Here is a 52,465-nt window from a genome sequence, read left to right as displayed (position 1 = left end):
CGCCTTGCAGCGGCCGGAAGGGCTGAAGAATGAAGAGAATGGGTCAAATTTCGACGGGGGTCGTTTTTTGAAAAGCACTGACGACTCAATAGCCGGAGAATATCCGGCTATTTCAGACCATCCCTAGACAAGAGCAAACACATCGTGCCGTTGCCTGAGCAAGCCTTGGTTCTGTTACGCGAGCTATATAAAACCCGCGTGGTGGATGAAGAAGGCAAAGGCTGGGTGTTCGTCTCGCCGGTCTATCCGGGACGTCCCATAAACCCGACCTCCATGCTCAAGTCCTTTCAGCGTATCTGGCCGGAGTACGACATCACATCCCACGGCTTTCGCGCCACCTACCGGACCATTGCCCATGAACACTTAGGTATAGATCCAATCGTGCTCGAGCTGTCGTTATCCCACCGGATGCCAGGCGCGCTCGGGGCTGTGTATGCGCGCGCGCAACTGCTGGTACAACGCCGGGAAGCGGCTCAACAATGGGCTGACTATTTAGATCAGCTGCGGCAAAACGCTGCGCGAGTGACCACAGATTAACGATAGCGAAAAAATCAGGAGATTGGAGCGGAAGCGAGTCTCGCATTTAGCGTTCTACCAATTGAAATATAAGGATTTTTCCTTAAGAAAGCAGAAGAAGATTCAATTCTTGACTTGTTTTTTAGGTGATTTAAGAACAAAAAATGAGAAATTCCGAGGCAATCTACTGGGTTATGGTCCTAGCCATTTGGATATATTTGTCAAACTGAAGACATCAGTTACGCAGGTTCAGTCTCGAGAAATACCAGCAACATCGAATCCCTCTACGTCACCGCTTCATTATCCGACTGCTGGCGCCCCGCAACTGCCAGTGGTGAAGAGGAGTTGGCCCCGGAGCTACAATTTAGCCCAAACGTTTGTCAAATGGTCGCGTTGAAACTCTTTGGCTAAAATACGAAACTATGCCCGAGCTCTCCCTCCATCCATTCCAGAAATCGCCTGACTCTGGGAAAACTCGAGTGCGCTTTCGGGAACACCAAATGATGGGCGGCTACCGAGGAACTCAAGATTTCGGGGGCCACTTCGATCAGCGAACCGCTGGCTAGGTACTTCTGCGCCAGCAGCGTGCTTTCAAGGGCGTAGCCTAAGCCGTGGCTCGCCGCTTCCAGGCTCATGTAGGATCGGTCAAAACTCAAGGCGTAGGGCTTTTCGGGGCGCGCCAGGCCGTGCTGAGCGAACCATTCAGGCCATCTGAGCAAGGTCGCCTCGGAAAGTATCAACTCTTGAGCCAGAAGATCAGCCGCGTTTTTTACCCCACAGCGCGCGATCAGCTTGGGCGAGGCCAGCACCGCGAAGCTTTCGTTGCGCACGGTGCGCACTTCGTAGCTGGGCCAGTTAGGCCGGCCATGACGAATATCCACATCAATCTTGTCCTGGCTGAAATGCAGCGACTCGTATGAGCATGACAAATTGATCTGGATGTCCGGGTTGGTCATGCGAAATGACTCCAACCGGGGCATCAGCCAGAGCAAGCCAAAGCTGGGGGAGGAATGCAGTCGCAGGCAATCCAGGCTGACGTCACTCGCTGCCCGCTCGGTAGCGACCTCCAGGCTTTGCAACAATCCTGAAATGTCCTTCAAATACTGCTCGCCGACTGGCGTCAGTGTCACCCCACGCGCCGCCCGTACAAACAACTGACGACCAATCATGACCTCCAGTTTGGCCAATTGGTGGCTGATCGCCGAAGGCGTGAGGTCCAGCACTTCGGCCGCTCTGGCGAGGTTGCCAAAACGGGCGGTCTGCTCGAAGGCTTGAATTGCTCTCAGCGGTGGCAGATGGGATGAAGAGGTATCGTCCTGGCGCATCAGTATTAAGCCTATTGTTTAGGTGTTGAACGGGCAGCGCCATTCAAGCATTTGCGTTCTGGATTGACGAGTGCTGAATTTTATTCATGTAGCAGTGACGTTTGCGTTATTGCTCGGCCTGCTCGCGGGGACCACTCTGAGCCATCGATCGCTGAATCGAACCATAAAAACAATCAGAGGTAACCCTCATGCTTCTTCAAGGCAAAGTCGCGATTATCACCGGCGCTGCATCCGAGCGTGGTATCGGCCGCGCAACCGCTGTCACCTTCGCCAAACACGGCGCCCGCGTTGTGATCCTGGATCTCGACGAATCCGCCGCCCGTGACGCCGCAGCCACCCTCGGTGAAGGCCATCTGGGCCTGGCGGCTAACGTCGCCGACGAGACACAAGTCAAAGCAGCCGTCGCCAAGGTTGTCGCGCAATACGGCCGTATCGACATACTCATCAACAATGCCGGAATCACGCAGCCGATCAGGACCCTGGATATACGCCCAAGCGACTACGACAAGGTTCTGGATGTGAGCCTGCGCGGCACGCTGTTGATGTCGCAGGCGGTCATTCCGGTGATGCGCGCTCAGGCAGCCGGCAGCATCGTGTGCATGTCATCCGTATCGGCCCAGCGCGGCGGTGGCATTTTCGGCGGCCCGCACTACAGCGCAGCGAAAGCCGGTGTGCTCGGGCTGGGCAAGGCCATGGCGCGGGAATTCGGCGCGGACAACATTCGCGTCAACTCTATTGCACCGGGTTTGATTCATACCGATATCACCGGCGGCCTGATGCAGGACGAACGGCGCCACGCAATCATCGACGGCATCCCGTTGGGCCGCCTGGGTGAAGCCCAGGACGTGGCCAACGCGGCCCTGTTCCTGGCCAGCGACCTGTCCTCGTACCTGACCGGCATCACCCTGGATGTGAACGGCGGCATGCTGATTCACTGAGTACACCTGGCGGGCCTTGCAGCCCGTGCGGATCTGGATCGACGATGCAGCCGGGCCTTGTGGCCTGGCGGTCAATAAAAACAAGAGATCAGACCATCATGACAACCCTGTCGCTTGAAGCGGTTTCGACCGTGCGCACCAACGCCTACCGCAAAACCGCGTGGCGCCTGATGCCTTTCCTCATGCTGTGCTACCTGTGCGCCTACCTCGACCGCGTGAATGTCGGCTTTGCCAAGCTGCAGATGATGAACGACCTGGCCCTCAGCGAAACGGTCTATGGGCTGGGCGCGGGCATGTTCTTCATTGGCTACTTCCTCTGCGAAGTGCCCAGCAACATCATTTTGCATAAGGTCGGTGCACGCGTCTGGATCGCCCGCATCATGATCACCTGGGGCATCATCTCCGCCCTGTTCGCCTTCGTCGAAACCGCCTGGCAGTTCTACGCCCTGCGCTTTCTGCTGGGCGTCGCCGAAGCCGGCCTTGCCCCTGGCCTGTTGCTGTACCTGACCTACTGGTTCCCGTCCTATCGGCGTGCCCGCATGACGGTGTTGTGGTTTATCGCCATTCCGCTCTCGGGCATGGTCGGTGGCCCGCTTTCCGGCTGGATCATGAACGCCTTCGCCGGTGTTCACGGCTGGGCTGGCTGGCAGTGGATGTTTGTGCTCGAAGCCATTCCCACGGTGATTGTCGGGCTGCTGGTGCTGAGCTACCTCAAGGATGGCGTGCATCAGGCCACCTGGCTGGATGACGACGAAAAAGCCCTGATCAGCCGCGAGCTGGCCGAAGACGACCAGAAGAAGGTTACCCACGCCTCTGTGGGGGAGTTCATACGTGACCGCCGTCTGTGGCTGTTGGCGGGTATCTATTTCTGCGTGGTGATGGGCCAGTACGCAATCACCTTCTGGCTGCCCACCCTGGTGCGCAATGCCGGGGTTTCCGATCCGCTGCATATCGGTTTCCTGACCAGCCTGCCTTATCTCTGCGCCATTGCGGCGATGCTGCTGGTCGGACGCAGTGGCGACAAACATCGCGAACGGCGTTGGCATCTGATCGGGCCGATGATCGCCGGTGCCATCGGACTGACCCTGGCCGCGCTGCTCGGAGGCAACATTGTCCTGTCCATCCTGAGCCTGTGCTTGGCGGCGTCCGGCATCCTGTCCGCTTCTTCAATGTTCTGGATGCTGCCCACCACCTTGCTCGGCGGTGTGTCTGCAGCCGCGGGCATCGCGGCAGTCAACAGCTTCGCCAACCTTGCAGGTTTCTGCTCGCCCTACCTGATTGGCTGGATCACCACACAGACCGGCTCCAGCGCCATCGGCATGTACCTTATCACCGGCGTTCTGCTGGGCGGTGCCTTGCTGGTGCTGCGCATTCCCGCCGCCCTGGTCAATCGTTGAGTACCCGGAGTTCTACCATGACTACCCAGCCCTCCTACGTTTCATCCAAGCCGCTGACCGAGCGTGCCCATAATATCCGTCGTCACGCCCTGCGCATGGGGCAAGTCCAAGGCCAGGGCTATGTCGGTCAAGCGCTGGGCGCGGCAGACTTGCTGGCCGTGTCGTACTTCCATGCCTTGAACTACAAGCCCGAAGACCCTGAGTGGGAGCAGCGTGATCGCTTTTACCTCTCTATCGGTCACTACGCGATCGCGTTGTATGCCGCGCTGATCGAGGCTGAAATCATTCCACTGGACGAGCTTGAAACCTACGGCTCCGATGACAGCCGCCTGCCCATGTCCGGCATGGCCACGTACACACCCGGCATGGAAATCACCGGTGGCTCGCTGGGCCAGGGACTGGGCATTGCGGTGGGTGCCTGCCTGGGCTTGAAGCGCAAACAATCCGCGTCTTTCGTTTACAACCTGCTCTCGGATGGTGAGTTGAATGAGGGCTCCACCTGGGAAGCGGTCATGTCAGCGTCGCACTGGAAACTCGACAACCTGATCGCCATCGTCGACGTCAACAATCAGCAAGCCGACGGTCACTCCAGCGAGGTGCTGGCGTTTGAACCCATCGTTGACCGCTGGCAAGCCTTTGGCTGGTTCACCCAGCGCGTAGACGGTAACGATCTGGACGCTCTGGTCCAAGCGTTCGACGCAGCCCGCAGCCACCCCGCCGCACAACCGCGCGTCATCATCTGCGATACCAGGATGGGCAAAGGCGTGCCGTTCCTGGAAACCCGCGAAAAAACCCACTTCATCCGGGTGGATGAGCACGAATGGGATGTGGCCTTGAACAACCTCGAAGAAGGCAAAACACTATGAGCACTGCAAACAACACGTCAGCTCAAGCGCCCGCGGTCGTGAAGAAAAAGCTGACCACCTCCGCGATGATTGCCTCGATTGCCGCTGAAGGTCAGGCCACTCGGTCCGCGCCCTTTGGCCATGCATTGGCAGCACTCGCGGACCAGCGCCTGGAGATCGTGGGTTTATCGGCTGACTTGTCCAAATACACCGACCTGCACATCTTTGCCAAGGCACACCCGGATCGTTTCTACCAGATGGGCATGGCCGAACAGTTGTTGATGAGCGCCGCAGCGGGCATGGCGCGGGAGGGTTTCGTGCCCTTCGCTACGACTTATGCGGTGTTTGCTTCGCGCCGCGCCTATGACTTCATCTGCATGGCGATTGCCGAGGAAAACCTCAACGTTAAAATTGTCTGCGGCCTGCCAGGCCTGACCACCGGGTACGGCCCCAGCCACCAGGCAACCGATGATTTGGCGATCTTCCGCGCCATGCCGAACCTGATGATCGTCGACCCTTGCGATGCCCTGGAAATCGAACAGGCGGTGCCTGCTATCGCTGCGCATCAAGGCCCGGTCTACATGCGTTTGCTGCGCGGCAACGTACCGCTGGTACTCGACGAATATGGTTATAAATTCGAGATCGGCAAAGCCAAAACCCTTCGTACAGGCAACGACGTACTGATCATCTCCACCGGCTTGATGACGATGCGCGCCCTGGAAGCGGCCAAGGAACTCCAGGCGGATGGCGTGGATGTCGCGGTGCTGCATGTGCCGACCATCAAGCCTTTGGATGAGCAGACCATTCTGGCCGAGGCCAGAAAGCCGGGGCGGCTGGTGGTGACTGCGGAAAACCACTCCATCATCGGCGGGTTGGGCGAAGCGGTGGCCACCGTGCTGTTGCGCAACGGGGTGACGCCGACGTACCGGCAAATCGCCCTGCCAGACGCGTTCCTCGATGCGGGCGCACTGCCGACGTTGCATGATCGATACGGTATTTCCACCCAGGCTGTGTGCACGCAGATCAAGGGTTGGTTATAGGATTTACACCTGCAAGGGGCTGAATCAGACCCTTGGCATGGAGGAAACACGCCTTGAACGCTGACACCCTGCTGGATCCCGATTACGCGTTTTTCTTCGCAGAGCCTTCCACTGAGTGGACGCTCGCCACGCTCCCCGCCATCCGAGGCCGGATCAGCGCCAACGCTAAGACACCCGAGATGTGCTGCGCAGAGCAACGCTGGACCGGCTCGGGCGGTGTGCGCTTGTGCATTTACCGTCCAAGGCCCATGCCGGAGGCCAAGGTACTCCCGGCTATTTTGTACCTGCATGGCGGAGGCTTCGTACTGGGCAGTCCGGAAATGAATGACGACTACCTCGCCGCGCTCGCTGAGGAATCCCAAGCAGTCATCGTCGCAGTCGATTACCGACTGGCTCCGGAGCATCCGTTTCCCGCTCCGCTGCAGGATTGCTACACCGCGCTCGCCTGGCTGTTGCGGCAGGGACCTACGCTGGGGCTTGATCCGAAAAAAGTCGTCATCATGGGCCACAGTGCCGGCGGTGGACTGGCTGCGTCGTTGGCCCTGTTGGTTCGCGAACGGCGCGAATATTCCGTGGCGGGTCTGGTCATGATTTACCCGATGCTCGATCACAGAACCGGCTCGCCGGCAGCCCCCACCGAGAACCCCACCACCGGTACGTTGAATTGGGGGCGACGAGCAAACCAGTTTTGCTGGCGATGCCTGCAAGGGTCGTACGCCCTTGGCGATGGAGAGGATTTTCTGTTTTCCGCCGCGCTTGCGCCTGATCTTCAGGGATTGCCACGCAGCTTTATTGTAGTCGGGGCCCTGGATCTTTTTCTGGAGGAAGACGTGGACTTCGCCTTGAAGCTATCGCGCGCAGGCGTGGCCACCGAGCTCCACGTCTATCCAGGTGTTCCGCATATGTTTGACCAATATCCTGGTCGGGTTGCTGAGCTATGCAGAAATGATGTGGCAGTTGCGCTTCAACAGATATGGGCACAATGCTTCTCCTCTTGCTGCCCATCTATCGAAGTCCTGTGAAACTTCAAGAAATAGGTGCGCCGGCTGCTGACTACCTAGGATCACGTTAACGCGTCTATCCAGTAGTGGTACTTTCAGGCTCACGAGAGCAATAGGTTGAGCTCGACTCTGCTGAAAAGGCGGTTTTTAGCTGGCCTGAACTTAGGCGTGATTACTATCCGGAGAACCTACTTACCAAATTGAGTGGTTTCTCGACTCTTCGTTGACCTTTGCTGCTCTGTTATTGGGCTGGCTTGAGATTTTTGCTTAGTGCGGACGCTGCTATCCCGGGTCCGGTGGCCCTTGAAATTTGACCAGTCGTCCCAGGTTCTGCACCGCAGCGGCCAATGAACTTATCAGTCGTGCCACTAATTCCACGTAGTCTCAGGCGATCCAATTTCAGGATTCGCTTGAGGTGGACAAACAGCATTTCGATCTTGTTACGTTTATGGCGAGAGCGCACGTAGTGCGCCGTCGCGGCGATTCGCAGAGCCGTATCACGCGCAGCTTTATGGAAGCAGCGGTCTTGCGGAACGTAGTGTTCGGACAGCACTTGGCTTTAATCGGACAGAATTGAAAACCAGCCTTCATGAAATCTCTCTAGCACGAAGACTGGTTTTGTCGCCATGTCATTTTAAATAACAAGTTCACCGAATATTAAAAACGGTAGGTAAGCGAAGTAGCAAATCCGCTGCCGCTGTTGCTGTACGTAGAGTTATACACGCCACTAGATGCCGAAACTGCACTGACCTTGACGGTTTCTTCTTTAAGATAGGAGTAAGCAAAGTCAATGGTCAGGTTACTCACTGGCGTCCAGCCAGCACCGAAGCTTATGGCCCGACGATCACCAGTCGGAAAACGTGCGGAACGATGGGCATTGTCAGTGGGTGATTGATCGACCGATAAACCAGTACGCAATACCCATTCCTTATTCAACTGATATGCAGCACCGATGGCATGAGCCCAGGTATCGTGCCAATTCTGTTCTTCAGTCACCGCGTCCAATGAACCACCGAGACTCGGACTGACGCCGCTGCTCTCGACAGTAACTTCTTTAAAGCGGCTCCAACGCGTCCAGGTGCTGCCCGCATAGACTGTCCAGTCGTCGTTGAGCTTATGCGTGAGCGAGAAATCCACTGACTCCGGAGTGTCCAGTTCAAGTTCAGCATTATAATGTTGACCGCTAACATTCAGCAGGCTGAACGTGCCACCGGAAACTTTAGTATCCCCTTCCAGGCGATAACTCACCTTGGAGTGATAGGTCAGGCCCAAACGGGTGCTATCAGTAGCTTGTATCAACACACCGGCATTAAAACCAAGGGCCGTGTCGGTACCGTTGACCTTGATCTTGCCGTCATTGCTTCCTGGGGTGACGATGTTGGGTACTTGCGAGGACAGTTCGCCGGCGACTCGATTGATGGTTGGGCCGAAGCCGATAGATACCTTATCGTTGAAGGCATAGCTGACGGTAGGCTGAAAGGTAATAATCTCTACTTTGCTTTTGTTAGCAAAGTAACGGCCCGCGAAGTCACTCCCGTAGTCCGTGATCAACCCAAATGGTACATATACGCCGAAACCAACCGCCCAGTGTTCATCAATGGGCTTTACGTAATACCCCATCGGCGCAAGGCCAATAGGAACCACATCGCCACCTTCTTTGCCGCCAAAAGTACTGCGCGTATCACTGGTGTCTGTTTTGGCATCAATGACAGCAACCCCGGCACTGACTTGTTCGTTTTTCAGACGAGACATGCCGGCAGGATTTGTTTGGACAGTGCTCGCATCAATGGCAGAAGAGGATCGCCCTGCATACCCTGTCCCCATTGCGCTGACGCTGGTTTCGTTGATGGCAAAACCACCTGCGAATAATGGCGAAGAAGCAAGTGTGGCAACGATGCCAAGCATGGTTTTGGTTTTGATTTTTATTTTTATCATTATTTGAGTTCCTGATGAGCACTGAATAGAAAACCCCGTATGTCCTCCAGATCAATCACGCACGCTTGATATCACTCGAGCAACACAATGTTCGTCATCGATGTCTTACGCACCCGGTATAACTTCAATGGCATACGCACTCTCTTCATTTAACGGCCTCTCTTATTTTTGATGAATTACACGCACAGCTTTTATTATCGCCGGCTGAAAACGCCCACGACAAAGCAAAACAAGTTCAAAGCGATACAGGAAAATCAACCCAGTCGGCCATGGCAAACCGAAAGTTGTTAACTTAAGAAAGTCTATTAGGCCCAATCAACTTTAAAGCTATAGCGACCGATTAACCGCTCCAGCTGTTCGCGCTCGGCTCCGGCGTTGATACGCGCGACGATGCCAAGGCGGCTGTCTTGTAGAACATGCACCGTTACCCCGTCTAATCCTGCCGCCTTTGCCTCGTTGAGAATCACTTGGGAAATTTCACGCTGCTGCAAGGCTGGCTTGAAAATTTTACCCACCGGTGTCAACGGCAGTGCTTCCAACAACTCGATGCGCTTGGGTACTGCGGCGCGCTCACTGATGTGTCGTCCAGCGAATTCCAGTAGTGCCTCAACAGTGCAGACCTGCCCGGGAAGCAACTGCACGTAAGCAACCGGAACCTCGCCAGCATATGCATCCGGGCTACCTACAGCAGCCACCAACGCAACGGCCGGGTGTGCCTGCAGCGCTTCTTCGATTTGCTTGGGATCAATGTTGTGCCCCCCCCTAATAATCAGTTCCTTTCTGCGGCCTGTAAGCCAGAAATAACCTTGAGCGTCCTGGCGCCCCAAATCACCTGTGTTCAGCCACCGCTTACCGCCTATATCAATCCACACGCCTTGGTTATGGCTATGTTCCAGGTAACCGTTGAATATATTGGGCCCCTGTATTGCAATCACCCCGACTTCTTCCAAGTCAGCATCACGTTCGTACTGGCCATTCGAGTCCAACACGACTGCGCGCATATCCTGATAAACCAGACGCAAACCAATCGAGCCAATGCGCCGATCGCCCAGTGGAGGGTTGACCGAAGAAACACAAGCGCCTTCTGTAAGGCCATATCCTTCGAGCAAGCGCACGCCAATCCGACGCTCAAATTCACGGAAAAGCTCGACCGGCATCGGTGCGGCGCCGCACAAGGCGTAGCTGAGACTGGACAGGTCATGATCCTGTGAGTCTTGCTGCAGCAATGCAGCGTAGAAAGTAGGTACCCCGGAGAAAAAATTGACATGAAAATGCTCAACCATGCTCCAGAACCGCTCTACGACCCTCGGCCCACGATACCCCTGAGGGGTGCCGAGAATGACTCGGTCGCCTTGAGTCCAGGGCATCAACCCGGTGACCAATTGACCGTTGACATGAAACAGAGGCAGCCCACAGAAAACAATCTGACCAATGTCACGCGGTTGCATGTGAGTGGCCATTGCCCAGGCATTGAAAACTTCCGAACCGTGAGTGCGCGCAGCAATCTTCGGAAGGCCTGTGGTGCCCCCAGTGCAGAAATAAGAAGAAACTTCGTCCTGACCTATCTGCCGACCGCTTTTGAGGGTGTCATCCGGTTGCGCCAGCATCAATGTGCGCAGGTCAGTATGAATCACGACATCTTTGTGCAAGCTTTTCTCGTGCAAGGCGATGCTGCGCAGAGCAGCCCCCCTTTCATGATTAACGTAGGGTTCCAGGCTCACCCACACGATGTGCTTCAGGTCATGCAAGGTATTGAGCTGACCGGCTAACCTAGGCCAGAGATCGTTGCCAGGTCCGGGGGGCAGTGCCACCACGACCCTGGCACGAGCAGCGCGCAAGAGATCAATAACTTGCGGCACCTCAAGCAGCGGATTGATCGCCATGACAATGCCTGCAGCCTCCCCCCCCCAAATAGTGAAGTGAGTTTCCGGCAGATTAGGCAGGACAAACGCGATCACCTCGCCCGGCACAACACCTAAATCGTGGAAGGCATTGGCCGCACGGGTGATGTCGGCGAAGAGCTCGGCGTAGCTCCAGTCATGGGTATGGGCGAAGTCTGCGGCATCAAGGAAAAAACTCAACGCGGTCGCTTGCGGATGACTTTCCGCGCTGCGCCGCAGTGCCTCATATGTGCTCGGAGCGAGATTACGCTCGGCCAGTGGCACAGATTCCACAACCTGTATGTCGGCAAAGTCTCGTATTGGCATCAGATTTGCTCCACCACACGATTGCGTTGCACGCCCAGGTCAACCACACCATCGGTGCTGCGGATGCTTGCTTCGACGAGGTCGCCAGCCTTGAGGTATTGAGAACGGCCCTCCTGTGCCTTGAGGAACATTTTCCATTTGGTGGCTTCGGGCAGTAACGCCGCGATGCGCTGCTTGGCCGGTGACGGTACGGTCAACGCACACCCTGCGGGCGTACCAGTAGCTATCAGGTCGCCCGCTGCAAGGTCCTGGATACCTGACAACTCGCTGAGCGTCTCCGCCGGACCAAACACCAGGTTTGCGGTTGAATCACTCTGACGCACCTCACCATTCACCGTCAGACGTAACTGCAAATTTTTCAGGTAAGCCATTTTTTCCGGGGGCAGCAGGCAGAGGTACGGCCCCACTGGACCGAACGTACGAAAGCTTTTGCCTTTGTAGAACTGCATCTGTGGAATCTGGATGTCGCGCGCCGAGTAATCGTTGACGATCACCACGCCTGCAATGAACTGATGCAGGTTGCTTTCGTCGACCTTGACCTTGCTGCTGATATCGCTGCGCATGACCAGCCCGAGCTCAATCTCATAATCGAGAAAACGCACCTCGCGCGGTTTGATCAGGTCGTTGTCCGCCGGCACAATACAGCTGGTCGCCTTGGTGAAGATCATGTTGTATTTCTTCACGTCAGGGTCCATCCCTGACTCAATCATGTGCTGCCGATAATTGGCGCCCTGACAAACAAACTGCTGATTTCGGGTAATCGGTGATAGCAACTGCACGTCGCTTAGGACCAACTCTGTTCCCTTTGTTAAAGCAAGATCATCAATGTTGTTATTGCGAATAAAATCACCGGTCGTTTCAAAGCTACCCGGAATAACCGTAATAAGACCCTGGCGTACCACGCCCCAATGGATGTCATTGCGATAAGAGAAGCGGACAACATGTACAACTGACATTGACGGTACTCCTGAGCTTCGATGGGTCGGCGCTACGTCGCGCTTGAACGTAATGATTGTTCTGGATGGGTGTCGGTAATGTTGTAAAAGAAGAAACACGCGGCAACGACCGCCCCTAGCCGAACAACCGCATAAGGCTTCTGAGTTTGCGCAGCGTGACGTCCGGACTCCGCCTGAGACTACGAACAAGAATGCGCAGACTGGCGAGGCTTATCCGGGGTCTGGTGAAGCTTTTGGGCATGCGCTGGCCCCATTGCGCCATCGCCTCGGCACTCACCGCGTGGGTCCCGGTTGGATGAGCAGACGTAAAGACGTCCCCATCACAATAATGCTCGTGCTTGTCACCCCAAGGATCTTGCCAATAATCAAAAATTTGGCTTCCCAGAATGTGGCGCCCGATTCCCCACGCATGAGTCCAGCCTTTTTCTTCCAGAACACGCTGCCCCATGCCAACCGCGTCAGCATCAACGACCTCAAACGCACTATGGCTGTAACCGGCCATGAATCCTTGCGCGATCGCAAGGGTGTGGTGATCGGCAGGCTGTTGTCCAAGATCCAGACGCAAAAAAGAGACGATGGGTGAGCCATCAGGCAGCACTTGCACGTCGCTTGGAATTAAACCGAAATGTCGGGTGTACCAGGCACACGTGGCTTGATAGTCAGCCACCTCGATCACGACGTGACCGAGCCTGAGTACTTCCGGCGGGCCGAGGGGTGGCCGCTGAGCGACGTTGATCCGAGCATGCTCCAGCGCCAGATTGAGTGCCAGAGCAGGTCTGTGCTCAAGCGCCTTGCTATAGCTCTGAGCGCAAACGGCCTCGACGATGAAACCTGAAGGATCGGTCAGCCGTACGCATTTCCCGCCGCCTGGATGCGCGATATTTTCGACTGCCGAAGCGCCGGGTATCTGCGCAAGTCGGTTCAGGTCCTCAAGGGTCAGGACTTTCAATCCAATGCCGATGAAGCGTGCTTGTTTTGCCCGATGAATCCGATAACAGTAAGCCATCGGTTCGGTGCCGCGCAGATAGAGCGTATCGGCGGATTGTTCAATGACGATCAGCCCGAAGTCCGTCAGAAAGCGTGCCGCTTCATCAAGCGCTGGCCGTTCAAAAATAAGGTGCGCCAGGCCTTGAGCCTTGACTGTTGGTTGCGGATGCCGGGCGGGCTGGTGTGTCGATAAAAAGGGCGTAACGTTTGTGCTACTCATTATTTTTATTCTCCGTAATTCTCCGGGCAAGGCTTCGCCCTCATCCCTCGGCTAGAGGGATGTCAATCAATCGACTGTGATTACGCCCTTATTAGAGAGAAGGCAGGGCTGGTAATTCGCTCGTCGCCAACTCTCGCGCCTCTCCGGGGGGCAGACCTAACGCTCTTAGCACAAGCTCTGCATTATCTGCACCCGCGTCACGCCATGTCCGATGCCCCTCGAGCACCAGAAAAATCGAACCCAGCACGCTGTTGGAAATCAGCGTTACGACGCTCAGCAATTGCTCCTGTCGGAAGTTGTACCGCCCGCTGGACAGGCCTCTCAAAAGGTCGGTCATCGCTTGACTCGAAAACATCTCCCGTAACGAAGCATTACTGGTGGCAAACCGATGCAGGAATGCTCCCCACTGCGGCTCCTCATGAGCTCGACGAATAAAAAAGCGAATGCCGTAAGCCAGGCCCTGAGCAGGATCCGCAAGCATGTCAACGCTTCTTCGTACGCGTTCGTGCATTTCCCGTCCGAGATAACTGGCAACGGCTTCAAACAAGCTGTCCATGCTTTCAATGTGGCTATAGACAGTCCCACGCGCCACGCCTGCCTCTCGCGCCAGGTCGAGAATATTGATTTGCGCGGTACCTTTCTCAACAAACAAGCGAAAAGCTGCTTGGTGAATGCGACGCTGTGTCGGACTCAGGGATTCCATACTCAATCTCCAACTATCAATGACCCAATTGAACACTCGCGATCAATTTTCGTCAACAGTGTTTTTTCCATCCACACAGAGCCCGGCCCTCAAAAAGCCCGTTGAGCCTTATGAATATTGGTCTTGTTTTGTGCCTTCAGGAGGATGATCACCTTTTTTCGAGCATCTATCTGCAAAAAAATGAACACGCATGATCAGTTCTCACCTTGCGCCGCCGCTTTCTGCAGATAAAAAATCAAAAGGAAGCTGTACCAGCGAGGGCCATGGACAGCCCGAAGCTGAGCCGTTTGACACAAATGAACAAATGTGTTCAGAATCGATCCGCCCTGTCCAATTTCACTATGTTATATCCAGTTCTATTCAAGCCCTCATCCGGAATAATAATAATGACGATCAAACAAGGTCGTATTGACCTCCACCACCACCTCGTTCCTCCCGCCTATCAAGAGGCGATCTACAGCAAAGGGATGGAACGGCACGCGGGAGCGTTGCTGCCCAAGTGGACGCCTGAAAAATCCATTGATGTGATGGATATGAATGGCATCCAACGCGCCATAACCTCTATTTCCACACCGGGAGTGCACCTCGGTAACGGCGTAAGGCCGGCACTAGCTTTGGCTCGAGCTTGTAACGAATACGCGGCAACAATGCGTGATGATTACCCTGAGAGATTTGGTAATTTTGCGGTGCTGCCTATGCCGTTCACAGAAGCCGCCTGCAACGAGGCGATTTATTCGTTGGATGTGCTCAAGGCAGAAGGTGTAGTGCTCTTCGGCAGCACCGATGGTTTTTTTCTCGGCGACCCGCGCTTTGATGAGTTAATGAGCGAGCTCGACGATCGGAGTGCCGTGGTTTTCGTGCATCCCAATCTTCACAAGAGCAGTGAACAGCTGGGTTTTAAAACACCCGGTTTTTTAATCGAGTTCCTCTGTGACACTACTCGCGGTGCAGTGAATCTGATCGTTAACGGAACCTTGGAGAAGTACCCGCGAATTCGCTGGGTACTGGCTCATGGTGGCGGTTTCTTACCCTATGTCGCCTGGCGCGTATCGCTGTTCAATGCGACACCTCAACTTCAGGAAAAGCTGCCCCACGGGATGCTCTCCTACATTCGTAGATTTTATTTTGACACCGCTTTATCACCGTCGAGCTATTCGATGGCAGCCCTGAAACAATTGGTTGAGCCCGGGCACATACTGTTTGGCAGTGACTTTCCATTCGCACCTGCTCCTGTAACCAGCTTGCAATGTCAGACGCTGGACGAAAACCCGCTTTGGTCAGCCGATGAACTCTACGCCATCAATCGCGGTAATGCATTGCGGCTGTTTGCGCAGTATCAGAGAGCGGGTGAAGTGACTCAGGCGAGCCCCATCTATGAGGAGGAATCGTTGTCCAGTCGGATCAAGCGCGGGCTGACCAAACCGATGGCTGCGCTGGCGGAACGTATGCGCGATCGCTAACCCAATCTTTAGTCACTTCTACCTTTTAACCTTTGAGGTTGCCATGAAACGCCGAGAATTTATAGCCAGCGCAGGTCTACTGGCCGGCGCAACGATGCTCGCTACAACCGCACCTGAGCATGTGGTTGTTGCCGACATGACCACGCAGAAGTCCTTGCCGACGACTGATGTAGCCACGCCCGTAGGACGTATCGATGTGCACCATCATATAGTGCCACCCGTATTCCTTGACGCTTTAACGCGCAAGGGATTAGACAAGCTTACAGGTACACCGCTACCCAAATGGACGGTAGAGCAATCAGTGGCGCTGATGGACAGTCAGGGCATTCATACCGCTATCACTTCCCTAATGGCTCCGGGCGTCTATTTCGGAAATGATCGCTCCGCAGCCGAGCTTGCACGAAGCTGTAATGAGTTCGCGGCCAAGATGGCTGCGGTTCATCCTGGTCGTTTTGGATCGTTTGCCGTGCTACCCCTACCCGCCACTGAAAGTGCTTGCGTCGAAGCCACGTACGCTCTCGATACTTTGCACGCTGACGGCGTTTCGTTGATGGGCAGCAATGATGGGGTATTTCTTGGCGATCCGCGATTTGATGAATTGATGGCAGAACTGGATAGCCGTCACGCCAGTGTTTTTCTGTCGCCAAATCTGCACCCAAGCAGCTCCCAACTGCTGCTCGAGAGGCCGCAGTTTGGTCTGGAACTGGATTGCGATACAACGCGAGCGGCACTCAATCTGATTTTTACAGGCACGCTGGAGCGATACCCCCATATCAATTGGATTCTCTCCAACGGTGGTGGATTTCTTCCTTATGCAGCGTGGCGAATCTCGCTTGCGAATGTCCTGCCAGAATTTAGCGACGCCGTTCCTCAAGGCGTGATGACCTATCTAAGGCGCTTTTACTTCGATACGGCTTTGACGACCTACCCTGGCCCTATGGCGGTACTCAAGGAGTTAGTCGAGCCGACGCAGCTCTTATACGGTAGCGGCTTTTCTTTAGTGCGATCCGAGACAGTCGCCGATGAGATAAAAGGAATAAGCAGGTCATTATTGTGGAGTCCACGACAACAGCAGGGTATCGATCGCGGTAACGCGCTGGGATTATTTCCTCGTTATGCAACGAAGGGGGAGGTTCCGATGTTGGCGCCGGTTCATGAATCCGAAACTACTTTACACAAATGGGAACGTACACTAAAAAAACCTATTGGCGCCCTTGTCCAGCAATTGAAAAATTAATCAAACCTTATGCGCGTCATGCCAACCAATGAAAATTTGCGCACCACTACGAAAAGTCCATGAGCCTCAGTTACAGATAACCACCCCAACATAAACGCGCTGAATACGGCATTCGTAGCATCTAGAATAGTGCTGACGTGTAATTTCATAAGCAGTTAAAATTAATTCCCTTTAATCGAAAAGCTCATCGTGCCGCCCTCGCAAGCCATATAATCGGTCGCACAAGCTTATAGCTTATGCCGCAGCTTCCGCATATATAAGAATAACGGAGAAACTTATGTCGTTCGAAAACCAAATTATCTGGATAACCGGCGCATCATCGGGCATCGGCGAAGCGCTGACGAATGCGTTTTTACAACAAGGCGCCAAAGTAATTCTTTCTGGTCGCAGGGTCGAGGAACTTGAGCGCGTGGCCGCCCAAGCTCCAGAACACTGCTTTATTCTTCCCTTCGAAAGTACTAACTACCCTGCCCTGCCCAATATTGTCGAACGCGCCTGGGCGTGGAGCGGCCGAATTGACATGCTGATCAACAATGCAGGGATCAGCCAGCGCAGCCTGGCACTTGACACTCATCTAGATGTGTATCGGCAACTGATCGAAGTCGATTACATGGCCCCCCTGGCGCTAACCCAATTGTTGCTGCCGAAAATGGTCGCGCGTAAAGCCGGGCACCTTGCAGTGGTCAGCTCGGTCGCAGGCAAGGTCGGCACGCCACTGCGAAGCGGCTACTCGGGAGCCAAGCACGCGGTGATCGGTTACTTCGATACCATCCGCGCCGAGGTAGAACAAGCCTACGGTATTACCGTCAGCGTAATTCTGCCAGGCTCGTTACGCACCGATTTGGCCGTCAATGCGTTAGCCGGCGATGGCAGTGCACGTGGGTACTCCGACCCGAATATCGAAAACGGCATGGATGTGACGGTGGCCGCTAAGCTGATTCTGACCGGCCTGGCCGAACGAAAATCGGCAATTCCGATTGCCGAAGGCATCGAGGCAATGGCGTTGAAACTAAGCGCTGCCAATCCGGAACAGCTCTATGCTTTAACCGCCCAAGAAGGTGCGCGGTTGGCTATGTTACGCGAGGCGGGTGGTTCGCTGGACCCGCTCGATATCCGTAGCTCTTCTTAGGGTATCCATAAGTGTTGCAGATGCCTGGCATTGCTCATTCTTGAACAATGCCCTCGCCCAAAAGATGTTTAAGCCCCCCCCCGCGCCGCTCAATGCAGACCTGTAATTACGCTAATCCACCGTGCAGGAAACCCTCATGTCTTGCGTGGGGAGGGGGGCAGTCTCATGATCGCTCACGCCCTAACGGCTCAGAAACTCATCGGGACACGCTGGAACAGATGACGGGCATCGTGTACGTCGGCAGTTCGCCCCTCTAAAAGTGCGCCGGATGGCATCCGAAAACTCGGCTGCCATCGCAATTGAGACGAGAAAAAAATCTCAGACGCTTAATCGAGCGGATTCATTCATGCGACTTGAAAGGTTCTCAATATTGGAGCCCGGAATATTACCAAGCATACCAACACACTCCTGAATCAGCTTTGCGCCCTGATCGCCTGGGCCGTGATGCATGATAATCCGATCGGGACGCACGACTACTAACGTACCTTTGACCGCCAAGGGCAAAAAAGCATTATTGAGGTCCTCAAAAAAATTCGGGGTGTTTTCTCGACATTGACCATGAGGGCAGATTTGTAAAAAGTCACCTCCCACCGAGGCCCATAGATCTCTATGGTGCTGGTCCAGGACCGCTCTTGGATCCACACCAAATCCGATCAGGGTAAGACCGTCCCCTAGGCTGTCGTCACTTAATCGTGTGTGTTGTTTGGAGTCACGCACCCAGGCTTGAGGAAACAGGCCGCCGCGAACCAACTTGTCGCCACGGCGGTGGCGCAAAAAGAGACCGTTTTTGAAAATATTCTTCGGTTTGATGTCCAGCTCTTCAAAAAATCTTCGGGTGGTCGGCGTCAGTGTCAGAGATCGCATCACCCCATGTATAAAAAAGGCTGCAATCTTATTGCGTGGCATCACCAGGCGCCCCATGAACTTGGCCATATTGATCATTTTCTGGGCATGAGGCCGACGCTCTAAATCGTAGGAATTAAGCACTGCATTTGAAGCCTGACCGCGAAGCACCCAGGTCAACTTCCAAGCCAGATTGGCCACGTCACGAAGACCGGCGACCAAACCCTGACCAACAAAAGGTGGGGTGATATGAGCAGCGTCGCCGACGAGAAACACCCGGCCTTTTTGAAAGCTCTGGCAGCAGCGTGCATGGAAACGATAGACCGCCTTGCGCTCGATTTTCACCTCTTTAGCAGGAGACCAGCGCGCCAGTAGTTTGGCGACATTCTCGGCGTTTTCCATATCTTCGCGTTTTTCTCCAGGTTGCAGCATGAACTCCCAACGCTCTCGCCCTCCCGGGGCAGGCATATGGGGAGTCGGCCGTTGCGGATCGCATAAAAACTCAACATGATTGATAGCTGTTTGAAGACGGTCACAGGCATCGACAATGAGCCAATCCTCGGCGTATGTGCAGCCTTGAAAATCCTGACCGATCAACGTCCTGACTTTAGAGCTAGCTCCATCTGCACCTACAAGGTACTTAGTATGGACCCGGTGGGTTTGACCGTCGTCACCCATTATTGACGCTGTCACACCACCCTCCTCCTCGACGAGCCCTTCCAGTTCCATGCCTCCCAGGCTTGTGACAGACTCAAAGCTGGCATACTGCGCCCGCATCGCATGCTCAAGGTCGGGCTGGTAGAAGGTGACGAGCTTGGGATGTCCGTCGAGGCTGCCGCTGGTGTTGGCACGAGAAAATTGGCCAATCACCGTTGAACGCATTCGCACTTCCGGAATAACAATCTTTTCAAAGGCATCTTCAGCTAATCCTGCGAGCTGCAGTATGCGAAGGGCCTCGTTATCCAGCGCAATGGCCCGAGGCATAAGCAGTACATCATGGGACTTGTCCAGAACAAGCGTCTTGATGCCGTATCGTCCCAGTAACGCGGCAAGTGTAGCCCCTACCGGACCATTGCCGACCACTATTACATCAACCGAAAGAGGTAACTGCTTGGAGTGGTTTTTGTTGTTCATTTTGAGCTCTTATTATTGTGGTAATGGTCAAAAATTCAAGAGATTGTTGTAGTACCCATGAGCGCCGGCTGAAAGAGGCGAGCCAATACTGGACAACCGAACACCTCGGAAAAGCAACTCATGATGCAACCATAGTTCAAATCTACAGGTTATAAATCAAGTTAAAACTTAAAACACAAACCTCAGGGGACGAAGACAGACAAAAGCGCGCTCCTTTTTTACACATCCGGACAGGACCAGCCTTTTAACTACTCAGGCCAATTAAGACTTCACAAAATGTCCGGAATTTATATCCATAAATGCTTGGGTAATTTCCTGTTCGGTATTCATGACGAACGGCCCTCCTAGCACAATCGGCTCATTGATAATGCAGCTTGCGTACATTAAAAGGCGCAACGAGGTTCGTGCGCTTACTCTGAGCGTGGACAGTTGATCGGCAGGTGGAATGCTTGTCCACGCCACGTGTCCGGTAGTTACCTGCTGCTCCTCAATACCCAGCAAAGCATCACCAGCCAGAAGATATACAAATACCCGCTGTTCCGCAGGAACTGGCAGGTCAAAGGTAATGCCTGCATCAAGCTTCAGATCTATCAGGGTAATCGGCCAGGTTGATCCATACGGCATATGGACATCCCCTAACGAGCCAGCATAGACACGAGCTTCAACTCCAGCCTCGCGATACACCGGCGCATTCGCCTGATCAAGGTCGGAATACCTGGCAGGGATTGATTTGAGGCTAGCTGGAAGATTCAACCACAGTTGCAAACTATGGACTCCGTGCGGGCCAGGCATTTCGCTATGAAAAACCCCTGCCCCCGCCGTCATGAACTCCACAGCGCCAGCGCTTAGCGTTCCACTTGCACCGGTATGGTCCTCATGCAGCAACTGCCCATCAACAACAAAGGTGACCGTCTCCATGCCTCGATGCGGGTGAGTCGGAAATCCCGCCGGTGGTGCAAACCAGTCCTCAGCCATCAGCAGGAATGGACTATTTTCCACGGCATTTTCAGGCGATATTACCAAGCGAGCAAAATGATTGGTACCACGGTACTGTGGCTCACCTGCATGTCCTATTTTCAGAATCGAGAGCGTCATAGCGCGCGCCTCCGAGCCTTGACTTCGATAGAGTTCCCGGAGGTGGGGTCGTTGATTCGAATGCCCTTCTGTACGACGGAGCCAAACTTAAGAAGCTCAGCACGCAACCTAAAAGACAGGTACACACAAAGTATCGCAAGAAAAACAGCCGGCACGGCCTGGACCAAAGGAGTATAAGTGACATGGTAGTAGATGGCTCCGAGCATGATGATAGCAATACCAAGAGCCGACAGTGCGCGCAAAGGACGGATGATCAAACCAAAAGCCCCGAACATTTCGCATACGCCAATAAAATATCCAACCCAGGCGGGCATACCCATCTTGAAAAAACCGTCATGAATGGCGGGCACTCCAGCAAGATTTGCCAAACCTGCACTGCCAACAACAACCGCAACCACAACTACTGCCGAACCAAAGAGACAGCGCTTTATTATTTTCATTTCAGCCTCCACCTGTCACACGACAACACTCATGAGCCGCCGATGGACTCCTCCTCTATTCGATTTTCACAATGATTTTCCCGTTTGACTTTCCCTGCTCGCAACACTGCTGAGCAGCCACGATTTCATCCAGCTTAAATACGCGACCAATGTGAGGGCGAATGTCACCCGAGCCTACGCGAGCATTTAGTTCGAGCATCGCGCTTTCATTGGGTTTGAAGGTCGCCCAGTAATAACGATGCACCCCTATTTTTTTTGCGTACCTTTTGTGCTTTTGAAAGAGAACAAAGTTTTTTATTGCGCCCTTTAACAGGCCATACTCATCAAACGTTTTCAGTAACGGATGAATGATCGTCACAAATACCCCCGTTCCCTCTTTATTTAGGATATTCAACGTCCTCTCTTCAAGTGCTCCACCCACTGTTTCCAAGGCCACGTCATAGCCTGAGAGGCTTGCGGCATAGTCTTCTAGTTCGTAGTCGATTATCACGTCAGCTCCGAGCGCACGCACACTCTCCATCTGAGTTTTGTTGCATGTAGTGGCAACATGCGCGCCCCAGGACTTGAGCAACTGAATTGCAAAAGAGCCTATTCCACCTGCGCCCCCCTGGACGAAAACCTGCTTCCCCTTGGCATTGCTCGCATTCAGCCCCGCCTTCACGACAAGCGCATCCCATACTGTACAAACCACGTAGGGAAATGACGCCGCTTCCTCATACGAAAGCGATACCGGCTTACGTACGACTTCTGTGGATTTGGCAACTACATACTGTGAATACGCACCGCTCGATTTAGTGCTGGAGATTCCGTACACAGCATCGCGCACTGCCAAACTCTTCACTTTTGTGCCGATCTTGAGCACTTCTCCAGAGACGTCTCGCCCCAGAACGAGTGGAAGTCCGAACCCCCTCATTTTGGTAAATACGACCCGGCCGTACCCTTCGCGCACGCGACAATCGATAGGATTAACAGAAGTGGCGTACTGCCGAACTAGGACCTCGTCCGGACCTACATCCGGCACAGGTAAGCTCTCGATCTTCAAAACCTCAGAGGCCGATCCATACTCGCGAACTACCGCGCATTTCATGCTGTTACTCATGATTTCTCTCTGCCACGAAAAAATACGAAACGCTTAATTTTTATCCGTTTTTGAAGGACGCATTCAACGCAGGCACCCTTTACGCATAGCATCTTGCAAACCGCTCAAGCTTTATTTTTTGAGCGTGGTTCTGCGTGCCGAATCCGATTGCGCCAACATCATGTTGAACACCACTTTATCCAAGCCGGGCATTCGCAAAGCCCATCCGGCAAAACGTGCGGCAAATGCCGAGCTGGCATCGAGCGGGAACGCAAGACGCACAAAGTCGTAGGCATCCTTGAGATCCTGAGTCGTTACGGCTGAAACAATTCTTTGCGCTGCACTGTGCAACCTTAATGCAAGCGCCTGTTGATCCACTGCCACCAGGCTCCCATTCGACTTGAGCACTCGCCCCTCAACCATCACCGTATCGACATCTGCAACACTGGCCTGCATAACAACGGCTTTTATTGGATCAAGAACAGGAGCCATATGCGTGCTATCCGTTCGCAGGAAAATCAGATCCGCTTTCTTACCGACCTCAATACTCCCCACTTCATTTTCCAGGCCCGCGACACGAGCGCCTTCAATGGTGACCGCTCGCAATGCAGCCTCCGCAGTCAAGGCCAAGCGTTCGGGCATGATCCGGCGGGCACCCAGCCTGTCGTTGGCGGCCATTCTGCCTGCTGCAAGGGCCAGGCGCATTTGGGTGAAGATATCTCCCGAACCTCCAGAAACAATATCTGCTCCCAAGCCACAAGGAACACCCAACTCTCTGGCAAGTGGCCATACAGGCGTTCCCATGCCCATCTGCATCTCACTTTCAGGAGTGACGGAAAGCGTGGCACCTAGCGACGCTATGCGGGATAAGTCGTCTTTTGTGAGCACATTTCCGTGGACGAAGAGTGTTCGATCATCCACCAGGCCTTTGGAGAGCATACGAGTGACATAGCGTGTCCCGCGGGCGAAAGGCCCATTGGCGACATGAATTGAATATCGGTGTGCGTCCAGATTTCGGGCAAGTCGCACTTCCGCTTCTGTAAAGTGAAGGGGCGCAAAAAGGAACTCGCTCGCGCCCAGTCCAAAGCGAATCAATCCGTCACTGGCCGAAAGACGACTCGCACGAAATCGCTCGGCATCTCTGTGCCGCCAGGTCGTGGTGAACGTTCGCGCCGCATCGACAGGTTTTCCCGCATCGCAGACATCTGCCAACCCATAGCAGAAAACCGCCCGTATACCCGCAGCCTCCAGCCCCGAGAGCAGCGCATCCGCATGATCCGGCGTGGCGACAAGATGGGAATGATCGACAACCGTCGTCACACCGGAGTTGAGCGCGTCCAGGGCTCCGGCATAGTTACCTAACTCAGCATCCTCCGCGGTGAAGTGCGGAGCGAATCCGTATCTGAGCTTGGCCATATAGTCGTACAAAGTGCCATCGCCCAATTGAGCGCGAAGCAACGACTGCCAAACGTGGCGATGCGTGTCGATCATGCCGGGCATCACAATAGCCCCCCGAGCATCGATCATCGGCACTCCTGAAATACCCAGGTCGGTTCCGATCGCCGCAATACGACCGTCCTCAACCAGAATCTCCGCCAATCCCGAAATAGGGGCCGTTTCAGCCATGGTTAGCAGATTGGCGTTCGTAATCAAAGTGCGCTGGAGCATTAACTGATCCCTGGTTTTTGTTGGAGTAGGTGAAAACGGCCATCTGCTTCAAAAGCGACGCATCTAGCCAAACGTCTATCAGATTGTTCTGCTGTCGCAATCCAGCCCCAACTATCTTGCTCACGGGCGGCGGAGCATCCAAATTCCGATCTAGAAATTCAAGCAAATTGAACACACATGATCAATCTCAGTCAAGCCTGAATCGCCTGCAATACCTGAAAGCACCAAAAACAGAGGCCAGAATCCGCGATTACTAATGGAGAAAATCGAAGAAATACCTCTGCATCCTGATAAACATCTCGAAAAATATGAACACGCATGATCATTCTAATGATTCATCAATCTCACGCCCATGCCAACGCTGATAGTCCTGTGATTCATCCCCCACAGTCACGACATTGTCGCGACATAGCGACGGTACGCTTCTATGGCTTCGACTCTGGAGGCAAACACAGCATGGCGCACGCTCTCCAGCCATGGCGTGCCGTACTCCATTTCCTGAAACCGTTCAGCACTCTGGTTCAATGATGAACACAAAATACTCAGTCTTCGCCTGCTTACTTACCTTGCCAACGTTCGCTGCCGCGCAGACGGCATCACCGGCAGATTCTTCTACGTGGGGTCTCGGGCTGGCCGTGGGAATATCGGAAAGCCCCTACGCCGGTGAAGGAACAAAAATCACACCGTTGCCATTGATTCACTATGAAGGTGAGCGCTTCTTTATCCGGGCCACGACCGGCGGCGCCCACCTGATCCGCAACGATTTCTTCGAGCTGAACGCCATCGCCTCGCTGCGCACTGACGGGATAGATGCCAAGGACTTTGGAAGAAAGGACCTGGCCCGCAACGGCATTGATCGAGACCTACTAGATGATCGTGATAATGGTGTGGACATTGGCCTTTCTGCCGAATGGCGTAGTGTGGCTGGCAAGCTGGAGCTGACTGCAAAAGCCGATGCAACCGGCGCCAGCGACGGATTCGAGCTGTCCGCCAAGTACGGCTATGAATTTAACGTCGGTCGCGGCAACCTTGAACCTAGCATCAGCGTTAGCTACCTCTCGAAGGATATGGCTAATTACTACTACGGCACCCTGAAAGACGAGGTTTCGCGAGGCGTTGTTGATTACAAGCCTGGCGCCGCCACTATTCCCGAGCTGGGTCTGACCTACACCCACCCGATCGGTGAGAACTGGCACTTCATGAGCTCAGTGCAATACAAGTTTCTGCCCAACGACATAAGCGACAGCCCGCTTATTGAAGCCGACACCGATGGTGAGGGTTCAGTCATTTTCGCTCTCTCCAGGAGTTTCTGATGCACTGTGCCCGTCAATGCCGCTCCAGTTGGGGCAGGTCACAACGTGGCATCTAGCCCAAAGTGCCGCGCTGTTGATCAGTCCATGATGGCGGCCCGCGCTCCATACACAAACTAAAGAGCCTGTCCTTTTATGACCGGGAAAACCAGTGCGCCGCATGACGGTCGACCACCGGGCAATCTTCGACGCCCGACGTTTATTGGGGCTGTCATTCTTTTGATCGTACTGGCTGTTGTGCCCCTGCGGTGGTTGGCGCGGCATCCTACGGACACTCAGACTGGTGACCCCGTTGAGGGCGCTGCCGCGGCGCTTACCGTTACTGATGCAGCAGTAAGCCGAGTTGAATGGCCAGTGCAACTGGATGCTTCAGGGGCCATCGCGCCATGGCAGGAGGCTATTATCGGAGTGCAGGTCGGCGGGATTCGACTCACGGAGATTCTCGTCGGCCCGGGTGATGCCGTGCACCGCGGTCAAGTGCTGGCTCGTTTCGAAACGGAGTTCCTTCATACAGACGTCGCACAACTGCACGCAGCATTCAGACAAGCCAAGGCACAAGCGAAACAAGCCATTTCCAATCGTGACCGCGCCCTCCAACTCAAGACAGACGGCGGCATGAGCCAGCAGGAGGTGTCGCAGGCGGTTACACACGCCGAAACGGCAGTGGCACAAGTTGAACTGAGCCAGGCTCAGTTGGACGCGCGGAAATTACAACTGGGGTACGCCACGGTGCTCTCACCTGACGATGGCGTCATCAGCGACCGCAGCGCAACGATAGGCTCCGTCAGCACAGTCGGCGAGGAGTTGTTCCGGCTGATCCGTCAACACCGGCTCGAATGGCGGGGTGAACTCACCGCGTCGCAACTGAACCAGGTTGAGCAAGGGCAGTGGGTGACGCTAGAACTACCTGATGGTCAGATCGCCAAGGCAAAGGTGCGGCAAATGGCGCCGTCACTGGATCCGCAAACGCGTCTGGCGATGGTGTACGCGGACATCATCCCTGGCAGTACAGCGCGCGCGGGCATGTATGCACAGGGACGCATAGTGGTGGCACAGGAGCATGCAGAAGTGGTGCCCGCAAGCAGCGTAGTTATCCGGGATGGGCGCAGTCATGTATTCAGGCTTACTACGCAGGAAGGTGTGATGAAAGCGTCTCTCCAGGCCGTAAAGGTCGGCCGTCGCCAGGCTCAGGATGTTGAGATTTTGCAGGGACTAACCGATGGCGACCGGGTGCTGGTGCAAGGCGCCGGCTTCCTGAACGATGGCGACCGCGTGCGGGTCGTCAAAGCACCCGATATTGTCATTCCGACCGCTGCGACTGCGCAGAGGGCATCACAATGAACCTGGCCACATGGTCCATCCGCAACCCCATTCCTTCCATCCTGCTGTTCGCACTGCTCACGCTGGCGGGCATATGGGGACTGTGGGCGTTACCGATTCAGGATCTACCCGACGTGGATATGCCAGCCGTTCGCATCGAGCTCTCACAGCCCGGTGCGGCACCTGCTCAACTTGAAACCGAGGTGGCGCGCAAAGTCGAAGACTCTCTGGCGACTCTCGATAGAATCAAGCATATTCGGACCCTAGTCACCGACGGCAACGTGAACATATCGGTGGAGTTTGAGCTAGGCAAGCCTGTCTCCGACGCATTGATTGAAACCAAGGATGCCGTTGATCGAGTGCGCTCGGACTTGCCCAGCGACCTGCTGCAGCCTGCGATCAGTGCGGCGCGTGCCAGCAGTGAGTCGATTCAGACCTACGCAATTGCTATACCGACCATGGACGAAGAAGCTCTGTCATGGTTTGTTGACGACACCGTGGCCAAAACGATCCTGGGTGTGAAAGGGGTTGGTCGCTTTGAGCGTATCGGAGGCGTGACGCGGGAAGTCCGGGTGACGCTTGACCCGGCGCTTCTCATCGCGCACGCCGCTACTGTCGGTGAAGTATCTCTCGCTTTGGGCAGTGTTCAGCAGCAAAGCTCAGGAGGTCGCGGCAAGCTCGGTGGCGGTGAGCAAGCGGTGCGCACTATTTCGCTGGTCGGCCAGGCTGCGGAATTATCGGCGCTGCCGATTGCACTGGCGGACGGGCGATCGCTACGACTCGATCAACTGGCAACTGTCACTGATACCGTTGCTGAGCGTAGTCAGATCGCACTGCTGGATGGAAAGCCCGTTGTTGGTTTTCGGATCTACCCGGCCAAGGGCCAGGATGTTACGCGCATAGCCGCCGGGGTCGAGTCGGCGCTGGCACAATTGCAACAAGCGCGACCGGGTATGCACGCGACCCTGATGACAAACAGCGTGGACTACACGCAAGAGCAATTCAAGGGCTCGCTGTACATGCTCTACGAGGGCGCGATTCTCGCCGTGCTGGTAGTCTGGCTGTTTCTGCGAGACTGGCGTGCGATGCTGGTGGCCGCGTCAGCCCTACCGCTTTCGATCCTTCCAACGTTCGCCGCGATGGCGTGGTTCGGCTTCTCGCTGAACACGGTGAGTCTGCTGGCGCTCGCGGTGATAGTCGGGATTCTGGTGGACGATGCCATCGTGGAAGTGGAAAACATTGAACGCCACGCCCGCATGGGCAAGCCCATGGGTGAAGCAACAGCCGATGCCGTCACGGAGATTGCGCTCGCGGTGATTGCCACCACTATGGCGCTAGTCGTGGTGTTTCTACCCACCGCAATGATGGGCGGAGTACCAGGCCTGTTCTTTCGGGAGTTTGGCTGGACGGCCGTGGTGGCAGTTCTTGCTTCGTTGCTGGTTGCTCGACTGATTACGCCAATGATGGCCGTGCATTGGCTGAAACCACACCCTATGGGTACTGAAGCATCCAAAACAGCGGTGGATGGTCGTGTGATGGGCACCTATCTGCGCTTGGCGCAATGGTGCCTGACGCATCGCGGAACCACACTGGTATTAACGTTCGCGTTCATGGGCGGTTCTTTGGCCCTGGTGCGCTATTTGCCAACGGGTTTGATGCCGGCCTCTGATCGCGGATACACGACAGTCAGCATTGAGCTTCCCCCTGGCAGCGCATTACAGGACACGCTTACGGCAGCCGAAGCCGCCCGCATTCACATGGCCGCGTTGCCTGGAATCCTGCGCGTCTTATCTACCGTCGGCGCGGCACAGGCAGACAGTGATGATTTGCAGGGTGGCGACGTGCGCAGAGGAACCCTGGACATCACTCTAATGCCAAGGGGTGAACGTGGCGATCAGACGTCTATTGAAAACACCATGCGCATCGCCTTACAAAATGTGCCGGGCGCTCGCTTCACTGTCGGCAGTGGCAACATCGGCGAACAGATGTCGATCATTTTGAGCAGTGATGACGCCGTAGCGCTCAAAGCCGGGGCTCAGGGTCTTGAGTCGGAACTCAGAGGCGTAAAGGGGCTGTCCAACGTCAGTTCCACGGCGAGCCTGGAGCGCCCGGAAATCACCGTTCGGCCCGATCTATTGCGCGCTGCTGAACAGGGCGTGAGCACCGCCTCCATAGGAGAGACGGTGCGAATTGCTACGGCTGGCGATACAGACTCACAACTTGCGAGGCTCAATCTCGACAACCGACAGGTTTACATACGCACACGAGTGCCTGACTCTGTTCAGCAAGATCTAAAAGCCCTGGGCGATCTCAGGGTGCGCGCACGCGAAGGACTTGTACCGCTGGCCAGCGTTGCACACATCAACGTAAGCAGTGGCCCGGCACAGATTGAACGCTACGACCGGCGCCGTTACGTGACCATCAGCGCCGAACTGGGCGGAACACCGCTGGGTCAGGCGTTGGCTGACACCCTGGCGTTGCCGTCGGCACGAGCCATGCCGTCCAGTGTGCACGTTATCCAGGCAGATGACGCCGAACTCATGGAAGAGTTAGGCCGGGGATTTGGTATGGCCATCCTCATCGGTGTCGTGTGCGTTTACTGTGTCCTGGTGCTGCTTTTCAAAGATTTTCTTCATCCATTTACCATTCTTTCGGCAATCCCTTTGTCATTGGGCGGTGCCTTTATCGGGCTGCTTCTGGCGGGAAGTGAACTGGATATCCCCTCCATGATTGGACTGATCATGCTCATGGGCATCGTGACCAAAAATTCTATTTTGCTTGTCGAGTACACGATTGTGACGATGCGTGAACAGGGAATGAGACTGAATACCGCATTGCTTGATGCTTGCCACAAACGCGCGCGCCCTATCGTAATGACGACCCTCGCCATGATCGCCGGAATGCTGCCGATAGGTTTGGGGTTGGGTGCCGATGCGAGCTTCCGGCAGCCAATGGCTGTAGCCGTGATCGGCGGACTTATTACATCCACGGCCCTTAGCTTGCTGGTCGTGCCTGTAGTCTTTTCCTGCATGGAGGGTGCTCGGCGCCGGATACGATTCTGGCTATCCTCGCACTTCGCAGCCGGGAATCCAGTTCACTCATGACAATAACGAGAGCGGGGAAATACGCACCAAATCCACGTAGGATGTCTTTTAACGCTGCTATGGATCTGCTTGTCAGTGAACACTAACTCGACTCATTCTGCCCCCCTCCAGATACTCATTATTGAGGACAACCACTCGCTGGCCGCCAACATATTCGACTATCTGGAAGCTTGTGGACACATCCCGGATGCTGCACCGGACGGCAACTCGGGATTAAACCTCGCCATTCGGAATCATTACGACGCAATCATCCTGGACTGGATGCTACCTAGAATGGATGGCATCAGTGTCCTGCGCAAACTTCGTGAAGAGCATGGGTGCTTAACCCCCATCATCATGCTCACAGCCAAGAATCAACTTGAAGGCAAGATGTTGAGCTTCGAGAATGGAGCTGATGATTACCTGGTCAAGCCTATTGCCTTGCCCGAGCTCGAGATCCGCTTACGCGTGCTGGTCCGTCGCGCACAGGCCAATGCACCGGCCGGGCGTACGCTATGTGTACATGACCTGAGCTACAATCTCGATAGTCTGGAGGTGGCCAGGGGCCCACGCCTTCTCACGCTCTCCGGGACATTAAGAAACATCCTGGAGCTATTAATGCGGGAGTCTCCCAAGACTGTGCGTCGCGATCGAATCGAGGACCTGATTTGGGGTGAAAATGTCCCCGAGGGTGATTTACTGCGCTCATATATGCATTTGCTACGACGCGCTATCGACCAAAATGGAGATGATAAGCTGCTGCATACCGTTACCGGTGTGGGTTATCGCCTCGGCAGAGCGTCCCAATGAAGTTTCCCTGGCGCTTGCGCAGTGTGCAGTGGCTGATCAACGTCAGCTTTGTGATGTTTGGTGCAATGCTCGCGCTCGCACTGGTGGTTCAAGGTAACTTGAGTCAAGGGTTGATTGAGCACCCGATCTGGCGACAAGTCCTCGAGTCGAGCACTCAGAGTATCCTGCAATCGCCCAAGACCGATCTTGGTGGGACACTTCCCACCAAAGGCCCGGTGAAGGGATGGCTACTCCCCGATGATGTGGCCGCTCCTCCCGACATGCCTGCTTTACTGGCCACGCTAACACCCGGGTTTCACGGAGAAAGCGAATTGGATGACCTCACAAACGCCTCGCCATTCGCATCGTTCTTATCAATTCTCATACCAAGATGGGGGCCCTTCGCCGACGCACCGGACGACACAACCCGTCCCCGCGATTACGCAGCCTTAGTGACGCCTGTGCCGCAGGGCAGATTGATTATGGTGGTCGATTTGACCGAACTTGAGAACGAACAGAATGGGAGTGTCCAACTCAGCGTAGTGTTTCTACTGCTAAATCTGATAATGATTGGCCTGGTGATTTGGTGGCTCCATCTGAACCTGGCTCGCCCCATAAAAGATCTGGCACGGCGGATGCGCGAACTTGACCCATTAAAACCCTCTCAGCGGCTACCCACGCATTATCGTAAAAGCGAACTTAATACCATCGCTCAGGAAGCAAATGAACACCTTGAGCGTGTAGAGCTTGCGATTGAACGTGAGCGCAGCCTATTGGACCAAGCCAGCCACGAGTTCCGTACCCCACTGGCAATCATCTCCGGTGCTGCTGACGTACTTCACGCGCAACAATTGCCCCAGCACGCTCAGCGGCCGCTGTATCGTATCGACGAGGCGGTAGAAACGCTTACTCAGATTATGGACGCGCTTCTGTACTTGTCCCGCGAGCCGAGTCCGGAAGAGCGTAGGCAGGTCACTCTGCTGCACGGACTTCTCCCGGACCTTGTACACGACCACAGCTATCTGCTTGCCGGAAAACCCGTGCGCTACGTGCTCGACGCCCTTGAGTCCATAACGTTACAGGCTCCAGAATCCATGGTTCGCATCGCTGCCGGGAACCTGCTCAGAAACGCAGCCGAACATACCCACGAAGGCGAGATCCATGTATCCATTACTGATGGAAAATTGTGCATCCGTGACTCCGGCTCCGGCTTCGATACAACTCAGGCCGCGCATCGCTTCACCGAGTCATTGAAACAACCCGGAAAACGACCTGGTGGTGCAGGCCTGGGACTGTTTCTGACCCAACGAATATGCGAGCGGTTCGGCTGGCGTTTACGCTTGGAATCCTCAGTGTCCGTGGGTACTTCTGCCACCATCGACTTCGGATCGGGCATTCATGTGCGCTCGCCCTATCCCTCCAGCCAAACCCGCTGATTGACGGTGTCACATGAGGCTCCCAGTATAGAACAAGGCTTCTGTAACATCGCAGAAGCCAGGCTCAACGTAACCGTCCGCCCTGCACCCTCTCCTGACAACCCTCCAAATTAGCCAAGATAGTGGACACCATTTTTAGTGGACACTATCTTGGATACAGTTGCCCCAGCCCGTCGAACCGGTCGCCGCCCCAACTTCCCGCTCGACTTTAAACGCCGAGTCGTCGAAGCCACCTTCCAGCCCGGCGCCTCCGTGTCGTTGATCGCTCGCGAACATGACGTCAATGCCAACCTGGTATTTCGCTGGCGGCAACAGTACCAGGAGGGGTTATTCGGCCCGGTTAGCCAGGGTGTAACGCTCTTGCCCGTTCAGATGATCGAGGCGCCAATCGATCTGCCACAGGTCGTCCAGCCACAGGCGGAGTGTCATTCCGAGATCGCAGTTGAGGTCGGAAAAGCCAAGCTGCGTATCACGGGCGCACCCGATCCGCAGACGCTGCAATTCGTCTTGCAGCAGTTATTGCGATGATTGCCCCGCCCGCTGGAACCCGTATCTGGATCGCCGCAGGCGTCACCGACATGCGTCGTGGCTTCGATGGTTTAGCGGCACTGGTGCAGACACAGCTGGAAGCCGACCCGTTCTCCGGTCAGATCTTCGCCTTTCGCGGACGGCGCGGTGACCGGATCAAGTTGTTGTGGTGGGATGGCGACGGTTTGTGCCTGTTCTGCAAGCGACTTGAACAGGGACGCTTTGTCTGGCCGCAAGCAACCAGCGGCAGCGTGTCGCTGACGACCGCGCAGTTGTCGATGCTGTTGGAAGGCATTGATTGGCGCAGGCCAATTCGTACAGCACCCGTCCTCGCGGTCTGACTTGCCACGCTGAAAAAATCCCAAGTAACATTCGGTCATGACTCTTGCGATCGACTCCTTGCCTAACGATCTTCAAGCCTTGAAGGCTCTGGTCTCTGCCCAACGGGCAGAGATTGAACGGTTGAAAATGATGATCGCCAAGCTGCGTCGTATGCAGTTCGGTCGCAGCTCCGAACAACTGGACGCGATGATCGATCAGCTCCAACTGAGTCTTGAAGAGTTGCAAGTCAGCCAGACTGAACTGACGCCGCCAACCGAACCGCCACCTCGCCCTGTCTCTCGGCGCAAGCCGTTACCTGAACACCTGCCTCGCGAAACTTACGTCCATCAGCCTGAGTCGCAATGCACCGGCTGCGGTGGGAAGCTTCGCCATTTGGGTGAGGATGTGTCCGAAGTCCTGGAGTACGTTCCGGCACGTTTCAAAGTGATCCGCCATGTTCGCTCGAAGCTGGTTTGCCGCTGCTGCGAGCACATCGCTCAGGTGCCGGCACCGAGTCGCCCGATAGCCCGAGGCCTTGCAGGCCCTGGGCTACTGGCCCACGTGCTGGTCTCCAAGTTTGTTGACCATTTGCCACTGTATCGGCAGTCCGAAATCTACGCCCGTGAGGGCGTGGAACTGGAGCGCTCAACCCTGGCCGACTGGGTGGGCCAGAGCAGCCAATTGCTCAGGCCACTGGTCAACGCGCTTGAGCACCACGTCATGAGCGGTCACAAAGTCCATGCCGACGACACGCCGATTGGCGTACTCGCGCCGGGCAACGGCAAGACCAAAACGGCTCGCCTGTGGACATACGTGCGCGACGACCGACCTGCGGGTGACTCGACACCGGCGGCGGTCTGGTTTGCCTACTCGCCGGATCGCAAGGGGCAACATCCGCGCGCTCATCTCAAGAGTTTCAGCGGGATCTTGCAGGCTGACGGCTACGCCGGTTTTGCTCAACTGTATGCGACAGGCACTATTGAGGAAGCCGCCTGCTGGGCTCATGCCCGACGCAAGTTTTACGATGTCTACAAAGACCAGGCTTCACCCCTTGCCGCCGAGGCGCTGCAACGGATTGCGGCCCTGTATGCCATCGAGAGCGAAATTCGAGGGCAACCGCCCGACCAACGCAAAGCGATTCGGCAAAGCCGGGCCAGTCCGCTGCTGGAACACCTGCACGCATGGCTCAATCAGACGCTGACTCAATTGTCGAAAAAGTCGGCATTGGGCGGTGCAATCCTCTATGCCCTCAACCGGTGGCAGGCCTTAATGCGCTACTGCGATGACGGCCGAATCGAAATCGACAACAACGCTGCCGAACGGGCGCTACGCGCCGTCGCGCTGGGCCGCAAAAACTACCTGTTTGCCGGTTCCGATGCCGGCGGAGAACGAGCCGCAGCGATTTACAGCCTGGTGGGTACTGCCAAGCTAAACGGGTTAAACCCACAGGCCTATCTGACCTCCGTGCTTGAACACATTGCCGAGCACCCGATCAATCGGGTGAGCGAGTTGCTGCCCTGGAACATATCCTTGAACCACACTGAACACTGTGAGGCCGCCTGATTCATGGTTAAAACTGTCCGTTTACCCAAACCCGCGCCCGACCTGTTGCTGCTGCACATCGAGCTGAAGTGGATCACTCCGAAGATTTGGCGTCGGTTCGCGGTGCCTGAAAACATCACCTTGGGAAAATTGCACCATGTCATCCAGGTCGTGATGGGCTGGAGTGATAGCCATCTGCATGAGTTTGAAATTGCCGGTGAGAATTACGGCATGCCCGACCCTGATGGCTGGGGGCCGACGGTAAACCCGGAAGCCCGTAAAACGCTGATCAAGGCGCTGAACGGAAAGCGGACATTTAATTATCTCTACGACTTTGGTGACAGTTGGCATCACAGTATCAAGGTCGAAAAAACGCTACCCGCTATTGCCTGTCCTCAGGTGCCGTATTGCATCGACGGCGCCAATGCTTGCCCACCGGAAGACGTGGGTGGCGGGCCTGGTTACGAGGAGTTTCTGGAGGCGATGGGCAACCCCAATCATCCAGAGCATGACGCCATGGTTGAATGGCATGGCGATGTTTTTGATCCTGCGGCATTTGAGTGCGAGCGCGTGAACCAGTGGTTGAAACGGATTAAGGTTTGAGTTGTAAGGCGGTGTAGCTCGGACGCTTACGGCTCAACAATGCCAGGGAACATCAATGTTCAAACGACAGGTCAACGCAAGAACCCCTTCTTCGCCTGCCCCCAACAGGCCGGACTTACAGACTCGAGCAGAGTGAATACAGTCACGCCTATTTGGTCGCTGTCGGGGTCAGAGGGATATTGACTCTGGTGAGTGCAGCAATCGGAGCGCTTTCAAACCGGCAAGCGCATAGCTGGTGAGTTCATTGATCGTGCCGGTAAGATCCGCATTGATGTCAGGAAACACAATGTCGCGAATAGGCGGTGGCGAAACAATGAGCACCATGCAGGGGACCACTGCGAAAAGGACCCCGCGCTGAACGCCCGGATGGTTTACAGGCAATCCAAGTACACGTGCCACGATAGAGAACAGTATTTGCATTTTCGGCAGGATGGCCTCACGTAACAACACCGGGATGTGTTCGGTCGGAGCCATGACTTCTTTGATTAGAACCCGCATAGCCCAACCTTTCCGGGATTCCGGATAGGGACCGAGCAATGTACGCAATAATCTCTCAAACTGTGCATCTGGCGGTGTGCCGTCACCCAGTATGCTATGCAACTCCTCCAGACTGACCATACGGCTGTGTGCCTCTATCAACACAGCCTCGTAAAGCCCGTCCCGTCCGCCGAAGTGGTAGTTAACGGCAGCAGCATTCGTGTTAGCGCGAACACAGATTTCCTTGACCGTGGTGCGACTATAACCCCCATCGGCAAACAGCTCGCCCGCAGTCTCAAGGATATGGATGCGTGTAGTCGTACCATCGGAGCGTGAGCCGCGCTCTACTCGGGGAGGGCGGCTATTTCGTTCAGAAGAGAGAGGTCGGCGAAGACTGGCCATCGGAGCCTTGGGTAGTTCCACGGTTTTCTACAAAACTGGCGGTAGGTAAATTGAATTGCTCGAAAAGCATACGCATCAGTCGAGCGTGGCACAAGGGTAGCCCGAGGCTCGACCACGATATATGCACGCAGGCCGATGTTGCTGTGCCGTCCAGACGTCCGCAGAGGCTGTCAGGTCGAAACGGACGACACTTTAGTTCGACTTCGACAACTGAAATTGGGCTCGGTAGGCCCCCGGAGCAAATCCAACGCGCTCGCGAAACAGGCGTGAAAACGAACTAATATCGCTATAACCCACATAGTGAGCGATTCGCTCGGTGCTCAGATCACCGGCTTCCAGTAATGCCCTCGCCGTGTCAATGCGCAAGTTCTGAAGGTAGGTTAGCGGTGACTGCTTAAGCACCCTATTGAAGCGACGTGTCAAGGTGCGCTCGCTGACTGCCAACCTCCGTGCCAGGTAAGCCATGCGCACCTTCTCCGCAAAATGATCCTGCAACCACTTCTGAGCACGGTGAATCAAAGCGTCACTGTGTGCCTGGTCGGCGATCAGGAGTTGCCGCGGCATCTGTATCGTTTGGGTCAAATCAATCAACATGCTGCGAGCACACTGCATTGCAATAGGCCTTCCCGCAAATTTTTCGAGCATGTGAACGGCTTGCAACAAAAATGCGGCATGCGCACCGCCACACACCAAACGATCAACCTCGGTCACCACCGGACGCATTTGTAGATCGACCAGCGAGAAGCGCTCACGAAAATGCCCTTCCAGCCACCAAGTGGTCGTCGCTACTTTATTGTCGAGCAAACCTGTATCAGCAAGCAGAAAGGTGCCCGTGCAATTCGCGCAAAGCCATGCACCATGTTGCCATTGCTGAACCAGCCAGGCACGCAGGACTGCCTGACGCTCCAGAAACTTCTGAAAATGCAGCCAACCCCGATAACGCAGAGCCGGGATAAAGATCAGATCGAAATACCGGTTTTTCGGAAGGGGCTGCATGGCCAACTCAAGTCCATTGCTCGCCCGCACAGGCAGCCCGTTATGGGATAAGAAATGCCATTCAAACAACCCGGCTGACGCGTCCCCTTGCCTGGATATGTGCGCATTTGCGACCTGAAGCATGTCAGCAAATCCTCCAATAACGGAAGCGTAGGAGTCGTCAAATCCTAAAATTGCAACGGCAGGCATGGCGGCACCTTAAAAGTTGGGTATGGCGGCATTCGCATAGTTTTCGTCGTTTTTGCCTATTACGGCATTCGCTACGGTTCTCTAAAGTTCTCGCTACATTGCGATTCACACTGACGCCGTTATTTCGTCGAGGCGATTTATCACGATTGCGAAATAGCCGAAACGCATCAGGGTATTGACCAGGACAGGAACTGTGTACCTGCACGTACGAGCGTTTAACGACACGGCCGACTCATTGACTTAACCACTTCGATCACGGGGGAAATCATTGGATGCACGTCCTCATTATCCATGCACATAACGAACCTCAGTCGTTCAACGCGGCCATGAAAGATCTCGCAATCGATGAGTTACGCGCTCAAGGGCACTCAGTCGAAACTTCTGACCTCTATGCAATGAAATGGAATCCAGTCGCCAGTGCCGCTGATTTTGGCAGTCGCGCCAATCCCGAGTACCTGACCTATGCCCTGGAGCAACGACACAACCACGCACATAGCTCTCTAGCCCCCGATATTCAGGGCGAACTGGACAAATTACTGAAAGCGGACCTGGTGGTTTTCAACTTCCCCATCTATTGGTTCTCGATGCCAGCAATCATGAAAGGCTGGATAGATCGAGTACTGATTTCAGGTGTCTGTTACGGCGGCAAACGCTTTTACGACCATGGCGGTCTGGTAGGCAAGAAGGCCATGCTTAGCATCACCCTTGGCGGCCAACCTCACATGTTCGACGCAGAGGGTGTACATGGAGACCTCAATGAAATGCTCCGCCCCCTCTTACGCGGCACACTGGCTTACACAGGAATGACTGTTCTGCCCCCGTTCGTGGCTTATCACGTACCCTATATACCCCAGGAGGCACGTACCCAACTGCTAGCGCAATACAGACAGCACTTATGCTCCCTGGACACACTAAAACCCCTTAGATTCGTATCACTCAACCAGTTTGATGAAAAATTGCATCCGGCCTCCAATCAGAAGATTTAGCAGAGACCTGTGCAGCGCAGCCCATTATCCGCTGTCGCTGCGCATTAGTTCCCACTCCTACGCAACGACTCACCGTCAGCCAACTGTCCTCACTTCATCGTTGGCATCGCGAACTCCACGCCTTCGCGCACGCGGATGGAGGGCCAACGCTGGGTGACCGTCTTGCGTCTGGTGTAAAAGCGCACGGCGTCCGGACCATAGGCATGCAGATCGCCGAACAACGAACGCTTCCAGCCGCCGAAGCTGTGATAGGCCACTGGCACGGGAAGTGGCACATTAATGCCGACCATACCCACCTTGATGTTGTCAGAGAAGTATCGAGCCGCCTCACCGTCTCGGGTGAAAATGCAGGTGCCATTGCCGTACTCGTGAGCATCGATCAGGTCCATTGCTTCGCGCATGCTGCTCACCCGCACGATTTGCAGGACAGGGCCAAAAATTTCTTCTCTGTAGCTGAGCATCGCAGGCGTGACGCCGTCGATCAGCGTACCGCCGACGAAAAAACCGCTTTCGTAGCCAGCCACCTTTGGATTGCGGCCATCGACAACAACGCTGGCACCCTGAGCCTCTGCGCTGTTGATATAGCCAATGACTTTTTCCTGATGCTGCCTGGTGATCAATGGACCGAAGTCATTGCTGCTATCACTGTAGGCTCCCACCTTCAGCTTTTGCATGGCGACCCGCATTTTCTCGACTAAAGCATCGCCGACGCCCTCCCCGACCGCAATAGCTACCGACAGCGCCATACAGCGTTCGCCGGAGGAACCAAAAGCCGCACCCAGCAACTGATTGACAGCGTTATCGATATCCGCGTCAGGCATCACTATGGCGTGGTTTTTCGCGCCACCCAGGGCCTGACAGCGTTTGCCATTGGCATTGGCTGTTGTGTAGATATATTCGGCCACAGCGGTGGAACCCACAAAACTGACGGCCTGAACACGCGCATCATTAAGTAGGGTGTCCACCGCCACTTTGTCGCCGTTGACCACATTCATGACGCCCTTAGGCAGTCCGGCCTCATGAAGCAATTGGGCGATGAATAGCGTCGAGCCAGGATCGCGCTCAGATGGTTTCAAGATAAAGCAGTTACCGCAGGCGATAGCCATCGGGAACATCCACAGCGGTACCATTACCGGAAAGTTGAACGGGGTAATGCCTGCGACGACACCGAGGGGGTGAAACTCACTCCACGAGTCGATGTTGGGCCCTACGTTTTTGCTGTGCTCGCCTTTTAGCAGTTCAGCTATGCCGCAGGCATACTCCACATTTTCAATGCCGCGTTGCAGCTCACCCAACGCGTCGTGGCTTATCTTGCCGTGTTCCTCACCGATCATTTGCACAATACGATCGGCGTTTCGCTCCAACAGCTCTTTGAAGCGAAACATAATCCGGGCACGCTTAATCGGCGGAGTATTGCGCCACTGCGGGAAAGCCGCTTCGGCAGCAGCGATAGCCGACTCGACGGTTTGCCTGGAAGCGAGGCCGACCTGTTTATCCGCTTCTCCGGTGGACGGGTTGAAAATGTCCTGAAATCGCTCGGCATCGGTGACGATCTCGCCGTTGATCAGGTGCCCTATAGTTTTCATGTGTTTACTCCTGTTTTTGTTAACAAGACGGCACTGTCCCGCAATAGGTTTACGGGTCAACACCTTCCGGCTTGTGCGCGTCTGGAATAACTGTTGGCAGCCTCGGTTCCAGCTCTGAAGTGTGGATACGAAACTGCGGCTGACTCTGGATATGGCCGTGTGTTTTGGGCCAAGGATCAGTAAGAAAACGATGGATTACTGGTCATCCAAACCCACTGCGTTAGCGGGAACATCGTAAGCCCGCAACGTCAGAGACACCGTCGTGAAGTACCCGATGAAGGCAATGAGATCGGTGAGGCCATCATGCCCCAGCGCATCAACCGCTCTTTGGTATAACCCTACCGGAATGATGCGAGGCGCCAGCAGAGCGGAGGACATGTCATAGATGACCTGCTGGCGCGCATCCTCAAATGAGGTGGGTAACCCGGCAACCAGGGCCTGCACTTTTTCAGCCGGTAAACCACCTACGACCTCGGCCATCCATTCGTGCTCATAGCTGGCATAGGAAGCCATCCACCGCCCTGCGGTGAGAAGAACCGCGATTTCGATCTCTGCTTTTGACAAGGTATGTTGGGCTTGGTAATGGCTGCCCATATGCACCATGACTTCTGTCAACTTCAGATTTCTCACCCAAATCTTGTAAGGGCCGGGAACCATGCTTCGCGTGCCTTTGACAAGATCGTAAGCCTTCTTTTCATCGCCGGACATTTCTTCATGCCGGTGCTCCTTGAATCTTCCGAACGTGCCGAAGTGTGACTCCCTTAGTTTATGGGCCGCCGCAATGAGTTTCTTTACTGCTTCTGGATGGGTCGCCATTTCCGATACCTCATGTCTTTTGCCACTGGCAAGCATTGGTGGGCAATCACGCCCGCATCTGCCGATTATTCAACGTGGCGACACGGGTAAACTTTCGAGAACACACTGCGACCTTCGATTTCCCAGCATTGAAAAATATAGAAAACACCGCGAGCGAAGGACTACAATTTGAACCGTTGTTAACGGTCTTCTAAAGACGCATGGGACATCGCAGGCTTTCGTGCATGCCCATCACGTCACTCATTAATATCAGGCGGTGGAATATGTCACCCCAAAGCGAGACGACCCCCTCTACATTGACTCATCTGCTACCCAGTGCTCCGCTGCTTTGCGTAGGTGGCGCAGGCCATGGACGTGCAACGGTTCAGCTCTTCCGAAACTCACCGGCGCCAGAGCGCGTCACGGTGTCGCCTTTGCGAGATCACCTGCTGATCGTGGTGCTTTCTGGTCATGTGTTGGTAGAAGAGGACCAAGCGAACGGCGCTGGAGCGCGTAGGTGGGCGGGAAGCGGGCAAATGAGTCTGATTCCGGCAGGCACTGAAACGACGCGCCGGTTTAAAGGCAGCTCCGAAGTGCTGCTGGTCCATCTGCCTCAACATCTGGTAAGACAAACAGCGAGGGAAAGCGGTCTCTTGGACAGCCATGCGGCGCTCATGCCCCGCCTGGCAGTGGCTGACGAAGTTGTCGAAAGGCTCGGAAGACTTTTATTGGCGGCGGCATATGATTCGGAGACCGGTACCGAATTGATGCTGGATGCTTTGACCAAGGCGCTAATCATTCATCTACTGCAAAACCACTCCAGCCAGTCGCCGGAGAAAGAAGTTGTTCAGCCTGCGTTGAGCAAAGGAAGACTCCAGTGCGTGATTAACCATATGCAAACGCACATGGACGAACCCCTCCCCTTATCGAGCCTCGCCGATTTGTCAGGGCTGAGTCCGTCGCAGTTTGCGCGGACTTTCCGGGCCGTTGTGGGGAAACCACCTCATGGCTACCTCTTGGATTTACGGATAGACCGGGCGAGAAACTTGCTCGAAAATACCGATTTGCCAGTGATCGAAGTCGGGATGCAATGCGGCTTCGAACAGCCCAACCACTTTGCAACAATGTTCAAGAAAATTAATGGACTCAGCCCACGCGCATGGCGTATTGCGCGGCGATTGAATTAAAAGGCGGTCCGCCTTGGCGCTGACAAGGCGGCCGGACACACCCTCTGGTATCAGCAAAAAACAGGCTAACTCCGATACAGCTAAAAGACCAGTTGCACAGCACAATGGGACGGTCTATCACGGCAGTCGACAACTCAAATCGTCAACCATTACGGATTCTGGACAAGATGCTCCGCCCGATACGCCTTGAATCCACTGAGCAAAACAATAGCTGCCAGTAGCGCAACAATTGGAATAGTGGTCGCTAGAGAGTATTTCAACATCGCCTCATTACGGTATCCATAGTCGGTTACTATCGCTATGACCGTTGGCCCTAGACCAAGGCCTACCAAATTGGCAGTCAGCATGTAAATTGCCGACACCTGGGCCCTGAGATTATTCGGCAGGACCAGTTGCAGAGCGGCCGGAGCAACACCGAGAAAACTGAAAGAGCAAAACATCAGCGGTAACATGACAATCTGCGCAATGCCTGCACTGTTGCAGAACGCCAGAGCCGAACCAAAAATGGCCATTCCGATTGCGGTAAAGATACCGATCCGCAGGGGGGCATCCCGATAGCCCGCCTTGAATAGTTTATCGACCAAGGCACCGCCGGCAATAATTGCCGTGGTTCCGATAAAAAGCGCCACCAGCCCCAGATAAACGCCTGCGTCCCCGGCAGACCATCCAAAGCTACGAACAAAATAGGTAGGACTCCAGGCCATCAACCCTGAGCTGACAGTGGCCAGTAATGAAAAACCCAAAAAATGGGACAGGATGAGTCTTTTTCTTTGGAACATATACGCTAACACTTCGGCAATCGTGAAGTGCGTCTTGTGATGTGCCTCGAGACTTTTCCTTTTAGGCTCTTTAACAAACATCAAGGCTATGATTGCTAGAATTCCGGGGATGGACACAATGACAAAAGTCAACCGCCATGAAGACACAGTGCCCACTAAGGGTAACGTGACCTCTTTGAAACTCTCTGTGTAGTTAACCACCATCCCGCCAAACAACATGGCAAGGCCGACCCCCAGTGATACCCCGGTTTGAAAAATACTGATAGCCGTGGAAACGCGCTCTTTAGGAAAGTAGTCAGCAATCAAGGAGTAACTAGCTGGCATGAGTGAGCTCTCCCCTGCCCCCACACCGACTCGAGCCAAAAACATGATCCCAAAATTTTTCGCGAAACCGCACAATGCAGTGAAAAAACTCCAGACCCCAATGCCTATGGCAATGATATTCCTACGATTATAGTGGTCTGCTGCCCGTCCAACCGGGATAGCCAGCAACACATAAAATATTGCAAACGCAAATCCCTGCAGCATGCTCATTTGGGTGTCGTTGATCTGCAGTTCGCTTTTTATCGGTCCGACCAGCAAGCTGAGAATCTGACGATCAATAAACGATAACGTCAAGGCAAAGATTAAAACGCCGATGACAAACCATGGGTATACCCCCACACTTGCCTTCTGCACACTATCATCAAGCGTCGCGTTTGCTTCAGACAGGGCACTGCCTGAATGATTGCCGGAATCGAATGACATGTGAAGTTCCTCTTATTATATTTGGAATCTGAACACTGAGAGTTTTAACCTTGACCGCGTTTGACGCCCCACCTGATGTAATCTGCACGTTCCATACTATTTATAGCGTTTGGCCGGGCAGCCACCCACTCAACGCCGGTGGCTGCCCCCCATCCGGGTCTACTCTGATTCCAATTCAGAAAATTCAACACGCAACACTTTGGCAGGCTTGAGGACGTTACCCGGCTTAAGCGACATGACACCACCGTCTGTTGTTATATAAGCGACTACGCCCGTCTCCTCCGAACCTCGCCCCCATGCGATCGCAGAGGGACCGGTCATACGCTCGTCGTACGGATTCCCGACGATGCTACGTCGATTTCCATCGTTTTCCCCCGGCGTCAGCGATATCAGGTCAATCGTGTTTTCCCGATGGGTAGTCACGTAGGCGAAACCTGCCGCTTCATCTAGGCAAAAATCATCGCCCATCATTCCGCAGGCAACTTGCTCGGGGACACCGATAGCGTTGAAGGTGTTCGGATCGACAGCCACGCGCATAAAGAGTCCTTGTGCCGTCGAGGTGTAGTACAACCAACCGGTGGTCGCAGCAAACTTCACGCCGTTTACTCCGGGTTGCTGAGGAAACGGGCCTAATGGTTGATGCTCCATGGTTGGGTGTGCAAGCCAGACGCTGGGGGCTGATACTCTGCCATCTGGGTTAACGTTCACCCGCCAGATCAGACCGGCAAAGCAATCGGCAATTAATATCACACCCTCACTGGCCTTACAGCTGCCATTCAACATACCGATTGGCGCCGGGAATGTAGCCACAAGCTCAGGTTGCAAAGTATCGCCAGACGACCACGCACGCAGATCAACTCGATACAACATCCCTTTACCTGGGGCGGAGGAGCATACATAAAAGACGTCGCGCTCCATTTCTACAATCCCCATCGCGGGGCAATCAAAAGTGTGAAGTAATTGCGGTTTACCAGCTTGCGGGCTGCCAACCGCTGGAACCAACCAGAGCGCCCGGTGAAATACCACAGTTACCAGCATTGATCCATCGACGCGGACAGCGATGTTCTCCAAAAATGTATTTGGATCGAAAGATGCAACTTCGCACATCGTATAGTGTTTCAGGTAATGGCTAACCATTAGGGCCTCCCGTGACCTGAGCAGAAGTTTCTTCTGCCCCTAAGAAATTAACCTGAGCAACAGCCGGCTCGATTGAGCTGAGTTACTGGCTAGCGTTATTCGACTCATACCTCATACGCTACGTACTCAATAGCACTCCAACCAGAGGGTATGCCCCTCCTGAGTATCATCTGATTCAAGGCACGCTAGACAGGAGCTGAGTAAGTTCTGGGTCATAGACTCCAGACAAAAGAACGAACACCACAGTCGCCGGGACATTTGATCGGTTTTCCCAAGCATGATTTGTTCCGCACTGCACTAATACGTCGCCAGTGCGCAAGACAACTTCTGAATCATCCAGCACCAACGTAAGCTCACCTGAAAGTACGACAACATAGTCGATCGTTTCCGTGCGATGCATTAGAGCATTTTTGGACTGCGCGTTTCCCGTGTGGCCTCCTGCATTACCCAGCGCCTGGAACGCATTATTGGAGGTGGCAGAATCCAGCTTCTTAAAAACCTCGTTGGTAGGCGGCACATGACTGATGCGAATCACCGTGCCGTTAGGCGTCGGCAATTGACGTCGAGGCCCATCGGTTGTTTCAGCGGGCTGTCCTGCAATGACGGCAGGCGATTCGAAGGTCCGGAACGTGTCGATTGAAATGTAACCTGGCAGTGCGGGCGTCGAGAATACATTGGGAGGGGCCCCGTCTGCCAAAACAACAGACTTGCCATTCTTATCGTGTCCAGTCACAACGCGGCGGACAGTGAACTCGTCATGTGACACATCTGCTGCGGTCTGGGAAGGGTTCTCGTTGTTCATATTTTTTCCTTCGGGATTATCTAATGGCCAAAATGGTCCCCGGGGCAATCAGGGCATATTGCATATAAGTACTGTTGATTTCCGTGCACATTTGCTGATGTGTGTGTGTGGCTGGCTTTTTAACCTACCGACCGAAAATGCAACAAGGCATCTATCTATTAACGATTTTGAGTCCAGGGAATAGGAACAAGAGCGGTCGGGTCGGTATATACGTCTATCAATGCGGGACGACCACATGACAGCGCATCCTTGAAAGCAGCTTCAAAATCAGAAGTCTTTTCGACCCGGTAGGCCTTCACGCCAAATGCCTCGGCGATAGAGGCGAAATCCGTAGGACCGAACTTCCAATTCTTTTCCAGTGCGGCACTGTCGTCCCATAGAACACGTTCTTGGTTGAAGCCGTGATTATTGTTTACAACCGTCACGGTATTGATGCCGTAACGAACGGCTGTCTCCATTTCAGCCATGTGGTAGAAGAACGCGCCATCGCCCGTGAAACAAACAACCGGCCGATCAGGGTTAGCGCATTTCGCACCCAGCGACGCTGGGAACGACCAGCCAAGCGAACCGGCAGCGCGGATAAGTGATTGACCAGGGCGATCCAAGTAGATATTACGAGCGGCCCAGCCTGCAGAATGCCCAGTGTCAACTGCCACAAGCGCACCTTCGGGAAGCAAGTCGGACAACATCCTGCAAAGCCGTTCTGGCCGGATGGGGGATATATCCGAAGTTTCATATTCGGCAGCCATCCCAGCCCATTGCTTGCGTAACGCTGCAATTCGCTCAAGCCACTGAGGAGTACCAACAGGCCCAGCCAGCTCTGCGCTGAGTTGTTCTAAGACGGCAACCGGATCTCCCAGCAACCCTACTAACAAAGGGTAGTTACGACCAAGCTCACGCGGATCGATGTCAATCTGCACTGCCTTCACGCCAGGTGTAGGAACCGTCCACAAACGGGTGGCCATACTGCCCGTACTCGAACCAATGAAAAGCACAAAGTCGGCTTCGGAGACTGCAATGTTTGCGGTGTCGCGCGAATAGTCCCCTACGACACCGACACAAAGCCCATCACTTTCGGGAACGACCGCCTTCGCATCAAGAGACGTTGCGACGGGAATTCTTGAGAAATGCGCAAAGTCCAGAACCGCTGATTGCGCACGCGAGGCACGGATGCCAGAGCCGACCATAATGATCGGGCGCTTAGCTTCCCGAAGTGCTGTTACGGTGGTGCGAATGTCTTCGGGGGCTGAGGTTGGGCGCATTGCCGGGGACGAACCATAGCGCGGGTCAGGCCGCATGACACTCTCGAACTCTTCCAGCAGTACCCCTCCCCAGAACCCATCCAGTTCCAGGTGCACCGGCCCTGGCGAGCCAGTGGTGGCCACACGGAAAGCTTGCTGAAGCAGATCCGGTAACCGCTGCGCCTTTTCAACTCTAGCGCTGAACTTCGTCAAACCAGCAAAAATTGAGCGCTGGTCGTGCTCCTGATAAAAATTGCGCTCGCGAGTATCAGGCGTACTACCTCCCGAGATGGCAAGAATCGGAGACTTTGCCATAACCGCATCCAGCAACCCGGCTGCGAGGTTAGTTGCGCCGATAGCTTGCGATCCGCACACGCCAACACGGCCGGATTCACGCGCGTAGCCATCGGCCATATAGACCGCAGCCTTCTCCGAATGGGTGACGATAGACTTTATACCGATAGCGGTCATTTCCTTTATTCCTGGCGGAATAATCATGGGCACGTTGAAAAAATGGTCAACTCCGTAGGCTTTGAGTGACTCTGCAAGAACCCGATTTCCTGATTTTTTTTCCATTAGAACCTTCAATCTATTTTGGGTGGGTGAGAATAAATAGTATCGATATTGCTTGAATGAATGAAGTATGCGGCGAACCATAAAAACAGACTTACGTAAATGCACTTAAACCTTCGATTTCTCGGCATTGAAAAATGCCGAAGGGTGCAGAAAAGCCCATAGACAAATCATTCCTCGACTTAAGCCTGCATCAAGTGTTTTACATGTAAAAATGGTTTAAGAACACTGTATGACGGAAGTTATTATTTATGCGACGGTCGAAAACGTCGCCAAATTATTGGTAACCTAACATGACTTGCCCCTCCAGATTTAACGCACGCCGTCGTTGCGCAATGCCGTGGGCGTATAGTCGGCAGCAGAGGAAAAAAAGTTAAATTCAATAGGCTTTTTCTCTTCGTTGCGCATACCCGAAATGATGTATCTTCCATTGGACAGGTCATAGATTGCCTCCTGACCCAACCATGGAATCTGCTGGTCATAGCGTTGTGTCATGTACCCTTCCGCTACACGCCACAACGTATTTCTTGAGTCGTACTGATCGGCCAGCACGATTTGCCAGGTATCTTCATCGATGTACATGACGCGCTTTGAAAATATATGGCGTTCACCTGGCTTTAAGTTAGCCTCTACGACCCAGACACGGTGCAGCTCATAACGAAGCAAATCGCTGTTAATGTGACCTGGCTTGACGATATCGCTGTAAGTCAAGGTGGGCGACTCAAGCATGTAGTTATTGTAAGGAATGTAGACTTCTTTTTTGCCCACTAACGTCCAGTCATATCGATCGGGGGCGCCATTGTACATATCGAGATTATCACCTGTACGCTGTCCCTCGGACGCGGGGTATGGGCCGTCATAAGCAATCTGGGGAGCGCGTCTGACCCGTCGCTGGCCTGCGCTGTAAATCCACGCTGAACGCGGCTCTTTAACTTGATCCAAGGGTTCGTGAACAAGCACAACATCACCCGCTAACCGCGCCGGTGCTGTAATCAGTTGTTTATAGTAGAACAGTATGTTTCCAGGGTTATTCGGATCAAAGTTTTTCATATGATCGCGAAAGGTCAACTGCTGAGTAAAATACACTGGGACGAAGACTCCATCCGCCAATGGCGTCGCCTGCACATAGGTGCGACGATAACTTCCTCCACGATAACGAGTGATGTGGTTCCAAACCACCTCAAGTCCACTCTTAGGAATGGGGAACGGGATCGCAGTATCGAAGTTTTCAAGTCCGTTCCCGCCAGTGACCAATCGAGTATTCACTGCGTTCCGGCTTACAACTTCATAGATTTTATCTGGCAACGCAGCAGTACGATGCGTGGGAAACACACGCAGCCGATAAGTGTCCGGATAACGCTTGAACATCGCCATCTGGCCCGGTGAAAGCTTGTCAGCGTAGTTGCCAACGTTCTGCGAGTCGATGACAAATAGCGGTTTTTCAGCTTCAAATGGGTCGCTAAGTGCACCATTTATAGGGTTTGGCGTGCCAGCAGACTTATCAAGCCCTCCCGTCCACTTCGGTATGCTTCCCTGTGCATTACCCGCCCTTTCCGCACCGACGGGCGTGAGCGTGGTAGTTAGTTGCTTGGCTTCATCAGGAGAAACCGCAGCCACACTCATCTGAGTGGAAAGTGATGCGGCCGCCACTAAAATTATTGTTGATTTTTTCACGTTGAATTACTCCCTCTAAAAAGAGACACCGACGTTAACAGCCAGGAAGTCGCGATCAATGTTTATGTTGTAATCACCACCGAAGTAGTTTGTATAAGAAATATTCGCTGAGTAGGTGTTCAGGTAGGAGGTATCAAGAGCGATACTGATCGCTTTTGAACCCTCGTTAAAGCCCGGTTCTGGACCATAACCACTGACATCGTGGGACCATGCAACGCTGGGCCGCAGCTCGACACCTGGAATTACATTCGTGTATTCCCATATGGCGCGCGCCCTGTACCCCCAGGATGTACTGGTGGCGAACCCATCACTTGTGCAGTTGTAGGGCGTGGTGCTATTAGTTTGCGCGATGCAGACTGAATTATTCGGGAATAATTCACCTTGTCCAAATGCACTGCTTCGCCCGTAACGCAAACCACCTTTTCCGCCTAGCCCGCCAATGTGTGTGACGCCCACTTCGCCAATGAGAGAAAGACGCTCTGCGCCCATGAACTGATCGAAGAAGTGCGTTGCTGTCAGCTGAGCTTGGGTGACCTCCTTACGTCGGTAGCCTTTCAAATCTTGATTGTTGGCTATTGCCACGTCACCGGAGGAAATCAGCGGGCTTGCGGTCGCAACACCCGTGGGAGCCAAGATGAGATCCACGGCGTTGACTTGCAAAGGCATATTAGGTCGATAGCTGAGCTCACCTGCCAAACTCGTACCGGAAGGGAGGCTTGTATTAAAGCTGATCCCATAAAGCTGAATATTTTCCGGATACTCAACAAAGTACTTGCTGCTGCCTAGTCGATACGCTTGAACAAGCGAACCACCCGCAGCACTGGACAGGAAATTATTACAACCCCCGGCTGGGATTCCAAGATTTCCGCAAAGTGCACCAGCAAACCCCGAATCTGTTGCGTGCGGTCCACTGGTCACACCCAAATAGGACTGCCGGCTGTGATAGTTTATGAAGTAGCCAGCAAATTCACTGTTTATCTCCGGAACCAGCCAACGCAGCGCGGTCCCCCACTGGCCGCTGTTTTTAGGTTCTTTATCATCAGAACGCGGCACGATAATACCCTCAGAGGACAGATCGATGCCCAGCGGTATCAACGCCGCTCGCGCTGCCGCATTCGTTGTGAGATCAGGACCTACCGGTTGACCATTGCATCCATGGGCAAGCCCATCCACTTGCGAAAAGAAGGTAGCGCAGTTGTCAATGACGGTCTTTTCCCACTGCAACTGATAAAACGTATCAAGCGATACTTCGTCCGTCAGATTTTGCGAAACATACAGCAGATTAACGGGTATCAACCCTTCCTTGATCTCGGAGCCGGGACGTCGGATGGCGGCAACGTTGACAGGGTTAATAACATTGAGTCCGCCCGTTATAAAGGTACCTTCCCCCCAACTGAGAACCTGCTTGCCAAGACGCACGCTGCCCGGCAGTTCGCCTATTTGATAGTTGTGATAGATGAAAGCATCCAGCACCTCAGCCCCGGAAGACCGACTACCGGTATCCCTGTGACTATTGTTAATATCTTTATAGCGTAGAGAGTCGTCGGTGAGTTTAAAGTCGTACCAATACTTGCCACGAACAAACACACCACCACCTTCATATTTCAATTCCAGGTCATGAATACCCTTGAAGATCGTAGAAAAGTTTTCACCTTTTTTGAAGTTTCGCCGCCCATCGTCGGTACCACGATTTCTCAGTAGATTAGCGTCCGGGTTTTGTAGCGACCAACTTCCACCCAATGTCAATATCGAATCAAAGTTACCTTCTATCTCGCCAACACTGAATTGCGCAGCCGAGACGGAGGTGCCTACAAGGTTCATAAACCCAAGCAACAGCAAATGCCGACCAACCTTGGGAATAGGTATTGTTTTTTTCATATGTATTCACTCTTTTTTATTTTTATTTTTGGTACTACACAGTTTTTTCTGACGCGACCTAACCTGCTGTTAGGTTATCTACATCGCAACGGAGACACCTCATAGATGTTCTAAAAAAACAGAACCACGACTCACTCGAACCGGATGCCTGCTTTCAAGCCCTGAGCACATCAACCTGCAGGTTTTGATTCTGATGGCGTCTCGTGATTGCCCCACGAGATGAACCAACGAACTTCAAAACGCACATGAGTTGCCCGTAAATCTGTCTGCGGGACTTGGCTTGAATCTGCGATCAAATGCCTTTAGACAATGCTCATTCTGCTTCTCTTTGGTTGGGCCTCAATCTGGAATCTACTTAATTCAAATTCAAATTTCAAGTACATTTCTGAGAAATTTTGTTCTCCTTGCTCCCCTCGCTCCTTCCTAATTATTGGTGACTATTCAGTCGCAAAATGCACACGATCCAGACCACAGAAACAGCGCTCTCCATAAGGTCACGTTGGCTCATTTCCACTTGGGAAATGAGCCAACAGTCGAGCGTTTCTTAGGAAGTAAAATGGCGCGGCAGATGACGATGACTTTCAAGAATCACTGCGTGACTCAACATTCAACATCGCGCTTCTCAGCAGCAAACGCGCCCACACCCACTGACTGCGGAAGCCGGAAAAGTGCTGATGCCGCTTGAAACATAATAAGAAAAGCCTGCGGCTACAGGCTCCTCAGGTTGTTCATAGCCAGGAGTCATGCTGCATCCACCAATGAATCCAACCACCGCCAAGCGCAGCAATAGGATTTGTGCACAGCGCCGCACGTGAGAAGTAAAACGGTACATATCACTCCCCCTGCTAGGCTGTCGGAGCCGCCGACGAGTCGGGCGACGTTAGACGCGATCGGCTCCCCCCGGCATTGAACTTCCGCATGATGAGCACGAAGAACAGGGGTACAAAAAACACTGCAAAAATGGTTCCCGACAACATCCCACCAATAACGGCCGTGCCAAGCGCATGCTGGGCTCCAGCACCAGCCCCGCTGCCCAAGACCAATGGCAGCACGCCGAGAATGAACGCAAGCGATGTCATCAGGATAGGGCGCAAGCGCATACGCACAGCTTCCATCGTAGCGTCTAGCAGATCCTTGCCCTCTTCGTGAAGATCCTTGGCAAACTCTACGATGAGGATGGCATTTTTACAGGCGAGCCCGATGGTAGTGAGCAATCCGACCTGGAAGTAAATGTCGTTAAACTTCCATGTCAGGACCGCACCCGCCAAGACGCCGAATACTCCCGAAGGAATAACCAGAATCACCGAAAACGGGACCGCCCAACTCTCGTACAACGCTGCAAGTGAAAGAAACACAATCAGAATCGACAACCCGTACAAGATTCCCGTCTGGCCACTTGAGGCTTTTTCCTGCCGCGACAGCCCCGTCCATTCATAGCCTATACCGGGGGGCAACTGCGCGATTGCGGCCTCGACAATAGCCATTGCTTCGCCGCTTGATGCACGCCCCGGAAAAGCCATGCCAAGGATTTCAATCGACGGCACGCCATTGTAGCGTTCCAGTCTCGGTGAACTGGTTGCCCAGGTTGCAGTCGCAAATGAAGTAAACGGAACCATGGTCCCGGCGTTGTTCCGTACGTACCACCGGTCAATATCCGTGGGTAGCATTCGGAAACGGTCGTCACCCTGCAGCATCACTTTTTTGACACGCCCCTGGTCGATGAAGTCGTTGACGTAATTGCTGCCCCAGGCTGCAGAAATAGTGTTGTTAATATCGGCCATGGAAATACCGAGAGCACCGGCTTTGAAGGTATCAACCTGCAATCGGTAATCTGGCATATCTTCAAGACCATTAGGCCGTACAGCGACCAAGCGCTGATCCTTGGTGAGTATGCCCAGCAACTGATTACGAGCCTGCATCATAGCTGCAT

The 52,465-nt window shown here is 54.2% G+C and carries 40 protein-coding genes and 3 pseudogenes (1 of these 43 only partly in view); 20 read left to right on the top strand and 23 right to left on the bottom strand.

All coding sequences use genetic code 11. The annotated features are described in order from the left end of the window. Positions 1-123 precede the first annotated feature (123 nt). Positions 124-537, top strand: a pseudogene (locus tag AACY42_RS21140) (tyrosine-type recombinase/integrase); the annotation flags it as partial. Between the two features lie 386 nt (positions 538-923). Here AACY42_RS21140 and AACY42_RS21135 read toward each other — a convergent pair. Then, the gene (locus AACY42_RS21135; RefSeq protein ID WP_137211970.1) at positions 924-1,841 is read right to left on the bottom strand and encodes a LysR substrate-binding domain-containing protein; all 918 of its coding nucleotides are present in this window, start codon (positions 1,839-1,841) and stop codon (positions 924-926) included. Between the two features lie 188 nt (positions 1,842-2,029). Between AACY42_RS21135 and AACY42_RS21130 the strand changes: the two genes are divergently transcribed. From AACY42_RS21130 to AACY42_RS21110, 5 genes are all read left to right on the top strand, one after another. Then, positions 2,030-2,779, top strand: a complete 750-nt coding sequence (locus AACY42_RS21130) for an SDR family NAD(P)-dependent oxidoreductase (RefSeq protein WP_137211907.1) — start codon at positions 2,030-2,032, stop codon at positions 2,777-2,779. Positions 2,780-2,877: 98 nt separating this feature from the next. Then, positions 2,878-4,176: an MFS transporter gene (locus tag AACY42_RS21125; RefSeq protein ID WP_137211906.1), complete on the top strand. Its 1,299-nt coding sequence runs from the start codon at positions 2,878-2,880 to the stop codon at positions 4,174-4,176. A gap of 17 nt (positions 4,177-4,193) precedes the next feature. Further along, on the top strand, positions 4,194-5,042 hold the full coding sequence (locus AACY42_RS21120) for a transketolase (RefSeq protein ID WP_137211905.1): 849 nt from the start codon (positions 4,194-4,196) through the stop codon (positions 5,040-5,042). Continuing rightward, a complete protein-coding gene (locus AACY42_RS21115) occupies positions 5,039-6,061 on the top strand; it encodes a transketolase family protein (protein WP_137211904.1) in 1,023 nt (340 codons plus the stop codon). The genes AACY42_RS21120 and AACY42_RS21115 overlap by 4 nt, the downstream gene beginning before the upstream one ends. A 53-nt stretch (positions 6,062-6,114) precedes the next feature. After that, positions 6,115-7,083 (top strand): alpha/beta hydrolase, encoded by a 969-nt coding sequence (locus tag AACY42_RS21110; RefSeq protein ID WP_137211903.1) that lies wholly within the window; start codon positions 6,115-6,117, stop codon positions 7,081-7,083. Positions 7,084-7,344: 261 nt separating this feature from the next. Here AACY42_RS21110 and AACY42_RS21105 read toward each other — a convergent pair. The 6 genes and pseudogenes from AACY42_RS21105 to AACY42_RS21080 form a co-directional block, all read right to left on the bottom strand. Then, positions 7,345-7,632, bottom strand: a pseudogene (locus AACY42_RS21105) (transposase); the annotation flags it as partial. Positions 7,633-7,719: 87 nt separating this feature from the next. Then, complete coding sequence (locus tag AACY42_RS21100; protein WP_339482049.1) at positions 7,720-8,997, bottom strand: OmpP1/FadL family transporter; 1,278 nt, start codon at positions 8,995-8,997, stop codon at positions 7,720-7,722. A gap of 305 nt (positions 8,998-9,302) precedes the next feature. Next, entirely contained in the window at positions 9,303-11,204 is a 1,902-nt protein-coding gene (locus AACY42_RS21095) for an acyl-CoA synthetase (RefSeq protein WP_339482047.1), read from the bottom strand. Continuing rightward, on the bottom strand, positions 11,204-12,160 hold the full coding sequence (locus AACY42_RS21090) for a fumarylacetoacetate hydrolase family protein (protein WP_339482046.1): 957 nt from the start codon (positions 12,158-12,160) through the stop codon (positions 11,204-11,206). The genes AACY42_RS21095 and AACY42_RS21090 overlap by 1 nt, the downstream gene beginning before the upstream one ends. A 115-nt stretch (positions 12,161-12,275) precedes the next feature. Continuing rightward, positions 12,276-13,367: a VOC family protein gene (locus tag AACY42_RS21085; protein WP_137211899.1), complete on the bottom strand. Its 1,092-nt coding sequence runs from the start codon at positions 13,365-13,367 to the stop codon at positions 12,276-12,278. Between the two features lie 91 nt (positions 13,368-13,458). After that, a complete protein-coding gene (locus tag AACY42_RS21080; protein ID WP_339482044.1) occupies positions 13,459-14,070 on the bottom strand; it encodes a TetR/AcrR family transcriptional regulator in 612 nt (203 codons plus the stop codon). A gap of 386 nt (positions 14,071-14,456) precedes the next feature. Here AACY42_RS21080 and AACY42_RS21075 point away from each other — a divergent pair, with 386 nt between their 5' ends. From AACY42_RS21075 to AACY42_RS21065, 3 genes are all read left to right on the top strand, one after another. Then, positions 14,457-15,530, top strand: coding sequence for an amidohydrolase family protein (locus tag AACY42_RS21075; protein ID WP_137211897.1), 1,074 nt, complete (start codon positions 14,457-14,459; stop codon positions 15,528-15,530). 43 nt (positions 15,531-15,573) lie between these two features. Next, positions 15,574-16,767, top strand: a complete 1,194-nt coding sequence (locus AACY42_RS21070) for an amidohydrolase family protein (protein WP_339482043.1) — start codon at positions 15,574-15,576, stop codon at positions 16,765-16,767. Positions 16,768-17,044: 277 nt separating this feature from the next. Further along, positions 17,045-17,896 (top strand): SDR family NAD(P)-dependent oxidoreductase, encoded by an 852-nt coding sequence (locus AACY42_RS21065; protein ID WP_137211896.1) that lies wholly within the window; start codon positions 17,045-17,047, stop codon positions 17,894-17,896. A gap of 318 nt (positions 17,897-18,214) precedes the next feature. Here AACY42_RS21065 and AACY42_RS21060 read toward each other — a convergent pair whose 3' ends face one another. From AACY42_RS21060 to AACY42_RS21040, 5 genes are all read right to left on the bottom strand, one after another. Beyond that, complete coding sequence (locus tag AACY42_RS21060; protein WP_339482041.1) at positions 18,215-19,873, bottom strand: bifunctional 3-(3-hydroxy-phenyl)propionate/3-hydroxycinnamic acid hydroxylase; 1,659 nt, start codon at positions 19,871-19,873, stop codon at positions 18,215-18,217. 261 nt (positions 19,874-20,134) lie between these two features. After that, entirely contained in the window at positions 20,135-20,968 is an 834-nt protein-coding gene (locus AACY42_RS21055; protein ID WP_137211894.1) for a pirin family protein, read from the bottom strand. Continuing rightward, a complete protein-coding gene (locus AACY42_RS21050; RefSeq protein ID WP_137211893.1) occupies positions 20,965-21,408 on the bottom strand; it encodes a DoxX family protein in 444 nt (147 codons plus the stop codon). The genes AACY42_RS21055 and AACY42_RS21050 overlap by 4 nt, the downstream gene beginning before the upstream one ends. A 55-nt stretch (positions 21,409-21,463) precedes the next feature. After that, complete coding sequence (locus AACY42_RS21045; protein WP_339482039.1) at positions 21,464-22,507, bottom strand: zinc-binding dehydrogenase; 1,044 nt, start codon at positions 22,505-22,507, stop codon at positions 21,464-21,466. 111 nt (positions 22,508-22,618) lie between these two features. Next, the gene (locus AACY42_RS21040) at positions 22,619-24,154 is read right to left on the bottom strand and encodes an amidohydrolase family protein (protein ID WP_137211891.1); all 1,536 of its coding nucleotides are present in this window, start codon (positions 24,152-24,154) and stop codon (positions 22,619-22,621) included. A gap of 527 nt (positions 24,155-24,681) precedes the next feature. Between AACY42_RS21040 and AACY42_RS21035 the strand changes: the two genes are divergently transcribed. The 9 genes and pseudogenes from AACY42_RS21035 to AACY42_RS20995 all read left to right on the top strand — a co-directional run bounded on the left by AACY42_RS21035 (position 24,682) and on the right by AACY42_RS20995 (position 35,086). Beyond that, positions 24,682-25,467, top strand: coding sequence for a MipA/OmpV family protein (locus AACY42_RS21035; protein WP_137211890.1), 786 nt, complete (start codon positions 24,682-24,684; stop codon positions 25,465-25,467). A 132-nt stretch (positions 25,468-25,599) separates the two neighbouring features. Further along, positions 25,600-26,805: an efflux RND transporter periplasmic adaptor subunit gene (locus tag AACY42_RS21030; RefSeq protein WP_137211889.1), complete on the top strand. Its 1,206-nt coding sequence runs from the start codon at positions 25,600-25,602 to the stop codon at positions 26,803-26,805. Beyond that, on the top strand, positions 26,802-29,888 hold the full coding sequence (locus AACY42_RS21025) for an efflux RND transporter permease subunit (RefSeq protein ID WP_137211888.1): 3,087 nt from the start codon (positions 26,802-26,804) through the stop codon (positions 29,886-29,888). The genes AACY42_RS21030 and AACY42_RS21025 overlap by 4 nt, the downstream gene beginning before the upstream one ends. 75 nt (positions 29,889-29,963) lie before the next feature. After that, the gene (locus AACY42_RS21020; RefSeq protein WP_199275493.1) at positions 29,964-30,677 is read left to right on the top strand and encodes a response regulator transcription factor; all 714 of its coding nucleotides are present in this window, start codon (positions 29,964-29,966) and stop codon (positions 30,675-30,677) included. Further along, positions 30,674-32,092, top strand: a complete 1,419-nt coding sequence (locus AACY42_RS21015; protein WP_137211886.1) for a sensor histidine kinase — start codon at positions 30,674-30,676, stop codon at positions 32,090-32,092. Before AACY42_RS21020 ends, AACY42_RS21015 begins: the two co-directional genes overlap by 4 nt. A gap of 231 nt (positions 32,093-32,323) precedes the next feature. Continuing rightward, positions 32,324-32,620 (top strand): annotated as a pseudogene (locus AACY42_RS28755) (transposase); the annotation flags it as partial. After that, positions 32,617-32,961 carry an IS66 family insertion sequence element accessory protein TnpB gene (gene tnpB / locus AACY42_RS21005; RefSeq protein ID WP_029571618.1) on the top strand — a complete coding sequence of 115 codons (345 nt, stop codon included), beginning with the start codon at positions 32,617-32,619 and terminating at the stop codon, positions 32,959-32,961. The pseudogene AACY42_RS28755 and the gene tnpB, both read left to right, overlap by 4 nt. Before the next feature lie 37 nt (positions 32,962-32,998). Beyond that, positions 32,999-34,504: an IS66 family transposase gene (gene tnpC, locus AACY42_RS21000; protein WP_339482034.1), complete on the top strand. Its 1,506-nt coding sequence runs from the start codon at positions 32,999-33,001 to the stop codon at positions 34,502-34,504. Positions 34,505-34,507: 3 nt separating this feature from the next. Continuing rightward, positions 34,508-35,086 carry a plasmid pRiA4b ORF-3 family protein gene (locus AACY42_RS20995; protein WP_137211883.1) on the top strand — a complete coding sequence of 193 codons (579 nt, stop codon included), beginning with the start codon at positions 34,508-34,510 and terminating at the stop codon, positions 35,084-35,086. Between the two features lie 168 nt (positions 35,087-35,254). Here AACY42_RS20995 and AACY42_RS20990 read toward each other — a convergent pair whose 3' ends face one another. Next, positions 35,255-35,986 carry a TetR/AcrR family transcriptional regulator gene (locus AACY42_RS20990; protein WP_339482033.1) on the bottom strand — a complete coding sequence of 244 codons (732 nt, stop codon included), beginning with the start codon at positions 35,984-35,986 and terminating at the stop codon, positions 35,255-35,257. 171 nt (positions 35,987-36,157) lie between these two features. Beyond that, positions 36,158-37,150 carry a GlxA family transcriptional regulator gene (locus AACY42_RS20985; protein WP_137211881.1) on the bottom strand — a complete coding sequence of 331 codons (993 nt, stop codon included), beginning with the start codon at positions 37,148-37,150 and terminating at the stop codon, positions 36,158-36,160. Positions 37,151-37,422: 272 nt separating this feature from the next. Between AACY42_RS20985 and AACY42_RS20980 the strand changes: the two genes are divergently transcribed. Beyond that, a complete protein-coding gene (locus AACY42_RS20980; protein ID WP_137211880.1) occupies positions 37,423-38,136 on the top strand; it encodes an NAD(P)H-dependent oxidoreductase in 714 nt (237 codons plus the stop codon). Positions 38,137-38,225: 89 nt separating this feature from the next. Here AACY42_RS20980 and AACY42_RS20975 read toward each other — a convergent pair whose 3' ends face one another. Next, the gene (locus tag AACY42_RS20975; RefSeq protein ID WP_137211879.1) at positions 38,226-39,722 is read right to left on the bottom strand and encodes a CoA-acylating methylmalonate-semialdehyde dehydrogenase; all 1,497 of its coding nucleotides are present in this window, start codon (positions 39,720-39,722) and stop codon (positions 38,226-38,228) included. Positions 39,723-39,917: 195 nt separating this feature from the next. After that, positions 39,918-40,538 carry a carboxymuconolactone decarboxylase gene (locus AACY42_RS20970; RefSeq protein ID WP_137211878.1) on the bottom strand — a complete coding sequence of 207 codons (621 nt, stop codon included), beginning with the start codon at positions 40,536-40,538 and terminating at the stop codon, positions 39,918-39,920. A gap of 200 nt (positions 40,539-40,738) precedes the next feature. Here AACY42_RS20970 and AACY42_RS20965 point away from each other — a divergent pair, with 200 nt between their 5' ends. Next, positions 40,739-41,704 (top strand): helix-turn-helix domain-containing protein, encoded by a 966-nt coding sequence (locus AACY42_RS20965; RefSeq protein WP_339482031.1) that lies wholly within the window; start codon positions 40,739-40,741, stop codon positions 41,702-41,704. Positions 41,705-41,853: 149 nt separating this feature from the next. On the opposite strand, the gene AACY42_RS20960 is transcribed toward AACY42_RS20965, so the two are convergent. From AACY42_RS20960 to AACY42_RS20930, 7 genes are all read right to left on the bottom strand, one after another. Continuing rightward, positions 41,854-43,230 carry a spinster family MFS transporter gene (locus tag AACY42_RS20960; RefSeq protein WP_137211876.1) on the bottom strand — a complete coding sequence of 459 codons (1,377 nt, stop codon included), beginning with the start codon at positions 43,228-43,230 and terminating at the stop codon, positions 41,854-41,856. Positions 43,231-43,389: 159 nt separating this feature from the next. Further along, entirely contained in the window at positions 43,390-44,367 is a 978-nt protein-coding gene (locus AACY42_RS20955; protein ID WP_137211875.1) for a hypothetical protein, read from the bottom strand. 175 nt (positions 44,368-44,542) lie between these two features. Next, complete coding sequence (locus tag AACY42_RS20950; protein WP_137211874.1) at positions 44,543-45,169, bottom strand: cupin domain-containing protein; 627 nt, start codon at positions 45,167-45,169, stop codon at positions 44,543-44,545. 158 nt (positions 45,170-45,327) lie between these two features. After that, positions 45,328-47,091, bottom strand: coding sequence for a thiamine pyrophosphate-binding protein (locus tag AACY42_RS20945; RefSeq protein WP_137211873.1), 1,764 nt, complete (start codon positions 47,089-47,091; stop codon positions 45,328-45,330). Between the two features lie 204 nt (positions 47,092-47,295). After that, a complete protein-coding gene (locus AACY42_RS20940) occupies positions 47,296-48,657 on the bottom strand; it encodes a DUF1329 domain-containing protein (RefSeq protein ID WP_445261754.1) in 1,362 nt (453 codons plus the stop codon). Between the two features lie 15 nt (positions 48,658-48,672). Beyond that, positions 48,673-50,535, bottom strand: coding sequence for a DUF1302 domain-containing protein (locus tag AACY42_RS20935; RefSeq protein ID WP_137211872.1), 1,863 nt, complete (start codon positions 50,533-50,535; stop codon positions 48,673-48,675). Between the two features lie 845 nt (positions 50,536-51,380). Further along, on the bottom strand, positions 51,381-52,465 hold the 3' end of the coding sequence (locus AACY42_RS20930; protein ID WP_339482029.1) for an efflux RND transporter permease subunit. 2,071 nt of this gene lie beyond the right edge of the window; the window shows 1,085 of its 3,156 coding nt (coding positions 2,072-3,156); its start codon lies beyond the right edge, outside the window — the gene reads right to left on this strand; it ends in the stop codon at positions 51,381-51,383.

This window comes from Pseudomonas sp. RL_5y_Pfl2_73 (assembly GCF_963970515.1).
GTDB lineage: Bacteria > Pseudomonadota > Gammaproteobacteria > Pseudomonadales > Pseudomonadaceae > Aquipseudomonas.
The sequence above is the reverse complement of the archived record's forward strand: the minus strand, read 5'-3'. Positions and strand labels throughout refer to the sequence as shown.

What these genes read in the sequence shown, in the direction of transcription:
- AACY42_RS21135 (WP_137211970.1), bottom strand. Translation starts at nt 1,841, where the DNA reads ATGCGCCAGGACGATACCTCTTCATCCCATCTGCCACCGCTGAGAGCA.
- AACY42_RS21130 (WP_137211907.1), top strand. Translation starts at nt 2,030, where the DNA reads ATGCTTCTTCAAGGCAAAGTCGCGATTATCACCGGCGCTGCATCCGAG.
- AACY42_RS21125 (WP_137211906.1), top strand. Translation starts at nt 2,878, where the DNA reads ATGACAACCCTGTCGCTTGAAGCGGTTTCGACCGTGCGCACCAACGCC.
- AACY42_RS21120 (WP_137211905.1), top strand. Translation starts at nt 4,194, where the DNA reads ATGACTACCCAGCCCTCCTACGTTTCATCCAAGCCGCTGACCGAGCGT.
- AACY42_RS21115 (WP_137211904.1), top strand. Translation starts at nt 5,039, where the DNA reads ATGAGCACTGCAAACAACACGTCAGCTCAAGCGCCCGCGGTCGTGAAG.
- AACY42_RS21100 (WP_339482049.1), bottom strand. Translation starts at nt 8,997, where the DNA reads ATGATAAAAATAAAAATCAAAACCAAAACCATGCTTGGCATCGTTGCC.
- AACY42_RS21095 (WP_339482047.1), bottom strand. Translation starts at nt 11,204, where the DNA reads ATGCCAATACGAGACTTTGCCGACATACAGGTTGTGGAATCTGTGCCA.
- AACY42_RS21090 (WP_339482046.1), bottom strand. Translation starts at nt 12,160, where the DNA reads ATGTCAGTTGTACATGTTGTCCGCTTCTCTTATCGCAATGACATCCAT.
- AACY42_RS21085 (WP_137211899.1), bottom strand. Translation starts at nt 13,367, where the DNA reads ATGAGTAGCACAAACGTTACGCCCTTTTTATCGACACACCAGCCCGCC.
- AACY42_RS21080 (WP_339482044.1), bottom strand. Translation starts at nt 14,070, where the DNA reads ATGGAATCCCTGAGTCCGACACAGCGTCGCATTCACCAAGCAGCTTTT.
- AACY42_RS21075 (WP_137211897.1), top strand. Translation starts at nt 14,457, where the DNA reads ATGACGATCAAACAAGGTCGTATTGACCTCCACCACCACCTCGTTCCT.
- AACY42_RS21070 (WP_339482043.1), top strand. Translation starts at nt 15,574, where the DNA reads ATGAAACGCCGAGAATTTATAGCCAGCGCAGGTCTACTGGCCGGCGCA.
- AACY42_RS21065 (WP_137211896.1), top strand. Translation starts at nt 17,045, where the DNA reads ATGTCGTTCGAAAACCAAATTATCTGGATAACCGGCGCATCATCGGGC.
- AACY42_RS21060 (WP_339482041.1), bottom strand. Translation starts at nt 19,873, where the DNA reads ATGAACAACAAAAACCACTCCAAGCAGTTACCTCTTTCGGTTGATGTA.
- AACY42_RS21055 (WP_137211894.1), bottom strand. Translation starts at nt 20,968, where the DNA reads ATGACGCTCTCGATTCTGAAAATAGGACATGCAGGTGAGCCACAGTAC.
- AACY42_RS21050 (WP_137211893.1), bottom strand. Translation starts at nt 21,408, where the DNA reads ATGAAAATAATAAAGCGCTGTCTCTTTGGTTCGGCAGTAGTTGTGGTT.
- AACY42_RS21045 (WP_339482039.1), bottom strand. Translation starts at nt 22,507, where the DNA reads ATGAGTAACAGCATGAAATGCGCGGTAGTTCGCGAGTATGGATCGGCC.
- AACY42_RS21040 (WP_137211891.1), bottom strand. Translation starts at nt 24,154, where the DNA reads ATGCTCCAGCGCACTTTGATTACGAACGCCAATCTGCTAACCATGGCT.
- AACY42_RS21035 (WP_137211890.1), top strand. Translation starts at nt 24,682, where the DNA reads ATGAACACAAAATACTCAGTCTTCGCCTGCTTACTTACCTTGCCAACG.
- AACY42_RS21030 (WP_137211889.1), top strand. Translation starts at nt 25,600, where the DNA reads ATGACCGGGAAAACCAGTGCGCCGCATGACGGTCGACCACCGGGCAAT.
- AACY42_RS21025 (WP_137211888.1), top strand. Translation starts at nt 26,802, where the DNA reads ATGAACCTGGCCACATGGTCCATCCGCAACCCCATTCCTTCCATCCTG.
- AACY42_RS21015 (WP_137211886.1), top strand. Translation starts at nt 30,674, where the DNA reads ATGAAGTTTCCCTGGCGCTTGCGCAGTGTGCAGTGGCTGATCAACGTC.
- tnpB (WP_029571618.1), top strand. Translation starts at nt 32,617, where the DNA reads ATGATTGCCCCGCCCGCTGGAACCCGTATCTGGATCGCCGCAGGCGTC.
- tnpC (WP_339482034.1), top strand. Translation starts at nt 32,999, where the DNA reads ATGACTCTTGCGATCGACTCCTTGCCTAACGATCTTCAAGCCTTGAAG.
- AACY42_RS20995 (WP_137211883.1), top strand. Translation starts at nt 34,508, where the DNA reads ATGGTTAAAACTGTCCGTTTACCCAAACCCGCGCCCGACCTGTTGCTG.
- AACY42_RS20985 (WP_137211881.1), bottom strand. Translation starts at nt 37,150, where the DNA reads ATGCCTGCCGTTGCAATTTTAGGATTTGACGACTCCTACGCTTCCGTT.
- AACY42_RS20980 (WP_137211880.1), top strand. Translation starts at nt 37,423, where the DNA reads ATGCACGTCCTCATTATCCATGCACATAACGAACCTCAGTCGTTCAAC.
- AACY42_RS20975 (WP_137211879.1), bottom strand. Translation starts at nt 39,722, where the DNA reads ATGAAAACTATAGGGCACCTGATCAACGGCGAGATCGTCACCGATGCC.
- AACY42_RS20970 (WP_137211878.1), bottom strand. Translation starts at nt 40,538, where the DNA reads ATGGCGACCCATCCAGAAGCAGTAAAGAAACTCATTGCGGCGGCCCAT.
- AACY42_RS20965 (WP_339482031.1), top strand. Translation starts at nt 40,739, where the DNA reads ATGGGACATCGCAGGCTTTCGTGCATGCCCATCACGTCACTCATTAAT.
- AACY42_RS20960 (WP_137211876.1), bottom strand. Translation starts at nt 43,230, where the DNA reads ATGTCATTCGATTCCGGCAATCATTCAGGCAGTGCCCTGTCTGAAGCA.
- AACY42_RS20955 (WP_137211875.1), bottom strand. Translation starts at nt 44,367, where the DNA reads ATGGTTAGCCATTACCTGAAACACTATACGATGTGCGAAGTTGCATCT.
- AACY42_RS20950 (WP_137211874.1), bottom strand. Translation starts at nt 45,169, where the DNA reads ATGAACAACGAGAACCCTTCCCAGACCGCAGCAGATGTGTCACATGAC.
- AACY42_RS20935 (WP_137211872.1), bottom strand. Translation starts at nt 50,535, where the DNA reads ATGAAAAAAACAATACCTATTCCCAAGGTTGGTCGGCATTTGCTGTTG.